The sequence below is a fragment of the Pseudarcicella hirudinis genome, assembly GCF_900115665.1.
In the GTDB taxonomy this organism is placed as follows: Bacteria; Bacteroidota; Bacteroidia; order Cytophagales; family Spirosomataceae; genus Pseudarcicella; species Pseudarcicella hirudinis.
This window is the reverse complement of record NZ_FOXH01000009.1, coordinates 1-57,671: the sequence shown is the minus strand read 5'-3', so window position 1 is coordinate 57,671 and position 57,671 is coordinate 1. Positions and strand designations below refer to the sequence as shown.

53 protein-coding genes are annotated in these 57,671 nt (G+C 37.9%); 39 read left to right on the top strand and 14 right to left on the bottom strand.

Annotation, left to right across the window (positions count from 1 at the left end):
• The first annotated feature begins 120 nt into the window (after positions 1 to 120).
• From BM179_RS15605 to BM179_RS15545, 13 genes are all read left to right on the top strand, one after another.
• A complete protein-coding gene (locus BM179_RS15605; protein ID WP_092018089.1) occupies positions 121 to 450 on the top strand; it encodes an ArsR/SmtB family transcription factor in 330 nt (109 codons plus the stop codon).
• Positions 451 to 540: 90 nt separating this feature from the next.
• A complete protein-coding gene (locus BM179_RS15600; RefSeq protein WP_092018088.1) occupies positions 541 to 1,005 on the top strand; it encodes a DUF6428 family protein in 465 nt (154 codons plus the stop codon).
• A 19-nt stretch (positions 1,006 to 1,024) separates the two neighbouring features.
• Positions 1,025 to 1,639 carry an arsenate-mycothiol transferase ArsC gene (locus BM179_RS15595; RefSeq protein ID WP_092018087.1) on the top strand — a complete coding sequence of 205 codons (615 nt, stop codon included), beginning with the start codon at positions 1,025 to 1,027 and terminating at the stop codon, positions 1,637 to 1,639.
• A 3-nt stretch (positions 1,640 to 1,642) separates the two neighbouring features.
• A complete protein-coding gene (arsB, locus tag BM179_RS15590) occupies positions 1,643 to 2,674 on the top strand; it encodes an ACR3 family arsenite efflux transporter (protein ID WP_092018086.1) in 1,032 nt (343 codons plus the stop codon).
• 291 nt (positions 2,675 to 2,965) lie between these two features.
• On the top strand, positions 2,966 to 3,493 hold the full coding sequence (locus tag BM179_RS15585; protein ID WP_092018085.1) for a DinB family protein: 528 nt from the start codon (positions 2,966 to 2,968) through the stop codon (positions 3,491 to 3,493).
• Positions 3,494 to 3,573: 80 nt separating this feature from the next.
• A complete protein-coding gene (locus BM179_RS15580) occupies positions 3,574 to 3,771 on the top strand; it encodes a hypothetical protein (protein ID WP_092018084.1) in 198 nt (65 codons plus the stop codon).
• A gap of 118 nt (positions 3,772 to 3,889) precedes the next feature.
• Positions 3,890 to 4,573, top strand: a complete 684-nt coding sequence (locus tag BM179_RS25850; RefSeq protein ID WP_092018083.1) for a JAB domain-containing protein — start codon at positions 3,890 to 3,892, stop codon at positions 4,571 to 4,573.
• A 227-nt stretch (positions 4,574 to 4,800) separates the two neighbouring features.
• Positions 4,801 to 5,208 carry a hypothetical protein gene (locus BM179_RS15570; protein WP_092018082.1) on the top strand — a complete coding sequence of 136 codons (408 nt, stop codon included), beginning with the start codon at positions 4,801 to 4,803 and terminating at the stop codon, positions 5,206 to 5,208.
• An 855-nt stretch (positions 5,209 to 6,063) separates the two neighbouring features.
• Positions 6,064 to 6,864, top strand: a complete 801-nt coding sequence (locus BM179_RS15565) for an FkbM family methyltransferase (RefSeq protein WP_143095246.1) — start codon at positions 6,064 to 6,066, stop codon at positions 6,862 to 6,864.
• A gap of 129 nt (positions 6,865 to 6,993) precedes the next feature.
• A complete protein-coding gene (locus BM179_RS15560; protein ID WP_092018080.1) occupies positions 6,994 to 7,728 on the top strand; it encodes a LytR/AlgR family response regulator transcription factor in 735 nt (244 codons plus the stop codon).
• Between the two features lie 517 nt (positions 7,729 to 8,245).
• Positions 8,246 to 9,451: a bZIP transcription factor gene (locus BM179_RS15555; RefSeq protein ID WP_143095245.1), complete on the top strand. Its 1,206-nt coding sequence runs from the start codon at positions 8,246 to 8,248 to the stop codon at positions 9,449 to 9,451.
• Positions 9,452 to 9,456: 5 nt separating this feature from the next.
• The gene (locus tag BM179_RS15550; protein WP_143095244.1) at positions 9,457 to 9,777 is read left to right on the top strand and encodes a hypothetical protein; all 321 of its coding nucleotides are present in this window, start codon (positions 9,457 to 9,459) and stop codon (positions 9,775 to 9,777) included.
• Positions 9,778 to 9,789: 12 nt separating this feature from the next.
• Positions 9,790 to 11,658: a S8 family serine peptidase gene (locus BM179_RS15545; RefSeq protein ID WP_092018077.1), complete on the top strand. Its 1,869-nt coding sequence runs from the start codon at positions 9,790 to 9,792 to the stop codon at positions 11,656 to 11,658.
• 86 nt (positions 11,659 to 11,744) lie between these two features.
• Here the strand turns inward: BM179_RS15545 and BM179_RS15540 are convergent, their stop codons facing one another.
• From BM179_RS15540 to BM179_RS15525, 4 genes are all read right to left on the bottom strand, one after another.
• Positions 11,745 to 12,671 (bottom strand): sugar phosphate isomerase/epimerase family protein, encoded by a 927-nt coding sequence (locus BM179_RS15540; protein ID WP_092018076.1) that lies wholly within the window; start codon positions 12,669 to 12,671, stop codon positions 11,745 to 11,747.
• Between the two features lie 72 nt (positions 12,672 to 12,743).
• Positions 12,744 to 15,566, bottom strand: a complete 2,823-nt coding sequence (locus BM179_RS15535) for a PQQ-dependent sugar dehydrogenase (RefSeq protein WP_092018075.1) — start codon at positions 15,564 to 15,566, stop codon at positions 12,744 to 12,746.
• A 63-nt stretch (positions 15,567 to 15,629) separates the two neighbouring features.
• Entirely contained in the window at positions 15,630 to 17,309 is a 1,680-nt protein-coding gene (locus BM179_RS15530) for a carboxylesterase family protein (RefSeq protein WP_218159232.1), read from the bottom strand.
• 123 nt (positions 17,310 to 17,432) lie between these two features.
• A complete protein-coding gene (locus tag BM179_RS15525) occupies positions 17,433 to 19,355 on the bottom strand; it encodes a glycoside hydrolase family 3 protein (protein WP_092018073.1) in 1,923 nt (640 codons plus the stop codon).
• 119 nt (positions 19,356 to 19,474) lie between these two features.
• On the opposite strand from BM179_RS15525, the gene BM179_RS15520 reads away from it, so the two are divergent.
• Positions 19,475 to 20,239, top strand: coding sequence for an NUDIX hydrolase (locus tag BM179_RS15520; protein WP_092018072.1), 765 nt, complete (start codon positions 19,475 to 19,477; stop codon positions 20,237 to 20,239).
• Between the two features lie 73 nt (positions 20,240 to 20,312).
• On the opposite strand, the gene BM179_RS15515 is transcribed toward BM179_RS15520, so the two are convergent.
• Together BM179_RS15515 and BM179_RS15510 are read right to left on the bottom strand one after the other, a co-directional pair.
• Complete coding sequence (locus tag BM179_RS15515; RefSeq protein WP_092018071.1) at positions 20,313 to 21,629, bottom strand: DUF3472 domain-containing protein; 1,317 nt, start codon at positions 21,627 to 21,629, stop codon at positions 20,313 to 20,315.
• Between the two features lie 100 nt (positions 21,630 to 21,729).
• On the bottom strand, positions 21,730 to 23,547 hold the full coding sequence (locus BM179_RS15510) for a phospholipase D-like domain-containing protein (protein ID WP_092018070.1): 1,818 nt from the start codon (positions 23,545 to 23,547) through the stop codon (positions 21,730 to 21,732).
• Positions 23,548 to 23,781: 234 nt separating this feature from the next.
• Between BM179_RS15510 and BM179_RS15505 the strand changes: the two genes are divergently transcribed.
• The 10 genes from BM179_RS15505 to BM179_RS15460 all read left to right on the top strand — a co-directional run bounded on the left by BM179_RS15505 (position 23,782) and on the right by BM179_RS15460 (position 31,612).
• Positions 23,782 to 24,159 carry a hypothetical protein gene (locus BM179_RS15505; RefSeq protein ID WP_092018069.1) on the top strand — a complete coding sequence of 126 codons (378 nt, stop codon included), beginning with the start codon at positions 23,782 to 23,784 and terminating at the stop codon, positions 24,157 to 24,159.
• A 231-nt stretch (positions 24,160 to 24,390) separates the two neighbouring features.
• Positions 24,391 to 24,702 (top strand): hypothetical protein, encoded by a 312-nt coding sequence (locus BM179_RS15500; RefSeq protein ID WP_177219424.1) that lies wholly within the window; start codon positions 24,391 to 24,393, stop codon positions 24,700 to 24,702.
• Positions 24,703 to 24,856: 154 nt separating this feature from the next.
• Positions 24,857 to 25,966 (top strand): cytochrome-c peroxidase, encoded by a 1,110-nt coding sequence (locus tag BM179_RS15495; RefSeq protein WP_092018205.1) that lies wholly within the window; start codon positions 24,857 to 24,859, stop codon positions 25,964 to 25,966.
• Positions 25,967 to 26,016: 50 nt separating this feature from the next.
• The gene (locus BM179_RS15490) at positions 26,017 to 26,829 is read left to right on the top strand and encodes an MbnP family protein (protein WP_092018204.1); all 813 of its coding nucleotides are present in this window, start codon (positions 26,017 to 26,019) and stop codon (positions 26,827 to 26,829) included.
• A 7-nt stretch (positions 26,830 to 26,836) separates the two neighbouring features.
• Positions 26,837 to 27,046 (top strand): hypothetical protein, encoded by a 210-nt coding sequence (locus BM179_RS15485; RefSeq protein ID WP_143095243.1) that lies wholly within the window; start codon positions 26,837 to 26,839, stop codon positions 27,044 to 27,046.
• Positions 27,043 to 28,065: a cytochrome-c peroxidase gene (locus BM179_RS15480; RefSeq protein WP_092018066.1), complete on the top strand. Its 1,023-nt coding sequence runs from the start codon at positions 27,043 to 27,045 to the stop codon at positions 28,063 to 28,065. Before BM179_RS15485 ends, BM179_RS15480 begins: the two co-directional genes overlap by 4 nt.
• Before the next feature lie 2 nt (positions 28,066 to 28,067).
• Entirely contained in the window at positions 28,068 to 28,973 is a 906-nt protein-coding gene (locus BM179_RS15475) for a hypothetical protein (RefSeq protein WP_092018065.1), read from the top strand.
• 38 nt (positions 28,974 to 29,011) lie between these two features.
• Positions 29,012 to 29,278, top strand: a complete 267-nt coding sequence (locus BM179_RS15470) for a YHS domain-containing protein (RefSeq protein WP_092018064.1) — start codon at positions 29,012 to 29,014, stop codon at positions 29,276 to 29,278.
• A 207-nt stretch (positions 29,279 to 29,485) separates the two neighbouring features.
• Positions 29,486 to 30,124 carry a YceI family protein gene (locus BM179_RS15465; RefSeq protein ID WP_092018063.1) on the top strand — a complete coding sequence of 213 codons (639 nt, stop codon included), beginning with the start codon at positions 29,486 to 29,488 and terminating at the stop codon, positions 30,122 to 30,124.
• Between the two features lie 465 nt (positions 30,125 to 30,589).
• A complete protein-coding gene (locus BM179_RS15460) occupies positions 30,590 to 31,612 on the top strand; it encodes an insecticidal delta-endotoxin domain-containing protein (protein ID WP_092018062.1) in 1,023 nt (340 codons plus the stop codon).
• 57 nt (positions 31,613 to 31,669) lie between these two features.
• Here the strand turns inward: BM179_RS15460 and BM179_RS15455 are convergent, their stop codons facing one another.
• Entirely contained in the window at positions 31,670 to 32,014 is a 345-nt protein-coding gene (locus BM179_RS15455; protein WP_092018061.1) for a HopJ type III effector protein, read from the bottom strand.
• Positions 32,015 to 32,290: 276 nt separating this feature from the next.
• Between BM179_RS15455 and BM179_RS15450 the strand changes: the two genes are divergently transcribed.
• From BM179_RS15450 to ggt, 3 genes are all read left to right on the top strand, one after another.
• Positions 32,291 to 33,724 (top strand): arabinose isomerase, encoded by a 1,434-nt coding sequence (locus BM179_RS15450; protein ID WP_092018060.1) that lies wholly within the window; start codon positions 32,291 to 32,293, stop codon positions 33,722 to 33,724.
• 608 nt (positions 33,725 to 34,332) lie between these two features.
• Positions 34,333 to 35,556, top strand: coding sequence for a hypothetical protein (locus BM179_RS15445; RefSeq protein ID WP_143095242.1), 1,224 nt, complete (start codon positions 34,333 to 34,335; stop codon positions 35,554 to 35,556).
• A gap of 108 nt (positions 35,557 to 35,664) precedes the next feature.
• Positions 35,665 to 37,455 carry a gamma-glutamyltransferase gene (gene ggt, locus BM179_RS15440; protein WP_092018058.1) on the top strand — a complete coding sequence of 597 codons (1,791 nt, stop codon included), beginning with the start codon at positions 35,665 to 35,667 and terminating at the stop codon, positions 37,453 to 37,455.
• Between the two features lie 78 nt (positions 37,456 to 37,533).
• Here the strand turns inward: ggt and BM179_RS15435 are convergent, their stop codons facing one another.
• Complete coding sequence (locus tag BM179_RS15435) at positions 37,534 to 38,235, bottom strand: VIT1/CCC1 transporter family protein (RefSeq protein WP_092018057.1); 702 nt, start codon at positions 38,233 to 38,235, stop codon at positions 37,534 to 37,536.
• A 419-nt stretch (positions 38,236 to 38,654) separates the two neighbouring features.
• Here BM179_RS15435 and BM179_RS15430 point away from each other — a divergent pair, with 419 nt between their 5' ends.
• Positions 38,655 to 39,245: a hypothetical protein gene (locus BM179_RS15430; protein WP_092018056.1), complete on the top strand. Its 591-nt coding sequence runs from the start codon at positions 38,655 to 38,657 to the stop codon at positions 39,243 to 39,245.
• Between the two features lie 152 nt (positions 39,246 to 39,397).
• Here BM179_RS15430 and BM179_RS15425 read toward each other — a convergent pair whose 3' ends face one another.
• Positions 39,398 to 40,837, bottom strand: coding sequence for a POT family MFS transporter (locus BM179_RS15425; RefSeq protein ID WP_229632960.1), 1,440 nt, complete (start codon positions 40,835 to 40,837; stop codon positions 39,398 to 39,400).
• 392 nt (positions 40,838 to 41,229) lie between these two features.
• On the opposite strand from BM179_RS15425, the gene BM179_RS15420 reads away from it, so the two are divergent.
• The 5 genes from BM179_RS15420 to lepB all read left to right on the top strand — a co-directional run bounded on the left by BM179_RS15420 (position 41,230) and on the right by lepB (position 45,818).
• Entirely contained in the window at positions 41,230 to 42,009 is a 780-nt protein-coding gene (locus BM179_RS15420; RefSeq protein WP_092018202.1) for a ParA family protein, read from the top strand.
• A 59-nt stretch (positions 42,010 to 42,068) separates the two neighbouring features.
• Positions 42,069 to 43,001 carry a ParB/RepB/Spo0J family partition protein gene (locus BM179_RS15415; RefSeq protein ID WP_092018055.1) on the top strand — a complete coding sequence of 311 codons (933 nt, stop codon included), beginning with the start codon at positions 42,069 to 42,071 and terminating at the stop codon, positions 42,999 to 43,001.
• 107 nt (positions 43,002 to 43,108) lie between these two features.
• Positions 43,109 to 43,759, top strand: coding sequence for a DUF5683 domain-containing protein (locus BM179_RS15410; RefSeq protein ID WP_092018054.1), 651 nt, complete (start codon positions 43,109 to 43,111; stop codon positions 43,757 to 43,759).
• Positions 43,760 to 43,832: 73 nt separating this feature from the next.
• Positions 43,833 to 44,558: a 4-hydroxy-tetrahydrodipicolinate reductase gene (gene dapB / locus BM179_RS15405; protein WP_092018053.1), complete on the top strand. Its 726-nt coding sequence runs from the start codon at positions 43,833 to 43,835 to the stop codon at positions 44,556 to 44,558.
• A gap of 78 nt (positions 44,559 to 44,636) precedes the next feature.
• A complete protein-coding gene (gene lepB, locus BM179_RS15400; RefSeq protein ID WP_092018052.1) occupies positions 44,637 to 45,818 on the top strand; it encodes a signal peptidase I in 1,182 nt (393 codons plus the stop codon).
• A gap of 65 nt (positions 45,819 to 45,883) precedes the next feature.
• Here lepB and BM179_RS15395 read toward each other — a convergent pair whose 3' ends face one another.
• Positions 45,884 to 47,059: a class I SAM-dependent rRNA methyltransferase gene (locus BM179_RS15395; RefSeq protein WP_374754583.1), complete on the bottom strand. Its 1,176-nt coding sequence runs from the start codon at positions 47,057 to 47,059 to the stop codon at positions 45,884 to 45,886.
• A 129-nt stretch (positions 47,060 to 47,188) separates the two neighbouring features.
• Positions 47,189 to 48,235 (bottom strand): zinc dependent phospholipase C family protein, encoded by a 1,047-nt coding sequence (locus BM179_RS15390; protein ID WP_092018050.1) that lies wholly within the window; start codon positions 48,233 to 48,235, stop codon positions 47,189 to 47,191.
• An 89-nt stretch (positions 48,236 to 48,324) separates the two neighbouring features.
• Here BM179_RS15390 and rpsT point away from each other — a divergent pair, with 89 nt between their 5' ends.
• Both rpsT and radC read left to right on the top strand, forming a co-directional pair.
• Positions 48,325 to 48,582, top strand: coding sequence for a 30S ribosomal protein S20 (gene rpsT, locus BM179_RS15385; protein WP_092018049.1), 258 nt, complete (start codon positions 48,325 to 48,327; stop codon positions 48,580 to 48,582).
• Between the two features lie 107 nt (positions 48,583 to 48,689).
• Positions 48,690 to 49,388, top strand: coding sequence for a RadC family protein (gene radC, locus BM179_RS15380; protein ID WP_092018048.1), 699 nt, complete (start codon positions 48,690 to 48,692; stop codon positions 49,386 to 49,388).
• Positions 49,389 to 49,655: 267 nt separating this feature from the next.
• Here radC and hisB read toward each other — a convergent pair whose 3' ends face one another.
• Positions 49,656 to 50,771 (bottom strand): bifunctional histidinol-phosphatase/imidazoleglycerol-phosphate dehydratase HisB, encoded by a 1,116-nt coding sequence (gene hisB, locus BM179_RS15375; protein ID WP_092018047.1) that lies wholly within the window; start codon positions 50,769 to 50,771, stop codon positions 49,656 to 49,658.
• A gap of 167 nt (positions 50,772 to 50,938) precedes the next feature.
• On the opposite strand from hisB, the gene BM179_RS15370 reads away from it, so the two are divergent.
• The gene (locus tag BM179_RS15370; RefSeq protein WP_092018046.1) at positions 50,939 to 52,327 is read left to right on the top strand and encodes an OmpA family protein; all 1,389 of its coding nucleotides are present in this window, start codon (positions 50,939 to 50,941) and stop codon (positions 52,325 to 52,327) included.
• A gap of 426 nt (positions 52,328 to 52,753) precedes the next feature.
• Positions 52,754 to 54,526, top strand: coding sequence for a DEAD/DEAH box helicase (locus BM179_RS15365; protein ID WP_092018045.1), 1,773 nt, complete (start codon positions 52,754 to 52,756; stop codon positions 54,524 to 54,526).
• A gap of 60 nt (positions 54,527 to 54,586) precedes the next feature.
• On the opposite strand, the gene BM179_RS15360 is transcribed toward BM179_RS15365, so the two are convergent.
• Complete coding sequence (locus BM179_RS15360; protein WP_092018044.1) at positions 54,587 to 55,480, bottom strand: TIGR01777 family oxidoreductase; 894 nt, start codon at positions 55,478 to 55,480, stop codon at positions 54,587 to 54,589.
• A 32-nt stretch (positions 55,481 to 55,512) separates the two neighbouring features.
• Positions 55,513 to 56,076, bottom strand: coding sequence for a hypothetical protein (locus tag BM179_RS15355; RefSeq protein WP_092018043.1), 564 nt, complete (start codon positions 56,074 to 56,076; stop codon positions 55,513 to 55,515).
• Between the two features lie 387 nt (positions 56,077 to 56,463).
• Here BM179_RS15355 and BM179_RS15350 point away from each other — a divergent pair, with 387 nt between their 5' ends.
• Together BM179_RS15350 and BM179_RS15345 are read left to right on the top strand one after the other, a co-directional pair.
• Positions 56,464 to 56,916 (top strand): DoxX family protein, encoded by a 453-nt coding sequence (locus BM179_RS15350; RefSeq protein WP_092018042.1) that lies wholly within the window; start codon positions 56,464 to 56,466, stop codon positions 56,914 to 56,916.
• 95 nt (positions 56,917 to 57,011) lie between these two features.
• On the top strand, positions 57,012 to 57,194 hold the full coding sequence (locus tag BM179_RS15345; protein ID WP_092018041.1) for a hypothetical protein: 183 nt from the start codon (positions 57,012 to 57,014) through the stop codon (positions 57,192 to 57,194).
• The last annotated feature ends 477 nt before the right edge of the window (positions 57,195 to 57,671 follow it).

The following is a 57,671-nucleotide window of genomic DNA, read 5'->3' as shown; positions in this document are numbered from 1 at the left end:
CTTTTTAACGCTTTTTAATTGAATTTGAAAACTTTTTTATTGAACTTCCTGAATAAAAAAAAGAAATCCTTTTGTATTTAAATTCAATATCGTAATATTGCGATATATATAAGTATAGAAATGGGAGTTACAAAAACGGAAATTTATAAAGATGAACAAAACAAATTGGCATCATTGCTTAAAGTTTTAGGACATCCTGCTAGAATAGCAATCTTACAATATATTATCAACCAAAAAGCGTGTATTTGTAACGATCTGGTTGAAGAATTAGGTTTAGCACAGGCAACTATTTCACAACATCTAAAAGAATTAAAAAGCATTGGAATTATTCAAGGCTCAATAGAAGGAAAATCAGTTTGTTATTGTATTGAAGAGAAAGCATGGAAAGATTTTCAAGAGGAATTTAATACCTTTTTCAATCAGGATGTAAAAGTAAACCAGTGCTGTTAATTGTATTTTTTTTATTTTAATATCGTTATATTGCTATGTAACGATATTTCTTTCAGCGTGATTTTTTTATCATTTTTAAATTTAGTTATTATGAAATTATCAGAAATCAAAGGAATCCTACCAACATTAGAAAATGTTGAATTTCAACTAGAGAATGAAACATTTGTACCGGAACACTTCCATGTAACAGAAATTGGAGTTATTACAAAACGCTTTATTGATTGTGGCGGAACTATCCGAAATGAAAAAGTTGTCAATTTTCAATTATGGAATGCCAACGACTTTGAGCATCGATTAAAACCAGCCAAACTATTAAACATCATTAAACTATCTGAAGAAAAATTAGGTATTGAAGATGCTGAAATAGAGGTAGAATACCAGAGCGAAACAATCGGTAAGTACGATTTGGATTTTAATGGAAACTACTTTGTACTAACCAACAAACAAACCGCTTGTCTGGCAAGTGATGCCTGCGGTATTCCGGCCGAAAAACAAAAAGTAAAATTATCGGAACAGAACAACGCTTGTTGTACACCTAATTCGGGATGTTGCTAAACACTAAAACTCAATCAAAATGTATAACAATTTAGTCGAAACAATAAACAAGGTTATCAATTTCCAAAACATCAGCGAAGAACGTAAAACCATATTACAACCGCTGATAGATTTTGTACAGCAAAAAACAGATAATAAGCAGGAAATAAATATCAATTTCATTTGTACCCATAATTCGCGCAGAAGCCATCTATCACAGGTTTGGGCACAAGTCGCAGCTTCTTATTTCGGTGTTCAGAATGTGATTTGTTATTCTGGTGGCACCGAAGAAACGGCATTATTCCCTAAAGTAGCAGAAACTTTATCCAATCAGGGTTTTAATATTTTCAAAATTGATGAAGGCAATAACCCCATATATGCCATAAAATATAGTGATAATTCCTTGCCCATAATTGGATTTTCAAAAAAGTATGACAGTCCTTTCAATCCTGCATCTGCTTTTGCAGCTATAATGACCTGTTCACAGGCTGACGGTGGATGTCCATTTATTGCAGGTGCTGAAAAAAGAATTCCCGTTACATTCGATGATCCTAAAATTTCAGATAATACTTCTGAGCAGACCGAGGTGTATTTGGGAAGGAGCTTACAAATAGCAACGGAAATGTTTTACATCTTTTCGAAAATCAATACTTAAACAATGCAGCCAAAATTAAAATTTCTTGATCGTTATCTCTCGTTATGGATATTCGTTGCTATGATAATTGGCACTAGCTTAGGGCATTTTTTTCCGGATTTTTCCAATATTACAAATTCTTTATCCATTGGCACGACAAATATTCCGTTAGCAATAGGTTTGGTACTCATGATGTATCCACCATTGGCAAAAGTGGATTATTCATTGTTACCTATAGCATTTAGAGATAAAAAAGTAATCACTATTTCCTTATTATTAAACTGGATTATCGGTCCGGTTCTAATGTTCATATTAGCCATTTTATTTTTAAGAAATGAGCCGGATTATATGATAGGCTTGATATTAATAGGTTTGGCAAGATGTATTGCAATGGTAATTGTATGGAATGACTTAGCAAAAGGCAACAGAGAATACGCCGCTTTATTAGTCGCATTAAATAGCATTTTTCAGGTCTTCAATTATAGTTTCTTAGTTTGGCTATTTATCAATGTCCTACCAAGTAAATTAGAATTAGCAAATTTCAATGTATGCGTATCTATAAAAGACGTAACAGAAAGCGTATTAATTTATTTAGGTATTCCTTTCTTAACAGGTTTCCTAAGCCGTTACCTGCTTGTAAAATCAAAAGGTGTAGAATGGTATAACCATAAATTTGTACCAAAAATATCTCCAATTACATTATACGCATTACTGTTTACCATAGTATTGATGTTCAGCCTGAAAGGTGATAAAATAGTAGAGTTGCCTAAGGATGTGGCAAAGGTAGCTATACCGTTAATTATCTACTTTGTACTAATGTTTTTCGTAAGCTTTTTTGTCAATAAATCTTTGAATGTTCCTTACGACAAAAATGCAGCAATTGCTTTTACTGCAACAGGGAATAATTTTGAATTAGCTATCGCAGTGGCAATCGCAGTATTCGGAATCCATTCACCTCAGGCATTTGTAGGCGTAATTGGACCTCTGGTAGAAGTTCCTGTACTGATATTATTGGTAAAGGTAAGTCTATGGCTTAAAGAAACGTATTACAGTTGAATAAATGCAAAAAAGTTCTGGGGTTGTAGCCAAAAATAAGACCCATTATGATGAGTAAATTCCTTACATTCTGTTCAACTCTAAAAGTTAAAGAAGAGTAAGCAGTTTCTTTTCTTGAATATACCATGAGGCTATTTAAAGCAAACTCTACTCTCTCCCTTCATCACTTAAATTATATTTATTACACAAACATAGGAGAAGCAAAAGAAAAACAGTAAACGGCATTTGATAATTGTTCAAAAACAAATACCTTTAAATGATTGAAAATCAATTTCAAAACAGATTTTACATATGAAAAAACTACCTTTTTTACTCGGATTAATGATGACGTTTCTTTTAATCCAAAACACTGCTAAAGCCTTAACAATTGAGCAGACGATTAAAGAATGGGAACGTGCAAAAGCGTACACAAAACAATATCTTGACGTAATGCCGGAAGACGGGTATAGCTTTAAGCCTACTCCTGAAATCAGGTCATTTGCAGAACAAATGCTTCACCTTGCTGATGCGAATTATGGATTTTCGGCTATGCTTAGCGGTATTCCAAGCCCGATCGAAAGAGGTGGTGCAGAGAAAATGGCAGATAAGTCGAAAGCTGCTACCACAAAAATGGTAATGGATAGCTATGATTTTGTTATCAATGCCCTCAAAAGTATGGATGCGGCTAAAATGCAGGAAATGGTAAAATTTGCAGGTCAGGATCTCAGCAAAGAACAAGGCTTTGCAAAATGCTTTGAACATCAGACTCACCACCGCGGACAAGCAACGGTTTACATCCGATTAAAAGGAATCAAACCTCCGAATGAAATGCTTTTCTAGCAAGAAAATGATATTCTCCGAATGCTCTGTGCCACCCGCAGAGCATTTTTTGTAAACATGATAAAATAAACCAAAATTTTATGAACTTCTTCAAAATAAAAACAAGCTGGTCTAATGCTGAATTTATCATATTAAAACTGTGCATTGCTTCTGCGTATATTCTGGTAGGAACTTATTTTCACGATTTCTTCTATAATTATTTCATACCCGTTCTTGTCGTTTTTGGTATAACCGTCATCTGGTCTGTTTACTTGTGGATCAGGAAAATGCGGGAATAAAATTATCGTTGTGATCTGAGAGACAAACATGGTAAACCTGAAACCGTTTCCTCAACACTTTATCAATACTGAAAAAAAATCCTTACTTTTATCGGATTAACAATTGATTTTTTCAACTATGAATGTCAAACTTTCTACAGAGCAAAAGATAAAAGTATTGAACTGCGAAGATCTGGTTAGGATCATGCAACAGATTCTCATGCGTGAGAACAAAATAGGCCGGAATAAAGAACATTTCTGGATTGTTTGTCTGGCCAACAACAATCGTATTCTCATGATCGAACTCATCAGCCTTGGTACGGTAAACAGTACGCTGGTGGAGCCAATGGAAGTATTTAGTTTTGCGTTACAGAAAAGGGCTGTTCAAATCATTCTTGTACACAATCATCCGAGTGGTGAAACCGAACCTTCCGAGGGCGATAATTATGTTACCGACAGAATGATGGCTATAGGAAAGTTTATTAATGTGCCTGTTTTAGACCACCTCATTATCACCGAAACAAGCTATCTGAGCTATTTGGAGGTAGGTTTACTGGACAAAATAGCAAAAGAGACCTCTTTTGACCTGACCTTTAAAAAACAGGAGGAATTCAATCTGGAAATGGAAATGCTTCGGTACACCATAGAGCAAAATCGTCAGGAAGCAGAAGAAAAGCTCGCCAAAGCACAAAAAAATGCGGAATTAGCTGCAAAGAAAGAAGTAGCTTTGAAACAATTAAAGGATGGTATTTCAATCGAAAATATCATAAAATATACCGGCCTGACATTAAAACAGGTTGAGAAATTGAGGGATAAAATGTAAACCTAAATGATCAATAATGTCTCCGGCATAGTGGATAAAGAGCAAATAATATTCTCTGTACTTGCCGTGTCACTGACACTTTTTCCATAGCTTTTCCGTAGTCTATTTGACTACGGACAGGGTGTGCCGGCTTATTGAACTCAATTTTAAAAAAGGCAGGGCTTAAATAGTTTTGTTATTAGTCTAAGCTATAATATCAGGCCCTTAACTATAATAATCCTCCAATAATGAAAGATTTAGAAATTATTATCGAAAAGGGTGAGAATGGTTTCTCAGGATGGATAGAAACCGACGACTTCTTACTTTCAACGATGGCTGATACTGAAATGGCTATTGTAGACGAATTAAAAAAACAGGTTGCTGACTACATTCAGCACGAAGGAAAGGAAAAAGCCGAGTGGAAAAATCTCAGCCTTGATCAGATACATTTTGTTAATAAATACTATCTGGTAGATTTCTTCAAAGCTTACGAAGCAATTAAAATTAATAAAATTACAGAATTGGCCGGGCTAAATGAAAGCCAGGTGAGACATTATGCATCCGGCAAAAGAAACGCATCAGTAATAACAGTACAGAAGATTGAAAATGCTTTGCATAAGTTTGCACAAAACTTATTAGATGTCAGATTAGTTTAATAAAAGTATTTGCTCGTTATTTTTATCCATAGAGTTTTAAAAGGCTCTATGGATTATAAACAGACTTAATCTATCCGTAGAGTTCCGCAGGGCTCTACGGATTATAAAGGAATAAGAGCGTCTTTGACGCGGCGAACATGAAATAATCTTTAGATTTCACGTCAGATAGAATGCATAAGATTGATGACCGGCATGGAGTTCACTTCATTACAATTTCAGTGGTAGAATGGGACGATATATTTACACGTTCATGCCGTGTCACAGACACTTTTTTTCATAGATTATCCGTAGTCAAAAAGACTACAGACAGAATGTGTCACAGATACTTTTCCCTTCACATCCTTTCCAATAAAAATAAAGCTACAATTTATATTTTACAGATAGTCACTTTATTTTATTGATTAAAATCAATAAAATAAAGTGACTATTAGCAAATAAGTCTTTTTTCAATACAGAAAAGACTTATTCCCCATCAAAATTTGTAAACTTTCTACGCAGTCAAGTACCTTCGATCGCAGATTCCAAATACCAGAAGTTAATTCATATTTTCTTTAGTGCATACTCTGATTTCAATGCAGAAGGTATGAGAAGTACCAGTCTCATAGGAGTAAATACCATTATGGGAATCAAGTCTGGCCAATTATTATTGCGAGACTTGATTTTAATTTTCTTTATACCTATAAACAACTTACAATAATTATGATAGACAAAGTATTAAATCAACCGGAAATACAACAGGAACCTCCCATTCTGATAGACATTGGGGCATCAGGAAAAATTCATAAATCGTGGAAAAGTATTGCAAAATATTCCATTTGCATTGCCTTTGATGCTGATGACAGGGATTTCGGACATGTGAAAGAAGAATCGAAAAATTTCAAAAAACTTTATATTTACAACTGTATCGTTAGTGATAAAAAAACTTCTGAATCCGATTTTTATCTTACAAAATCTCCTCATTGCTCGAGCCTGTTAGCTCCGGACCCAGATAGTCTTCAAGACTGGTCATTTGCTCCTCTCTTCAATGTTGACAGAATAGCAAAAATAAGAACCATTGATCTTCCAAGTGTATTAAAAGAATTAAATATACAAAAAGTAGATTGGTTTAAATCTGACTCCCAAGGCATCGACCTTAGGCTTTTCAAAAGCCTTGGAGATGAGCTGACAAAAAACATACTTGTAGCAGAATTTGAACCCGGCTTAATGGATGCCTACAAAGGAGAAGATAAACTTCACAGCATTCTATGCCATATGGAAAACACAAAGAAATTCTGGCTTTCAGACCTTGTAATAAAAGGTTCTCAGAGGATTTCCGAAAATAGATTAAATAATGTATTCCGTTCCCTCCCGCTAAGAAAGCTATTTAATGCTGTCGGAAAAACATCTCCAGGCTGGGGGGAAATGACCTACATCAATAATTTCAAAGATGAAAATCTGTCTAAAAGAGATTTTTTGCTTGGTTGGGTGTTCTCCAGCATTCAACAACAAAATGGATTCGCTTATGAAATTGCAGAGAATGGATATGAAATATTTCAAGAAGATCTCTTTAAAGAAATGTCTCAGTATTCAAAATCCAAATTAAAAAAAGAATTCATTTCATTTTCTTATATACCACTTGCTTATAAAAAAGTACTGAGGGAAACAGGAATTGGTTAAAATTGAAAATTTACTTTGCTGGCAATGTGTGGAATCGCAGCCAGCAAAGTAAAATTCAACTCTAAACATCTATGAAAAATAAAAATTAACAATAGTTCTTAATTCTGCATTTCTTAAATATTCTACAATATGCGTACCCTTATTATAAATGAAGAACCAGCAGTTCACAATATTTTGAAATTATTTTTATCGACTTGCAAAGATGTAGTACTATTAGGTGAGTGCAGCAGCCTTGCGGAGGCTAAAGTAATGATTAAGAATACTCAACCTGATTTATTATTCTTAAGTATAAACATAGGTGACAAAACAGGTTTTGAATTATTAGAGGAATTTCCTGATTCAGCTTTTAAAATTATTTTTATTATTGATAATGAGCAGGATGTATTAAAAATACAAGAAACAGAGGCCTTAGAGTATTTGTTGAAACCAATAAGTCAGGCTAAGTTTACTCTTGCCATTGAAAAAGCGAGATTACAGCCGGCAAACCTTGTAAAACATCCAACTTCTACTAAGGATTTCGAAAATAGACTACTAAAAATAACCTTTAGAAGCAGAACCGGGTTACATATCATTCCTTTAAATGAATTATTATACTGCGAAGCTGATGGGGGTTATACTACTTTTTATTTGAAGGACGGCAGCAAGCTTGTTTCTTCTAAGCCTCTAAAAGAATACGCTACTATATTGCCCGGAGAATTATTTATACGAATACATCAATCCTATATCATCAATATCGACTATGTTGTGTTATTCAGCAATAGAAATACTGTAATTTTAAAAACTGCAAAAAATGGCTCAGGGAAAGAGATTCCGGTATCAATTCGTAGGAAAGAAGAATTATTAAAGATATTGGAAAGTTATTGAGTTATTATAGCTTTCTAAAATGTCAATTTTGCATTTCTACTTCTATTTTGATGAAGCCATATAATAGATTCCTTTTTTATTTGTGGTCATCTCTTCTACTGTTAAAACCCTTCAAGTGCCGAAATATTCAGTCCTTTCATTTTTCCATTTCCCAATTCAATATTGGCATCACATATACCACTCAATATTTCTAAAATTTCATGGAATGAAACAAATTAAATCAACCCTCCAAATTTTTTCATTGAGCTGCCTTCTACTCATCTTGTGGTATTTAGTCAAAATCTATTTCTAAAAATAACTGATACCCCTATTGACCATTGCTTTAGAAATGAAAAGCAATAGCCCGCACTTATTTGATGCCTGATTTTGCAAATAATAACCAGGTATCAGCAAATAATAGCGAATAGTACTGGTATCTATACTAAGACTGTTACCAATTGTTTAAAGCCCTTTCTAAAGTTATCAGAAAGGTAATGTCACGACCTGCAATAGTGGCTAAATCGTAAAATTGAAAATAATGAAACGAGTTCTTCAAGCTTTATCAATGTCTTTACTAAGTATTATTTCTGTACAAAATGTAAAAGGCCAAACAACTTATTATGGAACCGGTGCAAACCAAACAGGTAGTAACAATGCAAATTTTGGCTACAATTCCGGTTATAGTAACACTACAGGTAGCCAAAATACAAATCTGGGATATCAGGCGGGTTATTACAATCAAACAGCCTCTCAAAATACATTTACAGGATATCAGGCGGGTGTATATTCAACTGGTGGCAGCAATTCATTTACTGGCGCTTTTTCCGGAAATAAAACTACTACAGGTTACTACAATACAGCAATTGGAGCCTCATCTTTAAGAGATAATACTACCGGATTATACAATACTGCATTAGGTGGATCAGCAGGGTTATCCATAAATGGTAATGATAATACACTTGTAGGAGGAGAATCTGGAAAGTTTATAGCGGATGGCAGTACTAGTCTTACTTCTGGTACCGGACTAACGCTGATAGGAAGGAAGGCTTCGGCAGGTGTCGGTGGCTTAACTAATGCCACTGCTATTGGTTATAATGCATTGGTCGGAACCAGCAATAGTTTGGTTCTCGGTGGCATCGGATCTTTCGGGGTAAATGTTGGTATAGGTACAACATCTCCTACTGCCAAATTAGAAATCACAACCGGAACAACAGGAAGTGCGGGATTAAAATTCACAAATCTTACAAGTGCTTCCACTACTGTAACTTCCAATGGTAAAGCTCTTAGTGTTGATGCTTCAGGGAATGTTGTTTTAGTACCTATCACAGCAACATCTTCATATTGGGGAGATGCAGGCAATAACAATATTATCAATTCTAATACAGGTGGTGTAATTATTGGTACCGGTATTACTTCTTTTCCTGCTACTTATAAATTATATGTTGCAGGAGGTATTCTTACTGAGGCTCTTACTATTGGTGCAAAAAATACTTCCAACTGGTCAGATTTTGTCTTTGCCAGAAACTACAAATTACGTTCGTTGATTGAGGTAGAGAAATTTATCAAACAAAACGGTCATTTACCTGAAATAGTATCTGCTGAAGAAGTGGTGAAAAATGGTATAAAAGTAGGTGAAATAGAATCCAAATTATTACAAAAAGTAGAGGAATTGACGCTCTACATTATTGCCCAGGAGAAAAGAATCAAATCTTTGGAAAAAAGAACTATTAAATATAAACATTGATGTATATGAAAAAGACAATTTGGTATTTGGTTATTAGCTTTATTGTTTCTTGTGTTTCATGCAAAAAAAATAATATGAGCCCCGACAACAATATAGTAGTTGTTGGATTTCTTCAAAAGGCTGGTATTACTACTTATCAATATGGTTCTCATTATCTGACAAAAGATAAAAGTCAAAAAGAACACATTTACGCTCTTTCAAGTTCTAATGTTAACTTAGATAATTTTTTGAATCAGCAAGTTAGAGTAGTTGGAAAAAAAAGGAATGGTTATCCTGTTGATGGAGGCCCTGATTATTTGGAAGTGGAATCAATTCAGAAAGAATAAAATAATTTTGATATGAGAAAGAATAATATACATGTTAAAATAAAATTAAGTGTGTTATGTTTTATGTTTTCAAGCGTTATCTCAATTGCTCAGATAAGCCCTCAATATGTAAATGGAGAAGTTTATCTTAAAATTCGAGACAATAGTACTATTTCATTAGGAACAACAACTAGTGTTAGTTTGTCAAGTGTATCTTTTCTTAATGCACTCAGTCAAACATTTAAAATACAAAACATAACGCGAAGTTTTTATAATGGCGATGTTAAAACGGGTATCACATCAGCGAATAGCCAAGTTGCGGCGGCAGCCTTGAGAATTTCAAAAATCGTAAGAATCAAATTAGCAAATCCAAATCAAACGGATGCTTTTATAGCTTTAGCAAAAACGTATGCAGATGTTGAATATGTTGAAAAAGTACAGATGTTTTCGACAGGTGTAACTCCTAATGATATAGGTGCAAATTCACAGACAGGTACCGGTCAATGGGCATTGTATAAAGTGAACGCAATGCAAGCATGGGGTATAACAATTGGTAATCCATCTGTTATCGTAGCAGTGGTTGATAATGCAATAGACACAAGTCATCTAGACCTAGTTAATAATGTGGTAGGAGGTCGGGATGTAGCTGATGGGGATAATAATACAATTCCATCAAATACTGCAATGAATCATGGCACCCATGTTGCTGGAATCGTTGGAGCCCAAACTAATAATAGCTTTGGAATTGCATCTATTGGCTATAATATAAAAGTTATGCCTGTTAAAACTGCAAAAGATACCGACGGCACTACAACGATTAGTTTTGGTTATGAGGGTATTACCTGGGCCGCACAAAATGGTGCAAAAGTTATAAATTGTTCTTGGCGCGCTCCTACTTCAATAGCCGATGGAGGTAGTGTTGACTCTTCCTATCCAACTCAAAGAGATGTTATCAATTTTGCAATTCAAAACGGGTGTGTGCTTGTTGTAGCTGCTGGAAACGACAACACGTCAAATCTAACCATTCCAGCTGGGTTTACGAATGTTATATCAGTAGCAAGTACAGGATTTACTGATGTTAAAAGTTCGTTTTCAAATTATGGATCATGGATAGATATATCAGCACCCGGTGAAAGTATTTATAGTACATTACCTTCTAATAGCTACGCTTCTTGGGATGGAACATCTATGGCTTCTCCTTTAGTTGCTGGAATTGTTGGATTGATGTATTCTATTAATCCAAACCTTACTCGTGACCAATGTGAAACTTGCCTTAGAAATTCAGCATTAAATATAGATGCCAATAATTCTGGTTTTGCAGGTAAATTAGGAAGTGGACGTGTAGACGCACATGGGGCAGTATTATGTGCTCAAAATTTACGTTGTCCATCCACTTTAACCTTAACAACTTCCATAAACTCTGGAACACAACTTTTTCAATCTTCAAGTAATATATTTTCAACCAGTCAAATTTCTGGAAATACAACCAACATAACTTATAAAGCGGGTAATCAAATAAAATTACAACAAGGCTTTAAAGTAAGCAATCAGGCGGTATTCAAAGCATATCTGGCGGGATGCTCCGCTGCCAGAATGGCTTCAGAGAATGCAGAAATAACAGAATTCAAATCTGATGAAATATCCATTCTATCTGCGTCACCCAATCCGGTTGTTAATGGAGAATTTATAATTTCCTATTCCGTAACTACAGACGGATTAGCAAGTATAAGTTTAGCAAATGTAATGGGAGAGCATATAAAAACAATTGTTCCGGAAAAATACCATGAAAAGGGTACATACAAGGTTTCAGTGAATGCAACAGATTTACGAAATGGCCTCTATCTATATACTTTACGTGGAGATAATGTGTTTCAATCGAAAAAGATATTGATACAGCACTAGCATTATTTAATCCATTGTAGAATAAGAGGTTATTTCAGAATTTCATTCTGAAATAACCTCTTATTCCTAAATAAACCAATCAATATTTACCCAATAATCTTTTTCAGATTATTGAAACTGGTGGTAATATTCTCCAGCGGAGATGGTGCTCCGTCCTGCTCTACAAAGAAATGTTTCATTCCGGAAGTAGAAGCATTTTCAAAAATTGGTTTGAAATCAAGATACCCTGTACCTATTTCTACCGGAATATTAGTGCCTTTGCTCAGGTCTTTTACGTGCCAGAGTGGAAAACGTCCGGGATGTTTTTTGAACAAATCCACCGGATTAATTCCTGCTTTAATAACCCAGGCCAGATCAAGTTCAAATTTCAGAATGTCGGAAGAAATTTGCGAGGTGAACAAATCATATGGAATTTGCCCTTCAACTTTTTCAAATTCCGCACTGTGATTATGATAAGCAAAAACAATTCCTGCCTTTTTGCAAGCCTCTCCTGTTTTCTGTAATACTTCCATAGATGTTTTTATCTCATCCAACGTTTTGATGGGCGTACTGGCACATACAAGGTATTCTACACCACCTTCTGCCGCTTCATCTACCAATTGCTGATGATCGGTCAAAAGGGTTTTCATCGGTGGAAGTTTTGGGATTGCAGTCTTGGCAAACTGTCCGCCTCCGGCTCCTCCGGCAGGCATTTTAAACGGAGCACCCAATACATGGTGTGATTTCCAGGATAATCCAAAGCTTTTGGCTAAATCTGCAAACTCTTTTGGTTTTAAGCCATAATAACCGCCTTTCATGCTGAAAGCAGATTCCAGTTCCTGATAACCGATTGAGGCTATTTTCTGTAAAGTACCATTCAGGTCCTTATCAATTATCGACATAGCAGTGAACAACTGCACCCCAACGGGTTGAGCTGAAGTTCTTCCCAGGAGGGATTTCAGCTGATTTGGCAGGAGCATTCCTCCGAATGCCAAAGCACTTGAATTTTTAATAAAACGTCTTCTGTCCAGCATATTTTTTTAATTTTAGAATCTGAGTTATAGCTATATAAATAACTGTATTTTAATGTTTTATATTTCTGAAATTTAATTTTTAAATTGAATGTTAACGACCTGCATCAAAATCTGATTGGTTTCCGCTTTAGGGTTTTTAAACACAAAATACAAATCATGAATACCCTCCGTTGGTTCAATTTTCAGAGAAATCTGCTGAGACATCCTGCGAATCATCGCATTAAAGTCAAATGCAGGAGCTTGTGCCGGCTTAGGTTTGGGTGCATCTGTTTTCTTTGTATCTGCCGCAGGAAGAGAAGCTGGGAAACTTGGGTTTTTCACTTCTACCATTGCAGACTGACCTATTAATTTTCCTTCGGGAGAATCAATTCTTGCTTCAATTATGCCTCCGGAAGCACCCACTCTTGCCATTGCCTGTACCAAAAAATCAAGCTGAGAGATACCGGAAAGATCCAGTTTGTCAAATCCGATATATGACTCATTGCCAATCAGGCTGAAAGATTTAGTCGGAGTAATTAACAATTGAGTTCCTTTCTTCTTATCAGCTTTTGCAGGATCTACATCCGGATTACGAAGTTGTACTATCGTTTCTGAAAACAACGGAGAAAGAGATTTTGTACCTCTGTCAGTATAAGCTGCTCTTAACACATAACTTCCTTTGCCGTTTTCTCCATCCGGTATTTTAGTAACATGGCTCCCGCTTACAGGTAATGACTTGGCCTGAAGGGGTTTTTCTCCGAGGTTCAGGATGTATTTTACCATCAGATTAGCATCATTCGGAGAAAGTTGCGGGTGAGCACTCATAGCATGATCTCCCCATACGCCACCCCCACCGGCAATGACTTTTTTCGACAATTTCTCAAGAGCAGATTCATCATTTCTGTACTTCTGGGCAATTTCGCGATAACTCGGCCCAACTGATCTGCGGTCTATAATATGGCAGGATTTACAGTCATTCAGACCAATCAGTTTAAATCCGGTATTAAAACGTGCCGAAGCATCTGTACCACGATAATTTGACGCTATTTCAATCGGATCAAAAGTATCCGGCATATAGTCAATATTTACGGCAACCTGACCCGCAGAAATTTTCCCGTTTTCCAGACTTCCATCCTCTTTGTCACTTACTTTCACTTTATAGTCAATTGTCTGATTCGGGAAAAAGAAGGATTTATTACCTTTTGTAACTTCAAAAGCAATAACCGGTGCTTCGTTTCCGGCTTTTATTTCAAGATTTTTACTATTTTTTGCCCCTTTTGAGTCGGTCACCGTAAGACTCACCTTATATGTTCCGGCTTTATCAAAATTAATAACCGGATTCGCTTCATTTGAGGTTTTCAGATAGCCTGTTTTCGACGTAATTTTCCATTCATATTTCAAAGGATCTTCATCATAATCCTTCGTTCCTTCTGATGAAAACCTAACTTTAAAAGGAATTGCTCCTGCGGTTTTATCTGCTTTGGCTTCTACAATCGGTTTCCGGTTTCCGGCATTGTATTCAATTTTAACCAATCTGGCATTGTCATTCCCCTTAAACCAGGCACTTCCGTATTCAAGCACATACAAATCTCCCTCAGGACTGAAATCCATATCAATTGCACTACTGAAATTCTCGTTCGGAAGAAAACGTTCCATAGATTTATAGTCACCTTTTTCATCCATCGTTACGGCAATAATCCAGCCTCTCATAAAATCTACAGCCAGCCATTTCCCTTCATAATAATCCGGAAATGCTCTTTTGGCATTTGCAAAATCAGCTTTTCTGAAAACCGGACCTCCCGTAGCACTTCTTCCGGAGCTACCTAGCAAAGGAAATTCTTCAGAAGTACCATAAGGATACCAAATCATAGCTTTTTGTGCAGGTGGCAATTCAGTTAATCCGGTATTGTTGGGAGAATGATTGACAGGCCTTTCAGGATTATTCTTTTCTCCTGTTTTTTTAGCAGCAAAGTCGTAATGCGGATAGGCTTTATTATCCCCGATAAAATAAGGCCAGCCAAAATACCCCGGGCCTTTCGCCTGGTTAAATTCATCATATCCTCTTGGGCCACGATCCGAATCATCTGAAGCATCCGGGCCTACTTCTCCCCAATATAAATACCCCGTTTTACTATCGATGGTTGGTCTCCAGGGATTTCTGTGCCCCATAGTATAGATTTCAGGTCTGGTTTTTGGGGTTCCTTCCGGAAATAGATTTCCTTTCGGAATCGCATAAGTTCCATCGGCATTTGGTTTAATCCGGAGGATTTTCCCTCTTAAATCGTTGGTATTGGATGCTCCGCGCTGGTCATCCCAGCTACTTTGGCCTTCTCTTTCATCAAGCGGGGCATATCCGTCTGAATTACTGTTACTGGTATTATTTCCCACAGTAAGATAAAGATTCCCTACTTTATCGAAAGTCATTCCTCCTCCGGTATGACAGCATTCCTCCCGCTGTGTTCCAACTTCCAGAATAATCTTTTTTGAGCTTTCTATCAGTTCTTCTCCCTTCAGTTCCCATCTGGCTAAAACATGTTTTTTCTCTGTCGGATCTGCATAATACATGTAAATCCAATGATTTCTGGCATATTCCGGATCAGCGATAAGGCCCATCAAGCCTTCCTCCGCTTCCCTTACCTGTCCTTCTCTGTTGGTATATTTGGTATTTACCGGAATAGTTGCGATCAGACTTACTTCCTTCGTTTTCGGGTTGTAGGCTTTTAATCCGCCTTTTCGTTCGATAAACAGGATACGGCCATCATTCAGGAAGGTCATTTCCATAGGTTCATCAAATTTTTCTGCCAGAACAGTTTTTGTAAAACGGTTCTCTTCAGGTAGTTTGCCGGATTGCCCCTGCACATGCAGAGTCATTCCGGCAACCATAAAACCTAAAGTAATCATAGTTTGTATTTTCATAGGAAATAATGCTTGATAGTATTGAAAAACATAAAACAAACTCCTCATTCACAAACACTTATATCATTTAACATTTAACACACCGGAATCAGTCATTGCCTTTGCATCTGCACTGTTTAATTTCCAGTTATTGTCAAAGTTTCCTTCCAGAACTTTCGTTTTCTGAGAATTTCTGAACAATAAAAAGTCCTTAAGGAAAGCAATTGATGAAGCCTGAATCGGATAAAGACTTGCCAGCCCCTGCACTTCAAAACCACTCCAGTAAGGTAATCCCGAGCTTACCACAACATAATGCCCGTCAACCGGAAAAGTATAAACCAATCCATACTCCCCGGTAGCAGCACTTTTCAATTCTACAGGTAATCTGTCACTGTATTTCTGAATAATCAGATTTGTTTCTGCGGTACCAAATAAAATCAGGTTAGCTCCTTCAAGATCACTGGCTCTCAGGTCTTTATCAGCTACAACCCTTGGAAACAAAAAGATACTTCTTCCGTTGAAATCTTTGGTAGAAGACCAGTTTGCCGCTTTATTGGCAATTTCAGCTCTATTTCTAAGTTCTTCAGCACTCGGGTTTCCTGCAGTTCCGTACACATATACATGTCTGCTGGCAAAAGCCTCATTAACAGGCCCTTCTGCTCCCGGTCTTTTTGAAGAAACTGAAGCCTGAAAGTTAATTTGCTCCCATTTACCATTCTTATTTGAAAATGAATAGGTATCACTACTCTTCGCTTTCAGTTTCTCTCCGTTGATAGTCAGCTGAAGACCAGAGCCAGCGTTAAATTTCGGATGCCCTGCCAGATTCAGGGTAAAAGCATTCAAATGACTGGCTGAAATATTTAAGTCATTTCCTGTAGTGAATTTCGCATCTATTCCCGCTAAAGTTCCGGGGGTAAATTCATCCAGTCTTACCCAATATGCTGAATTATGCTTGTATTGAGTAGTATTGAAACGCACCTGATCAGGGAAACGGTTTCTTCTGAACTTTCCGAACCAATCAAAAATACTGGCATCTTTGTAGGCATTCTCCCAGCTATTGTGCTGTACACCAGGGTATTCAATCGATTCCACATTTGTGCCTGATTCTTTCAGTTTTTTTACCCATTCCCTGGTTCCGGCAATCGGAACCACAGGATCAGCATCTCCGTGAAAAAAATGAACCGGAAAATTTAAAGCATTGGGCGCCAGCTCTATCGTACCTGCCGGCGGTGCAGGACAAACCGGAGCTATTGCCGCCCAAATATCAGGATGAGTCAGACCGATCCAGAGTGTTCCGCCACCACCCATTGAGAGGCCTGTAAGATAAGTCCGGTCTTCATCAATTAAAAACCTCTTTTTCACATCGGCCAATACGTCCATCACATCTTTTTCAGTAATTCCCTGATAGCCAAGTGTACCTCTGGCCAAAGGAGCTGCTACGATGTAGTCCACATCTTTTAATTCAGGAAAATATCTCGACGTCTCTACGTCAGTTTCTCCCGGTGCATTTGTTTTTCCGAAAACCCTTTTTAGATCCAGGCGATGATTAGACCCGGCTCCATGAAGCATCATCACAAAAGGGTATTTTTTAGCAGGGTTAAAATTCTTTGGTAAATACAAACCATAAGGCTGCTCAGAATCATCAATGTCTGAAAAGAAGGTCAGCACCTGGGGGCCGGAAGGCAGTTTCTGTGCCGGTGAAACCGGTGAAACCTGCCTTAACGACAATAACATTAAAAAGATAAGTAGTTGTTTAATTTTCATATTCATAGGATATAATTGGTTGTAAGGGCAATCGCTAATCTTTTCTCAACCTCAACGCCGACTGAAGTTTCTGATCCAGTCGGCGGTATTTTGAGGCATATTATTAATCGGACTCAGTATTCATCATTTGTAGTTCAGGCCAAATCCAAATTTATACAATGGATCTTTTGAATCGTAAGGGGTATCTTCCTTCTGGTTTTTCACCGCCTCCATCGAAGAAGGCAGCTCAAATGGTAATTTACCTTCAGGTTTTGCTTTACCGAAAATAACATCCAGTAATGCCGCATCACTTGCGCCGAAATTAGCCAGCAATCCTTTTGCCTTTGCACTGATTTCAGGAATAACAGCCGGGCGGTCAAGGTAAATATCAACGATGGTAGGAACAGCAGCACACAACTGTAAAATATCTTCTTTCTCTTTTCCTTTAAAGTCCAGATCTCCGTGGTGAAATCCTTTGGCAAAAAAGTTCTGCGTTTCAACCGGAACCCAGGGTGTATTTACCCGAATAACGGCAATATCAGCATCCTTAGGATTGTCAACAACTGTTCCATACTGCGCAGCGACCTTTGCATCTACATTCTTAACGTAGATTTTCAAAGCCCCAGATTTCAATGGCAAAAGGTTATTATCGTTCTTCAGTAAAGTCATCGCTCTGCGTTGTGTTGCCTCTCCCAGTTTTTTAAAATCCGCTCTCCCTACAATCTGACTGGCTTTCTCAACATCTACAAACGGATTATCAAACAGGCCTAATATAAACTTCTGACGAAGCAGCCTTCTAACGGATTGATCTATACGATTTTCGGAAATTTTGCCATCTTTTACCAGTTTCACAACCAGTTCCGGTCTGTTTTCTCCTCCAAACTGATCGCAGCCAGCTTCAATGACTTTTCTTACTCTATCTTCCTCACTAAGATTTTCAACACCCCATGCCCGTGCAGGCCAGACAACTGGTCCCATGTGCGTATCGGTAATCAAACCCCAGTCGGTACAAACAATCCCGTCATATTTATATTTTTCACGAAGTAATTTTGTAATAATGTCTTTGTTAAAACCAAAGGCCACATTTTCAGTAGTCTGGTCTGTCGGTACTCCGTAATAAGGCATAATTGCCGCGGTTTTTGCTTCAAATGCTGCCTCAAAAGGAATTAAATGATAGTTAAACATTTTTCCGGGATAGATCTGTCCTTTCTGAAACTCGAAGTGAGGGTCAAGTCCCTCTTTCTGAGGGCCTCCTCCTGAAAAATGCTTGGTCATACAAGCTACACTGTTTTTACCGAGATTTGCCCCCTGAAAACCTAATATATAAGCTTTCACCATTCTGGCAGAAAGTTTTGCATCTTCGCCAAAAGTACCGCTTACCCTTGGCCAGCGAGGTTCTGTAGCCAGATCGGCCATTGGATGCAATGCCTCACGAATCCCTACAGCCAGGTATTCCTGACGGGCAATATCACCGAACTCCTTCATCAGCTTTTCATCTCCTATCGCCGCAAAACCCAGTTGCTCAGGCCATTGCGAAAAAGAATTAGCAGACATGGTAAAAATATTGTTACTAAAATAATGTCGCGGATCTGAAGCGATTGTAACAGGTATACCCAAACGACTCATTTCAGCATGCTTTTGAATAGCATTATAGCCAATCGCCATTTCTTTAGTGGCCGGAACCTGCCAGTAGTTAAAATGGTTCATTTTACGGTTGTCAATCAACTCAATTGCTGAAGGCAGCATTGCAGCAAATCCTTTGGCATCGGGTTTCTTTTCAATACTTCCGTCTTCATTGATTAAAGTACCATTGATAAACATCATTCCAGCTTTTTCCTCCACATTCATCTGAGATAATAAATCTGTAACCCTTGCTTCTACGGGTTGCTTTTCATCCTCATAAATATCAAGTTTCCCGTTTTTATTCAAATCTCTGAAAGTGACACCATTTCTGGTAATAAGAAGCGAACTTTGTAAAATACTTTTGGAAGCAACAGGATTGGTTAATGACATCAGCGCAGCACCGGAAAGTACCGCTCCGCAAGCCAGTAATATTATTTTTTTCATGTTTACAAGTGTTAAAGTACCATCATTGTATCAATTCGATACAATAATACTTGACACCTATGGATATTCCAAATTTTTCTTTATTTTTGAACAAAACATATTAATTGAGTAAAGATTAAATGAATAACAACCAGGATTTCATCGATTTCATTAACAGCGGAGATAAACTATTCCCTTGTCTATCAATAGACTGCGTGATTTTTGGATTTCACGATAACCAGTTAAAGATTCTTTTACTAAAATTCAAAAACACTGATTTTTTTGCTTTACCGGGTGGATTTATTGATAAAGATGAAAATATTGATGATGCTGCCAAACAGGTTCTGAAGAAAAGAACCGGGCTTGAAAACATTTATCTGGAGCAATTTTACACTTTCGGAGAGACCAACCGGGTAGATATTGAAATTCACAAAACAATTATGCTTAAAAACGGGGTTACTCCCGAACCGGGACACTGGCTGTTACAAAGATTCGTGACTGTAGGTTATTATGCTCTGGTAGATTTCTCAAAAGCTGTCCCTACTCCTGATTTATTTTCTGATGCCTGGGATTGGTATGACATCAATGAAATGCCTCCTTTGGCTTTTGATCATGAAAATATATCCAGAAAAGCATTAGAAACCCTGAGGCTTATGCTTGACTTTAAACTGATTGGTTTTAATCTGCTTCCGGAAACCTTCACTATGGCCGAATTGCAGAGTCTTTATGAAACCATTTTAGGCAAAAAGCTGATAAGGGCCAATTTTCAAAGAAAAATCCTGAGTCTGGAAATTCTTGAAAGGCTTGATAAAAAATGGAGCGGCGGTGCTCATAAAGCTCCATATCTGTATAGATTTGATGAGAAAAAAGCTAAAGATTTTCTGGAAGGAAAAACATTGTATTAAAGGGTCATATTAAAAATCAAAGCCCGGAATACTGACATAAAATCAGCTTTCCGGGCTTTGATCTCATGTAAGCCTACGGGAGTTTTGTCAAATCAATTTCCGGCTTTTTACCTGCCGGATTTCTGCTGAAGGAGGTTTTCATGGGTACGAAATCGTTAAAAAAACCACAGTTTTTCAGAAAGAACTGATTTTGAACTGTTCCACCGGCATAATCCATTCTGTAACCGATTCTGGCGGTAGCATCAGCGGTAAATGTGGCAGTATTTATTTCTGTCCAGTTTCCGGACTTATCTGCAACCCACTGATTTCCAAAATGTACACTACGAACCTGCGTTCCCTTTTCCGGTAAAAAATTCTCCAAAAAGGAATGAAAACTTTTCAGATAAGTATTAGTCTGGGGTCTTTGAAAACTGGCAATAATTCTCCATTTCCCTTCTTCAGGAGCAAAAAAGTATGCGGTATAAGTAGTGGTATTATTACCGGAAGGTTTACCCTGCAACAGGAATTTATAGGTATTCCCGGCTTTCCAGCTATATTTCAGATAACTCTGTCCTCCGGCACCTTCATTTCCAAATTCTCCGGTATAAACACCTTCTCCTTTTTTCAGAAGAACGATTCTTTGTTCGGGAGGAATACTTTGAGGATTATCGGTTTTAAAAGGACTCCATACGGAAAACAATATTCTTCTCTCTTTTTCTGAGTTGACCTGCATCCCGAAATATCCTTCTTTAAAACCATCTGCCATAAAATAAGACCCAAGCGGATCTTGTCCCACCGGAACGGTAAGCTCATTATAAAACCACTCGATATCCTGGCTTTCAGGAATTTTATAATTCAAATGAACTGAAGGACCTCGTCTGCCCCAGTAAAAATAATCTCCTTCATTATTTTTCACAAAGGTGGTATGTTCATCAACCGCCGGGCCGCTGATGCCCCAGGAACTCCATGAGCCAAATGTTCCACCTGTCTGACTTAAACCAACTACCTGCAATAAGACATATCCTTCCTGCTTAATTTCCCACTGACCAATGAGATAATCACGTTCTTCGGTACCATTTGTTTCAAAATCCTGACTTTGTCCGGCCACTATAACACAAAGTTTCGCTACACCTTTCGGAACAAGTCCATGCAGCGAAAAAATGGCTTTCCCGGGCCTGGCAAAACGGACATAGGTCTGTAAAGTGTCCATTTTGTCAGTCCAATTGGAAAAGCCTTTTTCTGAAACCGGATCTTCGGCATGTTTACCGCTCACCCAGCTATTCCCGCCGATGGGAACTGTTATCTGATTGCTTTCGTGAGACAAAGGACTCTTTTTTTCAGGGATATTTTCCGCGCCTTTACAATTGACGAAGAAAGTCAGGCATAACCCCAAGAACAGTATTTTTTTCATATTTATGGAAGAAGTAGTTGATGAAATCAAGGTAAAACTACGACAATTTCCAAAGAGAGAAAATAATCTGTTCAATATCCTGCAAAGGAAAATCTTTGTTCTACTTTATAAAAAACTTACGATCGCGGTATTTCCGGTTAGCCGGATCCTGGTAACCATCAAGCCATTCGGCACTGGTTTCTTTCAGACAAATAGGTTTAGGGGTAGTTGCAGTCGCATTTTTATCATCTGTTTTTTTCAAAGCTGTTCTGAAATTATAATGGTCGAATAATCTAACCGCTTCAACAGCAAAGGCAGTTACTATTTCATCATCATAAATAGCCAGTAAATTATCACCATTGGCTTCCTCACCTCCGGATGACAAATTTGAAGAACCTGTAAAAACCACGGGATTACTTGAGTTAAAATCCACCACAATAAACTTATCGTGAATCACTTGTCCCATACCCCCTGAAATTTCTTCCTGAAATGGATGCGGTACTTTTCCTTTCAGGTAACTGAATGAAACGATTTCTTCTTCTGTCTGATTCTTTCTTTTCATTTCAATGGTACCATTGTCGGCATCTTCATCCTCATTTCCCTCAGCATCTTTTCCGGCATTCTGGATTATTCCGTAATAAAAGAGGTTTTTCTTGTTCTCATTGGCATCCAGGTTATTCAGAAACTTCAGAACATCTCCTCCGCCTCCAATATTCATTACAGCAAAAAGAACAGAACTTTCGGCCGAATTTAACTCTGTCAGTACCTTTGTTAATGAATCTCCGGAATCGTCATGAGGGGAAAAGCAAACGCTGAATTTAGGTAATTCCGGATTCGGGCAATCGAACCACTGCTGAGTAATCGGCTTATTAGCAATAGCCTGACCGCTTTTTCCGTTTTTCATTTCGGTAAATACCTGATTAAAATAGTCGTAATAATGATTTGCTACATCCTTATCATCTATTACCAGTACATTATTGGCCTGCACATAAAAACCTCTGACAGAAAAATTAGCGGAGCCTGTCAATACTTTTTGTGGAATCAGATTTCCGGAAACAGGATCCTTTTTTAACTGAATAAGCACTTTGTTATGCTGAAATCTGTTGAAATGTCCTCTCACCACTTCTGCTCCCGCCGCTTCCAGAACATTCTCTGTCTGGGTTTCTGCAGATGGATCGCCGGAAGCAGCATTTCCCCTTACCGTATTGATCTTTTTGGTATGAAGACTGGCATTATCAATAATAGCTTTTACTCTTGGGCCTAAAAATTTCAGAGAATCAATAAAATCCGGCATATCACAATCGTAAATCATAGCTCTCACCTCAATTGAAGAATCTTCCGAACATTCTGCCAGAAAATCAACCATCATTTTACGGGCTTTCCCTCCCAGCCATTTATATTTGGCTTCAAAGGGTTTGGTATCGAAATTTATGGTTTTCGGTAAATCCGGGCGAATGGCAGTATTCTGGAACTTCTTTGCGTAAGCCTGTGAAGACAAATAGCCCCTGGTAAACCCGATATCAAGTTTATTCGGGTGATTATTGTACAGTTCAACTTCCAGTGAAGCAGAAGGGCCTGCTTTCAGATTAGCAGAATCTGGGTTAAAATAAGTCGGAATAATTTCGTAACGATATTTTCCCGTCAGTAAGGGAGTCGGAACATCCAGCCAGCGAAGTTTCTGAAAAGGTGAAGTTTCAGATGAAAACCAGAGTTTTTCCTGTTTGTCAACAGTACTCTCAGAATAATTCCGGAGAAAACTAATCTGATTGGGTAAAAATTCAGTTTTACCATCCGGAGAAGTACGCCTGATCGCAAAACCTGCCAGATTCTGCATCAGGTTTTCCGGCAGATCATATGCCAGTAATACCATTCCAATGCCACGGTAGGCAATCAACTTAATACTACTCTGGCTGATAACAATTTTGTGAGGCGTTTTCATGTCGGATAAGGTCTTGGAAAAATTAGGTTGTGTATCAGAAAAACCTCCTGAATTTCCACTTTTCTCCCGAAAAAAAATAGAGTAAATATACCTTATTTGAGAATTAAGGTATATTTACTTCTACAATAAAACACTCATAATCAGTAAATTAATACTATCTTTATTGAAAATTAATATTCAAAACACACTTATCTGCTTTAAGTAAAACCTCAAATCACAAATCCAGGAATATCTATGAAAAAGTTCAGCATTTTACTACTGTTATTCTGTTTTATCTGTCTCATTGCGGCCTGTTCAAAAGAAGAAGCGGTTCAACCAAACCTGCAAGGTTCATGGCAAATTAACAATGGTAAAGACCAGATCATTTTTGCTGACCAGTCTGCGTCTGTCTTTACCCTTAAATTACGGGAGCCTAACGAACAGCCAATAGCCGGAGAAGGTATCTACAGCTTCACAGTAAAGGATAATATGATTGAAGTAACAGACCTTGTGAGTAGCTGCACCTGTGCCAAAAAACAGGTTTCTTTTAAATTTATCGACCAGAACTCTTTCTCAATTGGTAATTTCTATAACAGTACTGCCGGAACTACACTTTTATTCAAAAGAAAATAATACACTAACTATCAATCACTTATACTCTAACTAGCCATTACAATTCTTATAAAGCTCAGATGCTTTTGTGAAAAATCATACATTCTGCTTAAAACATATTGTTAAATCCTTCTGCCGGCTTGTATATTTGCAGGGCGTTAGCGGGTTCTATTCATGAGTGGAAAAAACTACATAGCTCTGTTCCTCCTGGTTTTAATCAATGTCAGAACATTGGTTGTGCCGCTCGTATACATGGATTTCGAATTAAGAAAAGCGTTTATTATCAAAAACCTTTGCGAAAACAGGTTTAAGCCCGAGTTGCATTGTAACGGAAAGTGCTATCTGGCCAAAAAACTGAATAAAATTGCCGAAGACAATGCCAGTAAAGAAACGAATAAGCAAAGTCAGGCCTTCAAGAAAATTCTTGAAGAAGTTTTCGAAAACCAATCTCTTTTTACCTTCAACTGGTCTCATGATCCGGCGGATAAAATTGTAATTTTTCCAGACCTGAAGATTTATACAAACGCCTTTATCTCTTCAGTTTTTCACCCTCCTTCAGCATAAATTACTGAAACTTTCCTGCCTGTTAATTTCCGGAAGAAAACCGGGAGAACTATCCTTTTCAACATATTTAATGTGCTGAAGCTTAGTTATGCTCCTTTTTTTCCGGTCTCTTATTCTGTATCTCAACCCGGTTATTCAAATTCGTAGCCTCTATATGAGAAAACTTTTTTGTGCCTTCTTTTTTCTGACAGCTTTCATAGCGTGTCAGAAAAGTAATACCTCTGTACCCGTTCCGGAAGAAGAGAAGAAATTGTTCGAAATTCCGGCCAATTTCCCGAAACCTGTTTATCAGCTTGATAAAAACCCGATTACTCAGGAAGGTTTCGAGTTGGGAAAAGCCCTTTTCTATGATGGAATTCTCTCCCGTGACAGCACGATTGCCTGCGGGGAATGTCATCGGCAATACTTTGTTTTCACACACCATTTGCATGATTTAAGCCATGGAATTGATGGGAGAACAGGATTGAGAAATGCCCTGACCTTACAGAATCTTGCCTGGGAAAGAAGCTTACTTTGGGACGGCGCAGTAGAAGACCTTGATAAACAACCAATTGTACCTATTGAACATCCTGATGAAATGGATGATAAAATGGACAATGTCGTGCAAAAGCTTCGAATGACGAAAGGCTATCCGCTTAAGTTTAAAGCCGCTTTCGGATCAGAAGAAATTACTGCGGATAAGATGCTGAAAGCACTTTCTCAATTTATGCTTACGCTGGTCTCTGCTAATTCAAAATATGACAAATATGTCAGAAAAGAAGGAAATGTCACATTTTCCAACGATGAATCGGATGGTATGAAACTGTTCGAAAGCAAAGGTTGTAAAAGCTGTCATGCCGGAGAATTATTTACAGACGGAAGTTTCAGAAACAATGGTTTATCAAAATTTGAAAGATCAAAAGTGGTATATGTGAATGGGAAACCAACGATTCAGGTGGTGGTAGATGAGGGACGATTCAGGATTACTAATCTTGCTACGGACCGTTTTAAATTTAAAGTTCCTACCCTGCGGAATGTTGGGGAATCTCTCCCTTATATGCATGATGGTCGTTTCAAATCTCTTCAGGAAGTATTGGATTATTATGCTTCCGGTGTCCAGGACACGCCAAATCTCGATCCGATCCTCAAACAAAATGGCCGTTTAGGCATTCCTATGTCTGCGGAAGAAAAAAGGAAGATACTGGCTTTCCTGAATACATTAACAGACAACGATTTTCTGAAAGACAAAAGATTCGCAGAACCGGACGGATTCCCGGTCAGATGATATTTTTCAGGAACAATCCTTATTTCAAAAACATAAAAAAGATAACACAAATGAAAAGACATACTGCATTTTTGGCCTATATATTCTTTGCTTTAACCTTTACCCTGACTGCCTGTAAAAAAGATGAGGTAGAGCCTGTGGGAGCAAATGATAAAAACAACTTAACGCTTGAATTTGACAATCGTGCCGGAGCACAAAAACTGGCTTTAGCTACTACCAGTTATAAAAACGGATCCGGAGAGGAGTTTACGGTTACTACGTTTAATTATTTCATCAGTAATGTAGCTCTGAAGAAAAGTGACGGAACAATTGTAAAGTTTCCGAATCAGTATTTCCTGATCCGTCAGGCAGATGAGAAAACATTAACTCCTGTACTTAAGGATGTTCCGGCCGGAGATTATAAAGAAATAACCTTTTTGATAGGCGTAGATAGTACCAAAAGCGTTTCAAATATTGCTGAAAGAACGGGTGTTCTGGATGAAACATCTTATGGTACTGACAATATGTACTGGGCCTGGAATTCAGGCTATATTTTCCTGAAATTTGAAGGAACTTCTCCGGTAGCACCTGCTAACTCAGCCGGAGTTAAAGCATTCCAGCTTCATATCGGCGGATTTGGCGGGAGAACTGCAGTCACTCCCAATAACCTGAGAACAGTCACACTTTCTCTGCCACAGCAGGCTACCGTGCGTAAAAGTATCGCCCCAACCATTCATCTGGTGTCGGATATTACCAGGGTTTTTGATGGTGTAAACAAAATCAGTTTATCTGCCACCAATATGGTTCACAATCCAAAGGATGCCTCTCCTATTGCAGATAATTACAAGAATATGTTTATCGTTGACCACGTTCATAATGACTAATAATGATATGTTTAAACGAAAACTTCTGGAAACACTGCTTGAAGGGACAGGCGTCATTCTTCCTCCGGCTTTAAGTTTTAAAGAGCAGGTTTTTGAGATACTGGAGATCAATTCAGAGAGAAAGTTCCAACGGGTCTTTCTGCTTTTCCATCTTTTAAGTATCATCCTGCTGACTGGCAGTATTCTTTGGAAAATTTATTCAAAAGCACTGGCATGAAAAAACTCATTTGTATCTCAATCGCCCTGCTGACTATAGCCTGCTCCAAAACGGAGCAGGCAAAACCGGAATCGTTGTTTTCTATTCCGGCAAATTTTCCGCAGCCTGTTTATGATTTAAAGAAAAACCCCATAAGTTCTGATGGATTTGAGCTAGGAAAAGCCCTTTTTTATGATGGAATTCTCTCAAAGGACGGTACTATTTCCTGTGCGGAATGCCATAGCCAGCCTTATGGTTTTACACACCATGGTCATGATTTGAGTCATGGCATAAACAACCTGAAAGGAGTCAGAAATTCCCTTCCCTTACAAAATCTGGCTTGGGAATCTGAGTTTTTCTGGGATGGCGGTGTCGGCGATCTGGATTTTGTACCCATTGCGCCTATTGAAAATCCTGTAGAAATGGATGAAAGTACCGGGAATGTGTTGGAAAAACTCCGTAAAACTCAGCGATATCCACCCATGTTTAAAAAGGCATTTGGGTCAGAAGAAATCACCGGAGCAAAATTTCTGCAGGCACTCTCTCAATTTATGATAACACTCGTTTCCGCTAATTCCAGATATGATCAATACATCAGAAACGAGGGAGAAGTGCTCACAAAGGAAGAATTGGAAGGAATGGCTCTTTTCAGACAAAAATGTTCGTCTTGTCATGCCGGAGAGCTTTTTACAGACAAAAGTTACAGAAACAATGGGTTAACCATTCAGGGAAGTATGGACGTTGGCAGGTATAGAATTACAGAAAATGATAAGGATAAATACAAATTCCGGGTTCCGGGTCTCAGAAATGTAGCAGTAACCCTTCCTTATATGCACGACGGGCGGTTTTATACCCTTGAAGCCGTTCTGGAACATTATGCAGAAGGCGTACAGAATACCGTAAATCTGGATCCGCTGCTTAATCAGAATGGTAAAAGAGGCATTCAGCTCAGTAAGGAGGAGCAATCCCGGATTATTGCTTTTTTAAAGACTTTAACGGATGAAACCTTTCTGAAAGACAAGCGTTTCATCAACCAATAATTATGAAGAAATTTATTCTTTTCATGCTGTTGCTCTGCAACTTAGATACTTTTGCCTGCGACCTATGCGGTTGTGCCAACGGAGGATCTTTTTTTGGGATTTTGCCACAATCTCACCGGGGATTCATGGGCATAAGATATCGTTATTCTTCTTTTGATTCTCATTTAAACAGTCAGTTGCTGCAAACCAGAGAGGTATTCCAAAGTACCGAATTATGGGGGAGATTTTATCCTTTCAAAAAAACACAGGTGCTGGCTTTTTTACCCTATAATTTTAATGCACAAACATTAGTTAAAGCCAATCAGACCACAAAAATTCAAGGCTTAGGAGATGCAAGTCTGATTATGCATTATAATGTATTTAACACGTTCTGGGATTCTACCGCTCACAAAATTGACCAGAATCTCCTTATCGGCGGGGGAATAAAATTGCCTACCGGCCGTTATCTTTATGATCCAGCCAGTACAGCCGAGGTGGATAATCCAAATTTTCAACTCGGAACAGGAAGTACCGATTTTATACTCAATGCAATTTATACTATCCGTTATCGCAATTGGGGTCTGAATACAGACTTAACTTATAAAATCAATACTGAAAACAGCAATAACTATCGTTTTGGCAATAGAGTAACGACTTCAGCATCTGCTTTTTATACTTACAAAACAGGGGGAATTACCCTGATGCCCAATTCAGGAATGTATTTTGAACATTCTGACAGTGACCAGTCGGCAGGAGTTGTAAACAATCGTACAGGAGGATATGTCGGAATGGCGACCTTAGGGATGGAGAGCTTTTTTGACAAATTCAGTATTGGAATCAATCATCAGCAGCCTGTTTTTCAGGAGCTTTCAAAAGGGGAACTTCAGGCAAATGCCCGAACGACAATACATCTTACTTATCTTTTTTAGTATTTTTGCCAAACATTTAAACAAAATCAATCTTGCATATGAAACGTTTTCTTATCATTCTGGCTGTTTTAGGAGCAAATTTCACTCAGGCTCAAACCCCTAAAACGCCGGCGGGAGCTAAAACAGAACATGCTCATGCTGCTCAGACTAATCCGGCAGAAAATACAATTGATCCGGTTTGCAAAATGAGTATCTCAAAAGATACCAGGTCGGTTTCGACACACAAAGGCAAAAAAATTGGTTTTTGCAGTGTAGTCTGCAAAGAGAGATTCGACAAAAATCCTGCAAAATATGCAGTAAAATAGCCTGATCAAACGAGGGATTGAACGCTCCATACCTCAGGGATAATCCTGAAATTCAGTATTACAATGATTAATTATTTGGAAAAACACCATTTTATCACAATTTTGTAATATATTTCTCCTATCTCCTGTAAATTAGTTTCAGTAAATATTTCAGTAACATTAGCTTTTTGAATCATTGATTTTACTAATCTTTAAAAACTAATTAATATGAAAAAATTACCAGTCTCATCCCTCGTTATTGTTTTTCTTTTAGTCTTTATTTCTGCATTCAAATCTACGGATGAAAAACATCCGGCAACCCGGACTGCAAGGAAAGTCGCCGCTGTAAAATGGTCCATTGATAAAGCCCATTCCGGTGTGAAATTTTCGGTCAGCCATTTAGTTATTTCAGAAGTAGAGGGTTCTTTCAAGCTTTTTGAAGGAAGTATGGAAAATACCAAAGCTGACTTTTCTGATGCCAAAATCAATTTTACGATTGATGTCAATTCTATCAATACCGACAACGAAAAAAGAGATGCGCATTTGAAGTCTGATGATTTTTTCAACGCCGAGAAATTCCCGCAAATCAAATTCGAAAGCAGTTCATTCAGCCCTTTGGGAGGTAATAAATACAAACTTACCGGAAACCTGACCATTCGCGACATAACAAAACCTGTCACATTTGATGTCACTTACGGTGGTAATACGGTTATGTACGGAACAACTAAAGCCGGATTTAAAGCAAAAACTACGATCAATCGTTTTGATTATAACCTAAAATGGGACAAAACTACCGAAGGCGGCGGACTGGTTGTCGGCAAAGACATTGACATTACAGTAAATACAGAAATGAATCAGGCAAAATAATCATAGTTCTGGCGAAATAAGCAGCATTAAAAGACGTTTTGTGCCTTATAAAAATCCCTGTCGGCCTGGCTGACGGGGATTTTCCACTTTGAAAAACCAGTAAAGAAAAATTCATTTCAGCCACATTAAAATGAAACGATTATCTTTGAGGGTTCCTCAATACTACAAGCCCGACTAATCCGGTTAATACCTTCGTCAGATTTGTATTTCAAGTGTTCATTCCCTCTCCGGTCAATCAGAAAAGTCTGTTTAATCCCCTGTTTTCCGCCCCGGCTCATCTACTTTGGTACGAAATCACCCGTTTATCTCATGCTGTTCCTCTTTTTCCCGGTAAATAATAAATTGTATTTCTTTATGTTCTGAGGGTGTAAATACCGTAAAAATACCTTCTGAGAACTGGTATTAATATTTATCTTTGAGCATGTCTCTTGCCCTGTTATTTACTAAACCCCAAATACTATAACTATGAATGAAAAAACTGAAATACAGGCGATTATCGTCAGTAAGATTGAACTGGATAATAATACAGCCAAAAAGATTGCAGAATTTGTTGCCGGTAAAGTTCCGACTGTCGGGGGTGTGCTTTCACAACTGATCAGTATGTTCTGGCCCAACACTGAGGTTTCTCTCTGGGATCAGATTAAAGAGCAGGTTGAAGCGCTGATTTCTCAAAAAATTGCGGAATATAATCTTAAACAGCTCGAACTGACTTTGCAAGGAATTCATAATGATCTTGACACCTATCTTATTCAGACTGATCCCAAACAGAAGCTGATTCAGATTCAGGCAATTGATGTCATTATTCAAAATCATCTTCCTCGTTTTGTTTCCGGTGAACCCTCCTCCGCCTTCTCAACTTTCTGGGCTTTTGCCTTACTGCATCTTTCGGTCAGAAAAGAAATTTACTTTCTCTTACAGGATGAAGCGAATCTTAAATTACTGAAAAGCAGCGTCATGGTTTATTGTACTTATGCCCGTGTAGCTTTGTCCAGAAGTTATAATGATTACCTCGATGCTGTAGCGATCGAAGCAATTTCTGAAAATGAAGCAGGAAAAGTCAGCAACTGGCAGATCTCAGTTTCCATGACAGATACCAAAGCAGGAAAAAACCTGTTTTCCTTCAACAAACAGTACCGTAGAAAAGAATGGGATGAAAACGTATTAAACGAACGGACTGTTTTCTGCAATAATGAAATATCCGGGAAATGGGATAATTTGCTGGCTGACTTGAAATCTCAAATGTCAGACTGGGCTTTCAATGCTATATTGGAACTGGAACAAACCTTTCCTTTTAAACCTGAAGACGGGTTAAAAGAGCTGAAAAAATTCATGGAGAAAGGGGATGCAAAACTGTTTGACAGCAATTATTGCACAAGTCAGAGTATTTTCTATACCCCTGTTGCCGGTAAGTCTGCAAAACCTTCCAGAGTCAAACCGGTAGTTAAATTGAATCCATTTAAAAAGAATACAAAATCCCTTCCGGAATAGCAGACTGAGAAATTTGAGTATATAATAAAAGGGCGATGAATTCATCGCCCTTAAAATTTATTTCAGTCTTAGAGCTTCCCCTTCAAACTTAATACCTTCCCAGCCAAATCTGATAAAATTTCTGATGTTCTGATGATCTGTTCCTTCCGGATTTCCAAGAACGTCTGTTCTGTAATATGCACCGAAACAATCCAATGTCTGCTGCTTTGTGAATCCCTGAAGCTGAGCAAAAGAAAAGAGTTTACAGGAACCCGAATTCTGTCCGGCTTCATTGCGGGTCTCTCCATTCTGAAAAGCCGTAGGCTCAAAGTCGTAATACTGATCGATAGCAGCAATTACTCCCGGAAATTCAATGTTTTCAGGTTTAGTCTGAAGTTCGTTTAAAAAATTTACTAATGACATAATGATTGTTTTTTTGAAGCGCAAAATTAAGGTTTGAATTTGATTTATGATTGTATTATTTGCTTCAAATATTATTAAAAATGCCTGCAACCTTTACAATCCGGGCAATACTAAAAACAGAAATCCTCTTTCCCTTCTCTGATATTCCCTTCCACCTCCGTGACGGTGCATGACAGTTAGAAATGTTTCAGCCTATATTTTTAAGCTTGATTACAAAATATTCATATAATTAATCAATAAAATCCCAATAAAATTTATTAATTTCTAAATTTAGCAATGGCTACAAATTTTAACCTGAAAGTAGGTTTGTTCGGAATTGGACTCGAAGCCTACTGGAGTCAGTTTGAGGGATTGGAAGACAGGCTTCGCAATTACGTAACAATCGTAGAAGAAAAACTGCAAACCTTTGGTGCAGAAGTCGTAAACCTGGGATTGATAGATACACCGGAAAAAGCCCTCGAAGCAGGACACGATTTCCGAAAAGCTGATGTCGATTTAATTTTTCTCTATGTCACAACCTATGCCTTGTCTTCTACCGTTTTACCTGTTGTAAAAAGAGCAAAAGTTCCGGTAATTGTGCTTAACCTGGCTCCTGAAGCAGCAATTGATTACCAATGGTTTAATAACCTGGAAGATCGTACCAAAATGACAGGAGAATGGCTTGCTTACTGCTCGGCCTGCCCGGTTCCGGAAATAGCTAATGTTTTCAGAAGATCCCGCATTCCTTTTTACCAGATTACCGGAATGTTACAGGATGATCCTCACGTATGGAATGAAACCGGAGAATGGATTGCCGCAGCAAATGCTGCTAACACCATGTATCACAATCGCTTAGGGGTAATGGGCAATTATTACAGCGGTATGCTTGATATTTACTCGGACCTTACGCTGCAATGTGCAACTTTCGGCGGACATATTGAAATTATTGAAGTGGATGAACTTTCGGCCATCAAAGAAAGTGTGAGCCAGGATGAAATTGAAAGCCAGATTGTTCAATTTAAGGAGATATTCGATATACAACCCGACTGTTCTCCGGAAGAGCTAAACAGAGCAGCCAAAACCTCGGTAGCGCTTGACAAACTCATTGAAAAACATCAGTTAGGTTCAATGGCTTACTATCATAAAGGTTCCGGCAATCCTGCGAATGAAGATACCATGAGCTCTGTGATTCTGGGCAACTCCCTGCTCACTGCCCAAGGGATTCCGGTGGCTGGAGAATATGAAATCAAAAACGTTCAGGCTATGAAAATTATGGACAGTTTTGGTGCCGGAGGATCTTTCACAGAATATTATGCCATGGATTTCAAAGACGATGTAGTTCTGATGGGTCATGACGGGCCTGGCCATATTGCTATTGCGGAAGGTAAAATCAAGGTCAGACCCTTAAAAGTCTATCACGGCAAAGTCGGAAGGGGTTTGTCAGTAGAAATGTCTGTAAAACAAGGAAAAGTAACCTTACTTTCTGTAGTTGAAAACCTGAATGGGAAGGTCTCTTTGCTTTTTGCAGAAGGAGAATCCGTGGAAGGGCCAATCCTGGAAATTGGCAATACGAACAGTCGGTACAGATTTCCGATTGGTGCCAGAAAATTCGTGGAAAACTGGAATCAGCATGGCCCCGCCCACCACTGCGCAGTTGGTATAGGTCATGTAGGCTCGAAAATCACAAAACTAGCGGAATTACTAGGTATAGAAGCTATTCAGGTCTGTTAAAAAGAATATATCATCCTTTTAAAAAGTACATTTTCCAGAAAAATCTGGAAAATGTACTTTTTTGTTTTTAAGTTGAGTTTAACGATTTTCATCTGTTTTTCTTTCCCGGCACTCTTTTATTCTGTACCTCTTTTCTAAGGCCTAAAAACCAAATTTTTATCCGCTTTTCCAGCCCATTATACATTTCCGGACACTTTAATTAACTGATTCTTCCTAAAATAATCATATATAACATCTGTCATTTTAAAAATTTAAACGAACTATCTCAATATTTTTATATTCATAAACGTTTATTCATCGTTTAACAGTAAGAGCGTAAACAAACAGCCTTTATTTCTTTCCGATGAAACAACTTTAATATTAATTCCTGTCAAAAATCACTGAATATACAATCAGGCTGAAAGCATATGGTTTTTATTTCTCAGACCTGTCTGATTGCATTATCCAAAGACAATTAACGTCCTCCAAATCCGGCTTTTTTACTGACCGTCTAATCATTTAAGAGCATAACTAAGATAGAACAGCATAAACAATAGAAAAAAACTTATCAATTTTGTATTGTGTAAACCAAAACAGTGCCGTACAAGTCAATCAAAATAGTACAACTTATGAAACTAATAAAACTTCAAATCATCCTACTTTTATCAGCAATCTCATTCTCAGGATATAGTCAGATATTTTCAGATACTTTACTTTTAAATATCCAGAATAATGTAAACCGCCTAAAAAATGAGAATGAAAATTTAAGCAGCAGACTTGAGATCCAAAGCCGGTCTCTTAATGATATTTCTAAAACGCAGTCTTTAACAGATCGTACAAAATGGGAAAAAATCAAGGCCAATCTTCTGAAAAGCACAGAAGTATATAAGATTTTAAGCGATGATATTATTGATTTGAAATCTCAGGTTATCAATCAGGATTACCAGGGTTATATCAAAAAATTAAGCAGTGTGGAAAAAGGGCCTCTGGGCTTTTCTTTTGAAGAAGTTATCCTGAAAACAGCTCAAAATAAAGCCATTTTTAGCAGTAAATCTAAAAATGAGCGCTTTATGAATGTGCTGAAAAGTCTTAAAGACAGCCCTATTGTCGGCTTTATTCCCTATGCTTCTCAGGCAGTAAATCTTTCAACTGCAGCAGTTAACGTAGCCTATTCAGCCGGGGTTCAGGATAAAAAAGTGAATTTTGATAAAATCAAGGAGTTTGAGAAGGAATTACAACGTTATACAGGGTTTTACAACTCTCTGGACAGAGCTAATATCCTTAACCAAAGCAGCAGTTCCCAGACCGTTACCCTGCTTGAAGCCATGCAGATTGATTTATTGGAAAAGTTCAAAAAAGATGCTCCAAGACTGGGTTATAATCCGAGAGATGTAAGACCTGATGAGTCTTTAGACGATTATTTCAATTATATGATGGGTGAATTCTCAACCGATTTCATGAAAAAACACATCGCTGAGATCGAAGGAAAATACACCGGGAAAGATAACAGAATCAACCTCGGAGAACTGTTGCAAACAGAATTGGATGTAAGACATGTCAATAACAACCTTGACTACTTACAGGATCTTTGTAATAAATTTATCAACATCAACGATCAGTATTTTGATCTTGAAAGCAAATATTATGAGCAGGTAAAACAGGCAATCAATGTAGCGAAAGGGAACAACATTATTGAAGCAGTTGGTGAAAGAAATGCACAGATGGTTTATGATGATCTGATGAAAGAGTTGGCAACCAAAAAGAAAAAGAAAGATTCTGCCATCAAATCAAGTATCAATATCAAAGAGTTGAAAGACAAAATCGATTCTGTTGATATTTACAAGATTTTGTAAAGAATCCCCGATAATACCAGTTATGCAGGCTCGATTGCTCTTTTCAGGGGCATCGGGCTTTTTTTTTTCGCTTAAAATTGTTATTATTGAATAAAAAAAACTTCGCCAATGAATACTAAAAAACTACTGTTTATTACTTTTTCTGTTTGTAGTCTTTACAGTTGTACCACTTCAAAAGTCAGCCAATCGATAAGCGATAAAAAAGTGAAAGAAGGTCAGGGCTTTTATCAGTTTCTTACGGATGATCCAAACGCTTCTCCGTTTTTTGCCAAAAAAGAATCCGTTTATGGCACAAACGGAATGGTTGCTGCCACTCATCCCATTGCCTCAAATGTTGGTGTGGATATTCTGAAAGCCGGAGGAAATGCCATTGATGCGGCAGTTGCGGTAAATTTTGCTCTGGCAGTTTGTCACCCCGCAGCAGGAAATATCGGTGGTGGCGGTTTTCTGGTTTACCGTGATAAAAAAGGTGAGAATTACACCTTGGATTACCGTGAAAAAGCTCCGGAAACAGCCAGCAGAGATATGTATCTTGACGCTCAGGGAAATGTTATTCAGGGATTGAGTTTTGTAGGACATTTAGCCAGCGGAGTTCCCGGAACAGTAGATGGAATGGTTGAAATGCACAAAAAATTCGGAAAACTTTCCTGGGAGAAAGTCTTACAACCCGCTATTGATCTTGCCGGCAATGGTGTAAAATTAACAGCCAGAGAAGCCAGGGGCATGAATCGGATCAAAGACGATCTGCTCAAATATAATCCCGGCAAAAGATATTTCCTTAAATCTGACAATACTGAATGGCAGGAAGGTGATATCATGATTCAGAAAGATTTAGCCAAAACACTTCAAAGAATTCAGGAAAAAGGAAGAGCAGGTTTTTATGAAGGTGAAAATGCCAGACTTCTTCTTGAAGAAATGAGTCGCGGCAAAGGTATTATCACACAGAAAGACCTCGACAATTATAAGGCGCAATGGCGTAAACCTCTCGTTGACAATTATAAAAACTATAAAGTCATTGGTATGCCTCCTCCCTCGAGCGGTGGCGTGGCATTGATTCAATTGCTAAAACTTGTAGAACCTTACCCGCTTTCCAAATGGGGCTGGCATTCAGATTCTGCCACACAAGTGATGATTGAAGCCGAAAGACGAGTTTATGCCGATCGGGCAAAATGGCTTGGCGACCCGGATTTCGTAAAAGTCCCGGTGGGAGAAATCACGAATAAAAACTATCTCGAAAACAGATGGAAAAATTTCAGTTTTGCCAAAGCCTCAGATAGCAAGGAAATAGCAGGAGGAGCCGTTCCTGGTTATGAAAGTACCGAAACTACTCACTTTTCTGTAGTAGATAAAGAAGGAAATGCCGTGGCCATTACAACTACCCTCAACAATTCTTATGGAAACAGAGTAGTTGTTGACGGTGCAGGTTTCTTCATGAATGATGAAATGGATGATTTTTCCGTAAAACCCGGCGTTCCCAATGCCTATGGATTAATCGGAACAGAAGCCAATTCTATTCGTCCAAATAAACGGATGCTGTCGAGTATGACTCCTACCATCATCGAAAAGGATGGAAAACTTCTGATGGTAGTCGGTACTCCCGGCGGTTCAACAATCATCACTTCTGTTTTTCAGGTAATAATTAATGTTTTAGAACACAATATGACGATGCAGCAATCTGTAGATGCACTCAGATTTCATCACCAATGGCTGCCTGACAGAACCGTTTTTGAACAAGGTGCATTTACCGAGAAAACGATTAAAAAACTTCAGGAACGTGGTTATAACTTAGAAATGCAAAAGAATACAATTGGCAGAATGGATTGTATTTTAGTTCTTCCCAATGGTAAACTGGAAGGTGGTGCAGATGTAAGAAGTGATGATACAGCGGTAGGTTTTTAAATACCGGACCGGGACTTAAGTTTCAGGGAAACAGGCTTTTATGAGCCATTTTCATCAATCCTTAAGTCCCGGTTTTATTTATGCTCCGATAATTTTCGCTACAAAGAAAGCAGCTCCGGCTGCTACGGCTCCGATTGCAGTAACCTTTAAGGCCCCCAATACCGGATTTTGCCCGGTAAGCTTACTTTTAAAATATCCGAAAATAAAAAGAGTCAGAATCGTAATCAATGCCGAATATTTTAATCCGTCGCTGGCGTGATCTACCAGAAAATAGGGGGATAATGGAATTATTCCGCCAACAATATAAGCAATCCCAATTGTTAAAGCGGAATTCCTGGCCCTGTTAACATCAGGTTTTTCCAGTCCAAGTTCAAATTTCATCATAAAATCCACCCATTTCTTCTTGTCTTTGGCCAATGCTTCTACAATAATTTTCTGGGCATCTGAATCCAGTCCATAATGGGCGAAAATCTCCCTCACCTCCTCTTTTTCCTTATCCGGTACTGTTTCAACTTCCTCAAATTCTCTTTTAAGTTCAGAGTCATAATGTTCCTGCTCTGTTTTTCCGGCAAGATATCCTCCCAGACCCATTGCAATAGAACCAGCTACAATTTCCGCAATTCCTGCGGTTGTTACAATAGTTGTAGAAGCTACAGCTCCTGAAAGTCCTGCTGCCAGAGCAAATGGCACCGTCAATCCGTCAGACATCCCGATGACGATATCCGTTATAAAGTCTGAACTTTCAAGATGCTGCTCATTAAAGTGATTACTTTGATTCATTTTACAGAGATTTATGTGGCATTCTGATACAAAAAGAAATATACGCTCATTAAACTTTTACAACAAATTAAAATCAGAAGCTTATCCTGAAGCAACTAAGTTTTTAATAGCATACGAAAACTTATTTTATTACTGACAGATAAATTCTTTCTTTCACGTATAATTTAAAAGTTTATCTGCCGTTAAACAATCGGTTCAAGTATTTCAGTATAAAAAATAAGTGATTACAAGGGCTAAATCATATTTTTTTTCACTTACTTAAGTTTTTTTATTGCTAATCTCAATTACAATTAAAATATTTGAGCCAAAAATGAGTCATTCCGGTAAAATCTCCGTCTAACCGGATATTCCAGTAAATCAACCTAAACAAAACCATTTCAAACTTAACCTTTTTACTAACTTTTTAACAAGCAATTACCATGAAAAAAATCTTTGCACTTTCCTTATTGATCTGCGGTTTATTCGTAATGGATGTAAACGCTCAAAAGGCTAAAGACGAAACTACAAAAGAAAAGAAAGCAGATAAGAAAGAAAAAGCTGCTGACAAAGCAAAAGACGACGCTGACAAAGCGGCTAAAAAAGCAGAAAAAGAAGCTAAAAAGGCTGAAAAAGAAGCCAAGAAAAAAGAAAAAGAAGCTGCTGCTGAAACAAAAGATAAAAAAGAAAAAGTTGAGAAAACTGAAAAAGCTACCAAAGAAAAACCTGAAGCAAAAGAGAAAAAGGAGAAGGCTGAAAAAGCTGATAAGGTAGAGAAAGTAGAAAAAGCCGAAAAAAAGGAGAAAAAAGAAAAAACTGAAGCGGTAGAAGCCAGCAAAAAAGTAGCTGATAAAAACCCAACGGTTAAGCCTGAAGTTAAAAAAGCAACAAAAGCGCAGGAAAAAGCCGTAGCAGGAGAAGATAAAGTATTCGGAAAAGATGATAAAGGCCGTACAATTTACGAAGGTCCAAGAGGCGGTCACTACTACATCAATTCAAATGGCAACAAAACTTATGTGAAGAAAGACAACTAGTTTTTCTTTCGTTCAATAAAAAAACCTCCTTCAACGGAGGTTTTTTTATGTCTTTACCATACCATGCGCTGTGGCTCACAGAGCATAATAAAAGCCCCGTTCCAATAACGAAACAGGGCTTTTATTTTAAGCAGAAAACTTAATGCGAGCAATTATCCGACGTATCGGGTTTCTTTTAATCTACCTGAAATCAGCATAAATAAAACCGTTGCCACTAACATCAGGCCTGTAAAAAACCAGTAATAATTAGCTCCGTGCAATTGTGCAAAGAAACCTCCCTCAGCGATATTACTGTTTATTTTCGATACAAATAAATTCCCGATCGAAACAGTTGAAAACCAAATGGCAGACATGGTGCTTTTCATTGATTTAGGAGAATTGGTATAGGCATATTCCAAACCGGTAATTGATACCATGATTTCTCCCCATGCCAAAAACAAATAAGCCAGAATCTGCCACCAGACAGAAGGTTTTCCTCCGCCATCGATGCTTTGCTGGATCATAGAGATAATCAGGAAAGAAAGTGCTGTAAGAAAAAATCCAAAGCCCAGACGACGCAATGGAGTAGCTTTTATACCCCATTTTTCGAGGGTCGGATAAATAAAATAAGTAAATACCGGAATAAATGAGACAAGGAAAATAGGGTTTAAAACCTGTACCTGCTCAGGAAGGAAAATAATTCCCAATCCTGTATTAAGATTCAGTTTTGTAGCCTGCAAAACCCATTCTGCAAGGTTCTGATCCCACAGAGCCCAGAAAACAGGAATAAAGGCAAAAACAGCCAAAACACGGTAAACAGCCTTCACTCCTTCTACTTTTTCAGGGTTAAAATTGCTTTTTGCTACATCAAGCCAGTTTTCATCTTTTTGTTTTTTCGATAAATGCGTTAATGCGTAGAATGTTATGAAAACAAAATTATCACGGTTGATACCCATTGGCGGCACCTTCACGTATTTGTTTCTTCCTGAAAAGAAAATCAGCGTAGCCAATGCCATTAATATTCCCGGCACTCCAAAAGCCCAGGAAGCCCCGAATTTAAAATAAATAATAGGAATAAAGATGTTAGAAACTACTGATCCTGTATTGATTGCGAAATAAAACCAGCCATAAACTTTAGACATCAGGTGTTCATTGGATTTATCAAACTGATCTCCCACATTAGCAGACACACATGATTTGATCCCTCCTGCTCCGATAGCAATGATGAGAAGTCCGTAAGAAAAAATGTCAAGATTAGTATCGAAAAGCGCCAGAATCAGGTGGCCGAAGCAGTAGAGAATAGAAATATATAAAATTACTTTGTATTTTCCGTAGAACCAGTCTGCCAGAATCCCTCCAAGCATTGGTGTTATATAAGCGAGTGCTACAAACATATGCACTTTTTCGTTGGATTGCGCTTCGGCGACAGTTTGTAAAGCAGGGTTTCCGGTCGGATTAAAGAATTGTGCTACCAGAAACGTGGATAAAATGGATCGCATTCCATAAAAACTAAAACGTTCTGCTGCTTCATTACCCAAAATAAAGGGAATCGATTTAGGGTACCTACCCTTCCTTTCGGGTGCAGTCATAATTGTTTCGTTTGTTGATTCCATAAAATTTTTGTTAAGGATGAAAGTGTATTTTAAAAGTTACTTAACACTAAAAACATGCTAAAATACATCAAACTAACCAGACCTACAATTCTGAGAGAAGCTTTCCGTTATGTGTAAGATAAGTTAATTTAAGGTAAAATAAGGACTATCTCGTTGATCTTTTGGAACTTATGCCGCTTTTTATTGAACTTTACCAAGAATATTAAAAGTAAATAAATTACCAGTTCCTCAAACTTATTTAGCCTAATATACTAATAATCAGCTATTCAATCACACGATGCTGCCATATAACTTTTCGAATAAATCAAAAAACGTGAAACATTTTGTGAAACAGTTTTTGTAAAATTGGCATTAATCTTGGATATTTGATGTTCGTAATCCAAATGTATAAAATGGGGAAAGTAATCGCAATTGCCAACCAGAAAGGCGGAGTTGGCAAAACTACTACCACTATAAACCTGGCAGCTAGTCTTGCCGCACTTGAATTCAAGACACTGATCGTTGATGCAGATCCACAGGCTAACTCTACCTCTGGTTTAGGCTACAACCCTAAGGAGATTGAAAATAGTATCTATGAATGTATGGTAGATGGGGTAAAACCTCGTGACATTGTTATCGAGACGGACCTTCCCTTCCTGCACCTCATTCCTTCTCATATTGATTTGGTTGGAGCAGAAATCGAGATGATTAATCTTCGGAACCGGGAAGGAAAGATGAAGGAATCCCTTGAAGATCTGATAAAAGATTATGATTTTATCATCATCGACTGTTCTCCTTCTCTGGGTCTGATTACTATTAACTCCCTTACTGCGGCCGATTCAGTGATTATTCCCGTTCAATGCGAATACTTTGCGCTTGAAGGTTTAGGGAAATTACTCAATACCATTAAAATTATCCAGTCAAGATTAAATACAGGTCTGGCAATTGAAGGCATTTTACTCACCATGTATGATTTGCGGGTACGCCTTTCAAATCAGGTAGTAAGCGAAGTGACTTCCCATTTCCAGAACATGGTTTTTAATACCATTATTCCAAGAAATATCCGATTGTCTGAATCACCGAGTTTCGGTGTTCCGGCAATTGCTCATGATTCGGAAAGTAAAGGTGCGATTAGTTATTTGAATCTTGCCAGAGAGATATTAGCTAAAAATGGATACGTGACGCAAGATTAATTTCAGAAAGAGTCTTTACTCTTTTCTGAGAATTTAAAAAATTTAAACCATTTCGACCGATGAGTCAGAAAATAGAATTGAACTCGAAAAAACGTGTTGGACTGGGTAGAGGACTTGGTGCCTTACTTCAGGATTCCGACACGGTAAATGTAAACCAGAATCGCCCTGAAAAGGATCGTCCGACTCGTCTTGAAGTGATCAGTTCGATGAATGAGATTCCTGTTGATTCTATCGAGACAAACCCATATCAACCCAGAACGCATTTTGATGAGGAAGCACTTAACGAGCTTGCAGACTCTATCCGTGTTCAGGGTATTATTCAGCCTATTACAGTTCGCCAGATTGCTCAGGATAAATATCAGTTAATTTCAGGAGAAAGACGTTTGCAGGCTTCCAAAAGAGTAGGTCTGACAAGCATTCCCGCCTATATCCGTACAGCTGATGACCAGCAAATGCTGGAAATGGCTTTGATTGAAAACATTCAGCGTGAAAACCTTAATGCTATCGAAATTGCTTTAAGTTATCAGCGTTTGATGACAGAATGCAGCCTGAAACAGGAGGAACTGGGTGACAGAGTAGGTAAAAACAGGACTACAGTTAACAATTACATGCGTTTGCTCAAACTTCCGGATGTAATTCAGGTAGCTCTTCGTGATAATAAGATTTCTATGGGTCATGCCAGAGCAATTATTAATATCGACGACAGAGACCAGCAGCTGGAAATTTTCAAAAAGACTGTTGCCGAAGAATGGTCGGTAAGAAAAGTTGAAGAATCGGTAAGAGAATTGGCTAATGCGGCTATTGCTTCTAATGAAACTGAAAAGAAAGCAGGAGGAATCAAGCAGGAAATCAGAAGCCTTCAATTCAGACTTCAGGCTTATTTCGGAGCAAAAGTTACCGTTAAAGCTGATGAAAAAGGAAAAGGAGAAATCAAAATCCCTTTCACTTCGCAGGAAGAATTAGACAAAATTTTACTTTCAATTAAGGTTTAGGCAGACCGTTTTTCGTCAGACTAAATTTGGTTAATTTTCGTTAAATTTTCTTAAGTCCTTCAATGGATCAGTAAATCTAACGTTCAGATTGGAAAAGCCAATCACACATGAAAAATCTAATAATAGTATTCTTTTTTCTCTTTTCAGGAGGAATTTTCATACAAACGAAAGCGCAGGAGGTTCAGGATTCTTTAAAAAATTCACTCATTCGTGAAACTGGTAAGATCGTTAATTCAGACAGTCTTCAAAAGAAACCAAAACATAAAATTGTTCCCCGGACAGCCACACTTCGTTCACTGGTTTTACCGGGTTTTGGGCAGATTTATAACAGGCAGTATTGGAAATTACCACTGGTTTACGGAGGATTTGGTGTAATAGCCTGGGCTATTTCATTTAATGACCTCAGATATGGTCATTATCTCAATTATTACATGACCTTTGCACCGGGAGGAGACAATTATCAAAAGGCTAATACTTCTGTGGTTCTTTACGGAACCACTCAGACAAGGGATCTGACAGAAAACCAATTGAAATCACAGGTTGATTTTTACAGAAGAAACAGAGATTTATCATATATCGCTCTTGTGTTGATGTGGGGATTGAATATTGTAGATGCCAATGTTTCAGCACACCTGAAAACATTTGATCTGTCTGATGATATTTCATTAAAAGTTCAGCCAAATTTTGACATGAACAATACTTCCTATCAGGCAGTTGCCGGAATAAAAATGACTATAAATTTTAATTCCAAAAGATAAAACGGAAGGACTTAGAAAGAGAAGATATAATTTTAGTACCGTACAAAAGCTATTACTTAACTAACAATCATTCATGAATATTTTATTACTCGGTTACGGCAAAATGGGGAAAGTTATTGAGGGATTTGCCATAAGCCGGGGCCATAATATAGTTGCCCGCATAGACCTCAACAATCGCCATGAATTTGAGGCCCTTTCTTCAGGTGATGTTGACGCAGTCATCGAATTCAGCCATCCAAGTTCCGGATATTCAAATGTTAAAGCTTGTATTGAAAAAGGTTTTCCTGTAGTTTGCGGAACGACGGGCTGGTTAGAACATAAACCTGAAATAGATAAATTAACACAAGAAAAAGGCGGAGCATTCTTTTACTCCTCAAATTATTCAATCGGTGTAAATATCTTCTTTCAACTTAATAAGTTGCTGGCAAAGATCATGAATCCTCATAAGCAGTATTCACTTTCTACGGTAGAAATTCATCATACTGAGAAAAAAGACTCTCCTAGCGGAACTGCTATTACTCTCGCAGAAGGAATAATAGAGAATCTTGATGGCAGAGAAACGTGGGTGAATAACCAGATTGCTGAAGAAAACGAAGTACCGATCTGGTCTCAGAGAGAAGGAAAAGTACCGGGAACACATATCATCAAATATATTTCTGATGTAGACCAGATTGAAATTCTTCATCAGGCGCACAGCCGTGAAGGTTTTGCACTCGGAGCAGTAGTTGCTGCGGAATGGATTGCCGGGAAAAAAGGTGTTTTTAGTATGCAGGATTTACTTGGTGAAATTAACCTTTAGTGTCGTTAATTACCGGCACATTCATAACATGTTTAATTAACGGTTGTTTAAGACTCTAACCGTCGGAAAAATAAAGAAATGTCAGAAAAAAAACCTACAAAAAAATCAGCGTTCAGAGAGTGGATTGACTCAGTAACTTTTGCTGTAGTAGCAGCTACACTTATTCGCTTTTTCTTTTTTGAAGCCTATACCATCCCTACTCCATCAATGGAAAGTTCTTTGATGGTTGGAGATTTTCTCTTTGTGAGTAAACTTCATTATGGCGTAAGAACCCCCAAAACACCTTTACAGGTGCCTCTTACCCATCAGAAAATCTGGGGAACAGATATTCCTTCGTATCTTAACTGGATAGATTTACCAATCTATCGCCTTCCCGGCTTCAGCAAGCCAAAATCCGGGGATGCTGTAGTTTTCAATGCCCCGAATTTTACAGAAGACGGAAATCCTCCGTTAGACCTTAGAACATATTACATCAAGCGTTGTATCGGTACTCCGGGAGACGTTGTTGAAGTAAGGGACATGCAGGTTTATCTGAACGGAAAACCCATGAAGAATCCTGTAAGAATGCAGAATGAGTATAGTATCATAAGTACTCAGCCATTAGAAGAAGATTTCTTCAAAGAGTTCAATATCTCTCCGGAAAATGCAGGAGATTATACTTCCAGCAAAGAGACATTAGACTCGGCTACTTCACGTAAACTTTATCATTACTCTATCAGAACTTCGGCTGAAACAGCTCAGGAAATTAAAAAGAATAAAGTTATCGTCAGCCTCGGTGCATTGACTAAACGCGAAAAAGGCAAGCCTAACTATGTTCAGACTCAGGACGGAAGTTATGTTGGAGAATTATCACAGTTTATTCCGGATTCTTTCGGCTGGAATGCAGACTGGTTTGGTCCTTTAACTGTACCAAAAGAAGGGATGACCATTCAGCTGACACCTCAGAATATCGCAATGTACGGAATGGCTATCCGTGATTATGAAGGATATCGCAGAAAAGACGGAACAAGTTCGGTAACAATTGACGGAAACAAAGTTTCTATCGATGGAAAACCAATTACTTCATATACTTTTAAGCAGGACTACTATTTCATGATGGGTGATAACCGTCACAACTCTCTGGATTGTCGTTTCTGGGGTTTTGTACCATTCGATCATGTGGTAGGAAAAGCAGTATTTGTCTGGATGTCACTTGATCCGATGAAAGGTCTTTTCAACGGAAAAATCAGATGGGACAGAATCTTCAGAACTATCGACTAAAAAACAAAAATGGCCTGATTTAAAAATCAGGCCATTTTTGTTTTATGCTTCACTTTATTTGTGCTTTATTCAACATACAATACCAGCCCTTTCAGATAACTTCCTTCAGGGTGAAAGAAATTTACAGGGTGGTCTGCAGGCTGGGTGAGATGATGTAACACACGAACCTGTCTTCCGGCCTCTAAAGCTGCGGCAACCACGGTATTATAAAACAATTCACGATCAACTACCTGAGAACAGGAAAAGGTAAATAATATACCTCCTTTGGCCAGTCTTTTCATTCCTTCAGCATTCAAACGCTTATATCCCTGAACAGCTCTGTGTCTGGCATCCATACTTTTTGCATAGGCAGGCGGATCTAACACAATCAGGTCATAAATCTGGTCATTTGCTTTGAGGTATTTCATTACATCTTCTGCATAGGCCTCATGCTCACTTTTCTCAAATTCATTTGCTTCTACGTTTCTGTTAACTAATTCGATTGCTTTTTGAGAAACATCAACAGAATGTACCAGTTTTGCTCCGGCAGATAAAGCATAAATAGAGAATCCTCCTGAATAGCAGAAACAGTTCAAAACCTTTTTACCCTTCGAAAATCTGGCCAGTAATGCCCTGTTATCCCGCTGATCCAAAAAGAAACCAGTCTTCTGCCCTGTCTCCCAGTCGATCAAAAAATTCTGTCCGTTTTCAAGCACTTTATGCGGAACCACGCAGCTTCCGTATAAGTAAGCATTTTTAACCGTCTGAGCATATTCTTTAGGAAGGGTCTCATAGCTTTTATCATAAACCGCTACCAAATCTTTCCCATAAATCAGCTGTAAGGCCCGGGATATTTTTTCCTTCTCCAGGTGCATCCCGATTGAATGTGCCTGAAAAACAGCTACTCCGTTATAAAAATCAATTACCAAACCCGGACAGCCATCCCCCTCTCCATGAATAAGGCGATAACAATCGGTATCTTTAAAATCAATCTGTTTTCTGACATCATAAGCCTTTTGAAGTTTAGAGGTCCAAAAGTCCTGATCTCCTTCCGTTTCCTGAAAAGAGAATATTTTTACGGCAATACTACCTTCGTGATAATGACCGGTCGCCAGATAGTTTTTCTGAGAATCTAAAACAGTTACAACTTCTCCATCTGAGGGTTTTCCCTGAATTCTGGCAATCGCTCCTGAAAAAATCCAAGGATGAAAACGCTTTACCGGATTTTCTTTCCCTGCTTTTAAAATTACTTGTGATTTCATCACGCAAAGTTAGGGAGAAAAAAGACAGGTTTTGTACAAATCCTCTTTACAAAATTTCAGTTTTCCTCAGCCGGAAATGTCAGATAGTTACGATCGGATAGCTGATATGCCAGGTTTCTGTTTCAAAATTTAATCTTCAGGACGGGCATCAAAGATTCTCAGGAACCATGACCTCCGTTCTTTTTCATCCTGGGCAATCCCGGCAGAATCCGGTTTAATTTTTGCCAAAGCGTTCAGATCAGGTTGCCCGGCATCAACCCAGCAGGTAAACCAGACGTCGGCAATCATCTTGACAGAACTCCGCATCTGCCTTTCCACCTGATGATCCAATAATCTGTGATACTGCTCTGAAAACGCCCTTGACTGAGTTTTTACCATAATCCCCTGTCGTTCCTCCAGCGTGTACTTTTTCATTGGATTGGTCTTGCGGGACAATTCCAGTTCCAAAACCAGAACGGAGTCGAGACACTGATTTGCCTGCTTTATATTCTCCCAGATTCTTTCAGGGAGGAAAGGAATATATGCTGCTTTACCAACAAAGAAATCATAGCCATCTGAAAACAGCTCAGGAAGTCTGGATTCCCAAAAAGCATGAATACCTGTCTGATTGGTTAACTGTCCGTTGTAATTCCTCGTCGTATGAAGCGGTACATTGGAATCAGCGATATAATGTCCTATTTCTGCGGAGAGTTTGAGAATAGCAAGCGTATTTTTTTCTTCCATAGCTTTGGTAAGTCTGTATTTTACAGTCTGAATATGCCATGGAACGATTCCGTGTTTATAGAGAGAATCTTCTGTAAATTTCAGAACAGCCTCCTTCCAGAAATAAGGCAATTTATGCAAAGCACTGTCTCCATAGGTTTCAAGGTCAATAAAATGCCTTGCGCCTTCATTTAAGACCGCATAACGCCTTTTATCCGGATCAACTGAGTGTTCTGTAAGGTAAGGAAGATTTTGCCTGTAAAATGGCATCATTTCAGGGGGCAGAGAAAACACTGCTAACCTGTTTATGCGCTGATGAGCAAAAAATCCCCAGTTATTTTTAAATTCAGGAGACTGATTTCTCAAATGTCTGAAAGGAACAAATTGATTTGTTTGGCAGTAATAATCGGGGTAGAATGCAGCAGTAAGGATAAGAAGCCAAAAGATTGGCGTCAATAAATACACTTTTTTCATGTTAATAGTTGTAAAACTTTGGAAAGTTAACAGAAAATTTCTAATTTTGCACTTCAATTTTAGAAACCAACATTATTCGGGAAATAAACATGGCAAATCACAAATCATCTTTGAAGAGAATCAGAGCTAACGAAGCTAAAAGATTAAGAAACCGTTATCAGCACAAAACAACTCGTACAATGGTTAAGAAACTACGTGCGACTCATGATAAGGTTGCAGCTTCTGATCTTTACAAGCAAGTTGCTTCTGCGCTTGATAAATTAGCGAAGAAGAACATCATCCACAAAAACAAAGCAGCTAATCAGAAATCTAAATTAGCTAAATTAGTGAATAAATTGGCAGCTTAATTGCTGGCATACAGATATTCATTTCGGAAAAACCTTGCATTATTGCAGGGTTTTTTCTTTTTTTGAGCATTTATAAACTCATATATTTCTACCCTAAAAATCAAATCATGAACTACACCTTACAACCGCTCGGTATTAAATCCTGGGCGGAAGAAGATCGTCCCAGAGAAAAACTCCTTCATAAAGGAAAGTTCTATCTTTCCGATACCGATTTACTTGGTATTTTAATCGGCTCCGGAACCCAGGCTATGACGGCCGTGGATATCGCCAAAGTAATTCTCCAAAGTGTTGATAATGATTTAAATAAGCTGGCTAAATTAAGCGTAAAAGACCTTGTCAGATTCAAGGGTATTGGTGAAGCCCGCGCTATTATTATTGTCAGTGCAATGGAATTAAGCAGGCGGCGCAAAGACATTTCTCCAGGCGAACGTTTTAAAGTTACCAGCTCAGAGGATGCCTACAAAATCCTCAGACCCGGTATGGCAGATCTTTCCCATGAAGAATTCTGGATAATTCTGCTCAACAGAGCAAATCAGGTAATCAAATGTGAAAGAATCAGCAGTGGCGGAGTATCCGGAACAATAGCCGATCCGAAGATTATTTTTAAAATTGCGATGGAAAATTTAGCCAGTTCCATTATTCTTTCACACAATCACCCATCAGGAAATATTGTGCCAAGTGAAGCAGATAAAGCTTTAACAAGAAAACTAAAAGATGCAGGGGACTTGCTGGATATACCGGTATTAGACCATATTATCTTTACCGATGAAAAGTATTTCAGCTTTGCAGATGAAGGAATATTTTAAGAGGATTTTAGTAAGACGGGAGAATACCGGAAGTAAAGATGATATTCTCCTGTCTTTAAAAGTAAAACTATTTACCTCTCTCTTTATAGATTTTTTGCAATCTTGCTCCTACGATAAAAGCTGCTACAAAAAGGGCGATAAAAAATGCTAAACCTGAGTATCCCATTTTATTAAGTATATTTAGATTATTAAAATTGAGTTTCTAACCGTTTTGACAAAGTTAAGGTTCAAAATTGAAAAAAGCGCAATTGTCCCTTAAACTTTCTGTTAAAGTACACCCTTTGTCGAAGGCAGGTTATCCAATTCTCTAATGTCTCTTTTAACGGCCATTTTAATAGATTTTGCGAATCCTTTAAAAATAGCCTCAATTTTATGGTGTTCGTTTTCGCCTTCTGCCTTAATATTTAGATTACATTTGGCTGTATCGGTAAATGATTTAAAGAAATGATAAAACATCTCTGTCGGCATTTCACCGATTTTTTCTCTTTTGAAACCTGCCTCCCAAACCAGCCAGTTTCTTCCTGAAAAATCAATCGCAACCTGTGCCAGTACATCATCCATCGGCAATAAGAAACCATATCTTGAAATACCTCTTTTCTCACCTAAAGCTTTCAGATAAGCTTCTCCCAATGCTAAAGCGGTATCCTCAATTGTATGATGTTCGTCGATATGCAGATCGCCTTCTACTTTCACAGACAAATCCGCACCCGAATGTTTTGCAAGCTGGTCAAGCATATGATCGAAGAAACCCAAACCTGTCTGCATATCAGATTTTCCGGTTCCGTCAAGATTTAAATCTATCCGGATTTTAGTTTCTTTGGTGATTCTTTCCACGGAAGCCTTACGGGCAGGCAGTTTCAGAAACTCATAAATTTCGTCCCAATTCTTCGTTGTCAGAGCAGTTACCGCATTTAACTCCGCTTTTTCCGGGGCATTTTCTCCGATAAAAACAGCTTTAGCTCCTAAATTAACAGCAAGCTGTACATCGGTAAGACGATCACCCAGCACATAAGAATTAGCCAGGTCATACGTTCCGGTAAGATATTTTGTTAACATTCCTGTACCAGGCTTACGGGTAGCTGCATTTTCGTGCTCAAAAGTTTTATCAATACAAATCTCATCAAAGTGAACATTCTCACTTTCAAGAATCTGCATCATTTTATTATGAGCCGGCCAGAAAGTATCTTCAGGAAAAGAAGAAGTACCAAGTCCGTCCTGATTGGTAACCATTACCAATTCAAAATCTGTCTCTTCAGCAATCTTTCTGAGGTTTGAAAGTGCTAAGGGTAAAAAAGACAACTTTTCAAGAGAATCAACCTGAAAATCAACCGGAGGCTCAACAATGATTGTGCCGTCCCTATCAATAAATAATACTTTTTTCATCCTGCAAAGTTACGTAGAAGAAGTAAGCCGTAAACTCAAAAATCCAAGTTTTTTCTTGCTTTTTTAAGTATTTATCACGTAATGATTGTAAATTTGAGGTAGTCTAAATCAAAAACAAATTTATTCGGGATTTAAAATTAAGTCTGGAATTACCTAAATTACGGAGTATGAATATTTTAGCTGAGTTGAAAAATCTTTTAAATGAAGATATCGTGCGGAAGGCAGCTAACCTCACGGGAGAAAAAGAAGACAAAACTAAAATTGCCTTGGATGGCCTTGTCCCGACGATAGTAGGTGGTCTGATGAAAAGAGCAGCCAACGAAGCCGGTGCAGCTACTTTGATGAATGTCATCAAAAAAGGCAATCATGATGAAAATAATATTGAAATAGTTCAGAAAGCTTTAACAAGTATTGATAATTTAAAGGAATTTGTTCCGTCAGGACATAATATTATCAGTATGTTGCTTCCTGACAAAAAAAGTTCTATTGCCGCAATGATTTCAAGTTATGCCGGAATTCATAATTCTTCGGCCACTTCCTTACTTGCCATTGTTGCCCCTCTAGTGGTTGGGAGACTCGGAAAAGAAGTAAGAACCCAAAATCTTGATAAAGAAAGCCTTGCGAATTTATTACTGACCCAAAAAGACTATTTATTAGAAGAAACTGCTGAAAGCCTTCAAAATAAAATGATCGATGTAATGGGAATTGACAGTTTCTTAAGTCAGGAACTGCGTTCAGTTTCATTCCCTTCAGCTTCACCGATTAAAGCAACCAGTACCGGCAGTTCAATACCTCCGAGACAATCAGAATCTTCACTGGAGTCAAAGCCGACTGTTACTTATTCTACGAAAGATTATGATGAAGAGGGTTCCGGGGGATTTTCTCTTCCGAAATGGGTTTTACCGGCAGTACTTACACTGGCTGTTTTAGGTGCCGCTGGTTATTTTCTGGCTACTTACGACTGGAGCAGTGTTAATTCAACCAGTGAGCCGGATTCTGCCTCACTTGAGCAGGTTACCGGAGCAAAGATTGATACAACCAGTCTTTCTGCTGTAAAAAAAGATTCTGTAAAAACCGATTCAGCAGCAATCGCATCAACTCCTAAAAAAGTAGTAGGTCTTGATCTGCCAAACGGACAAAAAATTGATCTGGAAGAAGGTTCATTCAATTTCCAGTTTGCTAAATACCTGGCCGACAGTTCTTCGAAACCTCTTAAAGTTTTCACGATTGATAATCTTAATTTTGAACTGAATTCAGCTCTTTTGACCCAGGGATCAGAAAAGACCGTTGAAGATTTGTCTAAAATTATGCTGGCTTATCCGAAACTTCAGATTAAGCTAATCGGTTATACTGAAAATACCGGAGATACACTGGCCAACAAAAAGTTATCTTTGAAAAGAACTATTACCGTAAGAACGATGCTTTTAAAGTCAGGGATTAATTTATTAAGAATTGACATGGAAGGTAAAGGTCCTTACAACCCTATCGCCAGCAATGCAACGCCGGAAGGGCGTGACAAAAACAGAAGATTAGAATTGAAAGTTGTTCATAAATAAGATTTCCGGAGAGTTTTAAGTGTCTTTTCTGTAAAGCTTTTATTACGGTAAAATTAAACTTAAAACTCTCTGTCAAACGTTTTATTTACATTTCTTAATCTAAAAAAAATACAATTAATTTTGTCCTTTCAAATCGAAAGCGTATCTTTGTAAAAAATTAGTACAAAACATCCGCTCAACTCTTATTCACTCTAGAATTAAGCAAAGCATACCGGCATCAGAAGCTTGTTACTTAGACCTAAATACGGAGTGCTTACCTTTTCTTCCCAATCTTTTTGGGCTATCGGCAAGAGTTAATTACGGATGTTCGGGCATCGTAATTAAATTTCAAAAACAACACAATTCCCCTGCTACTAAGACATACAGGCATTTTCATTTGATGCCCTCTATATTTGTGTCTAAGCGTTTTGGTGGCAATTAAAAAATATGAGTCAATTATTAAGATTCGACGAGCTTTCTCTTTCACAGGAGGTTCAACAGGCGGTTACGGACATGGGTTTCGAGACTGCATCCCCAATTCAGTCAGAAGCTATTCCATTTATCCTGGAAGGTCGTGACGTGATAGGCCAGGCGCAAACCGGTACCGGTAAAACCGCTGCATTCGGGATTCCAATGATCGAGAGTACTGTTCCTTTCGAAAAATATGTTCAGGGACTGATCCTTTGCCCAACCCGTGAACTTGCCGTTCAGGTAACAGAGGAGATTAAAAAATTATCCAAGTATAAAAAAGGTGTTTTTGTTACTACTGTTTACGGTGGTGACTCTATCGAACGTCAGATTAAGTCATTAAAATCAGGAGCAAACATCGTAGTTGGTACTCCTGGCCGTGTTATTGACCTTATCGAAAGACGTGCTTTGAAGTTAGAAAATGTTAAAATGGCGGTTTTAGATGAAGCCGATGAAATGTTAGACATGGGTTTCCGTGAAGACATCGAAAGCATTTTACAGGAAACTAACGAGAATCGTCAGACTATCTTCTTCTCGGCAACTATGTCAAAACCTATTATGGCTTTGACTACCCGTTATCAGAATAATCCAAAACTGGTTAAAGTTGTTAAAAACGAAATCACTAACGCCAATATTGAGCAATTGTACTTCGACGTGAAGGGCAGAGCTAAAATGGAGGTTATGACTCGTTTGATTGACTTCTATGGCTTGAAACTGATGCTTGTTTTCTGTAATCAGAAGAAAAAAGTGGACGAAGTAGTAGAAGAACTTCAATTACGTGGTTATGCGGCAGAAGGTCTTCACGGAGATTTACGCCAACAGCAACGTAATAATGTAATGTCTAAATTCCGCTCAGGTGTTGTAACGATTCTTGTTGCAACTGACGTAGCGGCACGTGGTTTGGATGTTGATAATGTTGATGCTGTATTCAATTACGATATTCCATTAGACGAAGAATATTACGTACACCGTATCGGCCGTACAGGTCGCGCAGGTAAATCAGGTAAAGCATTTACTTTGGTTGTAGGAGCTGAGCGTAACCGTCTTCGTGAAATTATGAATTACACTAAAGTTAAAATTGACAAAGGTGTTATTCCTACTTTCTCTGATGTGGTTGGTGTGAAAAAAGGAATGTTTATCGAAAGAATTCAGAATGCTATTGAAGGTGGTGATCTTGAATTGTTCGGAGACGTTTTGGAAAATCTGCATCATGCCGGATTCAGCACAGAACAAATCGTTTCTGCTTTGGTGAAAATGAATATGGGTATCACCAAAAATGAATTCGCTGATGAGAACCTTGACGGTGAAATTGAACGTCAGCAACGCAGAAATGAAGGTGGTGGTCGTTTTGATCGCAATAGCCGTGATTCAGGTCGTCGTGGTGAAGGCCGTTTTGATCGTAACAACCGTGATTCAGGCCGTCGTGGCGAAGGTCGTTTTGAGAACAGACGTTCTGATGAGCGTGGTCCACGTACGGACAAAGCTGGTAAACCATACCGCAAAGACCCTAACATGGTCAGAATGTTCGTAAATATCGGCTTTAATGAGAAAATCTCCCCGGCCAATATCGTAGGAGCATTTGCAGGTGAATCAGGTATTCCGGGTAATGCTTTAGGACAAATTGATATTTTCGACAAATATTCATTTGTTGATGTCCCTAAAGAATATGCCACAACTGTTTTAGACAAAATGGAAGGTGCTTCTATCAAAGGCAAAAGAGTAAACGTAGAAGTAGCTAAACCAGCGAACTAGGTTTATCCCGAGCATATACAAAAGGAGCCGATAGCAATTATCGGCTCCTTTTTGTTGGTTTCAAGTAAGCTCCTGTAAAGCATCTTCTATATCCGGAAATTCAAATTCAAAACCATTTTCCAGTAAGATAGCCGGATAAACATTTCTGCTCTTTAACAAAAGTTCTGCTTCTGTCCGAATGAAAAAAGCTCCTGTTCTCAACAGAAATTCAGGTAAATTAAGTCCGAACGGAAAATGAAGGCATTTTCTTAATGTCCTCATAAAAAAGACATTGCTAACCGGATTCGGAGCAGTAAGATTGATGCACCCTTTGATTTCGGCATGATCAATTATAAATTCAACCGCTCTGCAAAAATCCAAATAATGAATCCAGCTCATCATTTGATTTCCTGAACCTTGTTTTCCTCCCAAACCAATCAGTGAGATCGCCTTCATTTTCGAAAATGCCCCTCCTTCCCTTCCTAAGACAATAGAAGTTCTGAGGGTTACTTTTCTTACAACTGGGGTTACTTTTTCAAAAAACTGTTCTTCCCATTGTTTACAAATATCCATAGAAAAATCATCTCCTGTCACACCATTCTTCTCAGTCATTAATGTACTTTCCGAATGAACATAAATAGTAGCACTACTGGTATTTAACCAGATTCCCGGGGGATTTTTAGTCATTTCAATTGCCTTTTGAAGCACTTTCGTGCTTTTTATTCTTGAATCCAGAATCATTTTTCTGTTCTTCAGAGTATATCTGCAATCAACAGACTTTCCGGAAAGGTTAATTAAGGCATCTGCACCATCCAATTGACTGGTCCAATTGCCCAAATGCTCTCCATCCCAATAGATTTCAGTGTTAATGGCAGGTCTTCTGCTTAAAATAATCAACTCATGCCCTTTTACTATAAAATATTTTTGCAGGCATTTCCCTAAAAATCCGGAACCTCCGGCTATAATTATTTTCATTTTTTTACCCTGATAAGTCTGTTAAAGGTTCGCTATTGTAGTATCATCATCATTCCTAAACCAAAAAACCGATACATTACCCAGGTAATTGAAGGAAGCCAGCCGATCTGCAAAACAGAGCATCTTTTAAAATGTTCCAGAAACATATAACTTACCACTACTATGAAATAGATCAAATGAAGAAATGGTGAAAACGTAAAAAACAAAGGAGGTATCAGCAAGATGGTTCCGATCAGAGAAACTGTCATCATATTGTTGAGATAATCCATCGTTTTATGTTTCAGTAATCTATGTAAAAACAAGGTCTGCCAGACAATCTGACCTAAACAAATCACTAACTCTCTCAAAAAATGATCTTCCCAGCCAAAGTACAGGTTAATGCCATGGGTATATTTAAATAAAATGAAAGAGGAAAACAACCAGATGAATCCTATATAGAAAATCCTTTTTCCGGTATTTTCCTCATGAATTACCCCTCTTCGCATGAAACGTAAAAATCTTCCCGCTTTTCTTTCAAGTCTGTAAGCTCCTGCATTGAATTTATCATCTGCTTTAGCTTCACTGTTGTCCGGTTTATTGAATTGTAAATTTTTCATATTTTTCAATATTTAATGAAACATAAAATAAAAATGATTAATTGATTTTATAATTACTAAGTATTATCTGATACATTCAAATTCACTAAACCTTATTAAGGCCAAGAATTATAATATTTCATACGTCTTAAGATATGATATTATAGTCTCAGATTCTCTGTGTAAAGGTAAGTAAAAATAAATTATATTTTCAATAATTATTGAAAATATAATTTATTTTGAATAATCCAAAAGAAGAAGTTTGTTAAATATGAGAAATTTTAGTTTGTTTAATGCTGCTCAAAAAATTGATGATTTCACCAAAATCCCGGCCAAACTAATACAATTTCTTCTTGACAAAACCATATTTATTCATTAACTTTCTCTAAACCAATCATTTTGACAACTATGAATACGATTCAACGCATTGAACACTGGGGTGATACCCACCACCCTGCTTGGCTTGACATCTTAAGAATTGCATTAGGTGTCTTATTATTTTTAAAAGGTGTAAGCTTCATCGGTGATACCACACAATTATCTCATCTGATTGCAGGCTTAAACTTTAATATCTGGACTGTGGGAGCTGTACATTATGTGGCTTTTGCCCATTTGGTGGGAGGAATATTAATTGCAATCGGTTGTCTGACCCGTGTTGCCGTTGCATTTCAGCTACCTGTCTTATTAGTTGCGGTGTTCTATGCAAACATTAGTCAGGGCTTCTCTTTTCTGAACTCTGAATTCTGGTTATCAGTTATTACGCTTTTAGCATTGATCTTATTCTTTGTAATTGGCTCAGGAAAGTTCTCTTTTGATGAATATGCAAGAGTAAACGGCCCGAAATCAATCACTAAAAAATAATTTAAAAATAAAGAGAATTTATTGGAATTTTCCCTTAAACCTTTCTCATTTTCATAAGTCTTACTGATAGTTTTAACAAATTAAACTATTCGATCATGAGAAAGACTTTGTTTGCCTTAGCGGTTGCAGTCGGAGTTATTGCAGCAGCTTATACTCAATCTGCCTATGCATCATCGCAAGAGCCTAAAGCACAGAAAGGGGCTAAGCATGAAATGAAGCACGAAAAAATGGCAATGAAACATCATAATAAAATGCACACTAAAAAACATGCTAAATAGAAAGCATGAATTTTCAGAAAAACAGGATTGGGAATCGCCAATCCTGTTTTTCTGTTTTAAGTTCTTTGGATAATCTTCTCAAAATATCATTGACTAATCTGAATTCTTAAGGAGGCTTCAGGAGTTAATTCAAAATAATCTAAGAGGTCTTCATTCTCTCAGGGGATAAATTTATTGCTTTACCAGGTAAATTATCCTCCACCCCTTCTTTAAAGCCACCCAAAATTACATTTGTATTTAACTTTCAAATGTTTTGCATTTCCCAATTTCTTACCATAAATCAAAAAATATCTCATTTTATTATGAAAAATTCAATAAAGTAGATTGTAAATTTTGGTATTTTAATTTTTAAACAGAAATTCACTTTTGATAAGTCAATAATCCGACTTTATTCTTCAACACACCAGTTAAACTTATTCAAAACTAAAAGTTTAATTAATGATGTTGAAGTTTTATAGCTTGATTCTACTTCTGATT

Bases quoted from the DNA above. Each gene is read 5' to 3' on its own strand.
- BM179_RS15605 (WP_092018089.1), top strand. From the start codon at position 121: ATGGGAGTTACAAAAACGGAAATTTATAAAGATGAACAAAACAAATTG.
- BM179_RS15600 (WP_092018088.1), top strand. From the start codon at position 541: ATGAAATTATCAGAAATCAAAGGAATCCTACCAACATTAGAAAATGTT.
- BM179_RS15595 (WP_092018087.1), top strand. From the start codon at position 1,025: ATGTATAACAATTTAGTCGAAACAATAAACAAGGTTATCAATTTCCAA.
- arsB (WP_092018086.1), top strand. From the start codon at position 1,643: ATGCAGCCAAAATTAAAATTTCTTGATCGTTATCTCTCGTTATGGATA.
- BM179_RS15585 (WP_092018085.1), top strand. From the start codon at position 2,966: ATGAAAAAACTACCTTTTTTACTCGGATTAATGATGACGTTTCTTTTA.
- BM179_RS15580 (WP_092018084.1), top strand. From the start codon at position 3,574: ATGAACTTCTTCAAAATAAAAACAAGCTGGTCTAATGCTGAATTTATC.
- BM179_RS25850 (WP_092018083.1), top strand. From the start codon at position 3,890: ATGAATGTCAAACTTTCTACAGAGCAAAAGATAAAAGTATTGAACTGC.
- BM179_RS15570 (WP_092018082.1), top strand. From the start codon at position 4,801: ATGAAAGATTTAGAAATTATTATCGAAAAGGGTGAGAATGGTTTCTCA.
- BM179_RS15560 (WP_092018080.1), top strand. From the start codon at position 6,994: ATGCGTACCCTTATTATAAATGAAGAACCAGCAGTTCACAATATTTTG.
- BM179_RS15555 (WP_143095245.1), top strand. From the start codon at position 8,246: ATGAAACGAGTTCTTCAAGCTTTATCAATGTCTTTACTAAGTATTATT.
- BM179_RS15550 (WP_143095244.1), top strand. From the start codon at position 9,457: ATGAAAAAGACAATTTGGTATTTGGTTATTAGCTTTATTGTTTCTTGT.
- BM179_RS15545 (WP_092018077.1), top strand. From the start codon at position 9,790: ATGAGAAAGAATAATATACATGTTAAAATAAAATTAAGTGTGTTATGT.
- BM179_RS15540 (WP_092018076.1), bottom strand. From the start codon at position 12,671: ATGCTGGACAGAAGACGTTTTATTAAAAATTCAAGTGCTTTGGCATTC.
- BM179_RS15535 (WP_092018075.1), bottom strand. From the start codon at position 15,566: ATGAAAATACAAACTATGATTACTTTAGGTTTTATGGTTGCCGGAATG.
- BM179_RS15530 (WP_218159232.1), bottom strand. From the start codon at position 17,309: ATGAAAATTAAACAACTACTTATCTTTTTAATGTTATTGTCGTTAAGG.
- BM179_RS15525 (WP_092018073.1), bottom strand. From the start codon at position 19,355: ATGAAAAAAATAATATTACTGGCTTGCGGAGCGGTACTTTCCGGTGCT.
- BM179_RS15520 (WP_092018072.1), top strand. From the start codon at position 19,475: ATGAATAACAACCAGGATTTCATCGATTTCATTAACAGCGGAGATAAA.
- BM179_RS15515 (WP_092018071.1), bottom strand. From the start codon at position 21,629: ATGAAAAAAATACTGTTCTTGGGGTTATGCCTGACTTTCTTCGTCAAT.
- BM179_RS15510 (WP_092018070.1), bottom strand. From the start codon at position 23,547: ATGAAAACGCCTCACAAAATTGTTATCAGCCAGAGTAGTATTAAGTTG.
- BM179_RS15505 (WP_092018069.1), top strand. From the start codon at position 23,782: ATGAAAAAGTTCAGCATTTTACTACTGTTATTCTGTTTTATCTGTCTC.
- BM179_RS15500 (WP_177219424.1), top strand. From the start codon at position 24,391: ATGGATTTCGAATTAAGAAAAGCGTTTATTATCAAAAACCTTTGCGAA.
- BM179_RS15495 (WP_092018205.1), top strand. From the start codon at position 24,857: ATGAGAAAACTTTTTTGTGCCTTCTTTTTTCTGACAGCTTTCATAGCG.
- BM179_RS15490 (WP_092018204.1), top strand. From the start codon at position 26,017: ATGAAAAGACATACTGCATTTTTGGCCTATATATTCTTTGCTTTAACC.
- BM179_RS15485 (WP_143095243.1), top strand. From the start codon at position 26,837: ATGTTTAAACGAAAACTTCTGGAAACACTGCTTGAAGGGACAGGCGTC.
- BM179_RS15480 (WP_092018066.1), top strand. From the start codon at position 27,043: ATGAAAAAACTCATTTGTATCTCAATCGCCCTGCTGACTATAGCCTGC.
- BM179_RS15475 (WP_092018065.1), top strand. From the start codon at position 28,068: ATGAAGAAATTTATTCTTTTCATGCTGTTGCTCTGCAACTTAGATACT.
- BM179_RS15470 (WP_092018064.1), top strand. From the start codon at position 29,012: ATGAAACGTTTTCTTATCATTCTGGCTGTTTTAGGAGCAAATTTCACT.
- BM179_RS15465 (WP_092018063.1), top strand. From the start codon at position 29,486: ATGAAAAAATTACCAGTCTCATCCCTCGTTATTGTTTTTCTTTTAGTC.
- BM179_RS15460 (WP_092018062.1), top strand. From the start codon at position 30,590: ATGAATGAAAAAACTGAAATACAGGCGATTATCGTCAGTAAGATTGAA.
- BM179_RS15455 (WP_092018061.1), bottom strand. From the start codon at position 32,014: ATGTCATTAGTAAATTTTTTAAACGAACTTCAGACTAAACCTGAAAAC.
- BM179_RS15450 (WP_092018060.1), top strand. From the start codon at position 32,291: ATGGCTACAAATTTTAACCTGAAAGTAGGTTTGTTCGGAATTGGACTC.
- BM179_RS15445 (WP_143095242.1), top strand. From the start codon at position 34,333: ATGAAACTAATAAAACTTCAAATCATCCTACTTTTATCAGCAATCTCA.
- ggt (WP_092018058.1), top strand. From the start codon at position 35,665: ATGAATACTAAAAAACTACTGTTTATTACTTTTTCTGTTTGTAGTCTT.
- BM179_RS15435 (WP_092018057.1), bottom strand. From the start codon at position 38,235: ATGAATCAAAGTAATCACTTTAATGAGCAGCATCTTGAAAGTTCAGAC.
- BM179_RS15430 (WP_092018056.1), top strand. From the start codon at position 38,655: ATGAAAAAAATCTTTGCACTTTCCTTATTGATCTGCGGTTTATTCGTA.
- BM179_RS15425 (WP_229632960.1), bottom strand. From the start codon at position 40,837: ATGGAATCAACAAACGAAACAATTATGACTGCACCCGAAAGGAAGGGT.
- BM179_RS15420 (WP_092018202.1), top strand. From the start codon at position 41,230: ATGGGGAAAGTAATCGCAATTGCCAACCAGAAAGGCGGAGTTGGCAAA.
- BM179_RS15415 (WP_092018055.1), top strand. From the start codon at position 42,069: ATGAGTCAGAAAATAGAATTGAACTCGAAAAAACGTGTTGGACTGGGT.
- BM179_RS15410 (WP_092018054.1), top strand. From the start codon at position 43,109: ATGAAAAATCTAATAATAGTATTCTTTTTTCTCTTTTCAGGAGGAATT.
- dapB (WP_092018053.1), top strand. From the start codon at position 43,833: ATGAATATTTTATTACTCGGTTACGGCAAAATGGGGAAAGTTATTGAG.
- lepB (WP_092018052.1), top strand. From the start codon at position 44,637: ATGTCAGAAAAAAAACCTACAAAAAAATCAGCGTTCAGAGAGTGGATT.
- BM179_RS15395 (WP_374754583.1), bottom strand. From the start codon at position 47,059: ATGAAATCACAAGTAATTTTAAAAGCAGGGAAAGAAAATCCGGTAAAG.
- BM179_RS15390 (WP_092018050.1), bottom strand. From the start codon at position 48,235: ATGAAAAAAGTGTATTTATTGACGCCAATCTTTTGGCTTCTTATCCTT.
- rpsT (WP_092018049.1), top strand. From the start codon at position 48,325: ATGGCAAATCACAAATCATCTTTGAAGAGAATCAGAGCTAACGAAGCT.
- radC (WP_092018048.1), top strand. From the start codon at position 48,690: ATGAACTACACCTTACAACCGCTCGGTATTAAATCCTGGGCGGAAGAA.
- hisB (WP_092018047.1), bottom strand. From the start codon at position 50,771: ATGAAAAAAGTATTATTTATTGATAGGGACGGCACAATCATTGTTGAG.
- BM179_RS15370 (WP_092018046.1), top strand. From the start codon at position 50,939: ATGAATATTTTAGCTGAGTTGAAAAATCTTTTAAATGAAGATATCGTG.
- BM179_RS15365 (WP_092018045.1), top strand. From the start codon at position 52,754: ATGAGTCAATTATTAAGATTCGACGAGCTTTCTCTTTCACAGGAGGTT.
- BM179_RS15360 (WP_092018044.1), bottom strand. From the start codon at position 55,480: ATGAAAATAATTATAGCCGGAGGTTCCGGATTTTTAGGGAAATGCCTG.
- BM179_RS15355 (WP_092018043.1), bottom strand. From the start codon at position 56,076: ATGAAAAATTTACAATTCAATAAACCGGACAACAGTGAAGCTAAAGCA.
- BM179_RS15350 (WP_092018042.1), top strand. From the start codon at position 56,464: ATGAATACGATTCAACGCATTGAACACTGGGGTGATACCCACCACCCT.
- BM179_RS15345 (WP_092018041.1), top strand. From the start codon at position 57,012: ATGAGAAAGACTTTGTTTGCCTTAGCGGTTGCAGTCGGAGTTATTGCA.